This window comes from Rhizobium sp. 18055, assembly GCF_902706285.1.
Classification (GTDB): domain Bacteria; phylum Pseudomonadota; class Alphaproteobacteria; order Rhizobiales; family Rhizobiaceae; genus Rhizobium.
In genome coordinates this window covers 446,253-502,423 of the sequence record NZ_CACSKD010000003.1, presented here as the reverse complement: position 1 = coordinate 502,423, position 56,171 = coordinate 446,253, and the positions used below count along the sequence as shown (strand labels likewise).

Here is a 56,171-nt window from a genome sequence, read left to right as displayed (position 1 = left end):
GGCGTCTGATCAGGCCGCCTGCTGGGCAATGGCTGTATCGGCGTCGTCGTTGCCGCCGGACATCAGCACGACGCGCTCGTAACCCGCCTCTTCGAAGCTGGTCATTGCCGCGACGAATTCGCTCTCGACGATTTCAGGCATCGACAGGATAATCTCCACCGTCTTGCTCTGGGTCAGCCTGGAAACGCCTGCGACATCGGCCGCGCCGCATTCCACGAGCACCAGATCATAGGCCGACGACAGAGCATCCAGCAGCAGGGAAAGACGGTCCGCACCACGCATGGCGCGCCGCATATCGCTGACACCCTGCGGAATGAAGTGGGCGTCGGAGATGTGATCGCCATGAATGGTATCGCCAAACGCCGCCTCGCCGCAAAGCAGGTCGGTGACACCGGGGAGCGAACGCCCCTGCGCCATCAGATCGGTCGGGTAGCCGGAGCCGGTCATGTCGACCAGAACGACACGCGCGCCTGACGAGGCGAGCCTGCGTGCAAGCGAGACCGTCGCCGCCGAACCATTGTCACCAGTCGGTGAAATTGCGATGGCAAGCGGTGCGCGGCTGCCGATCAGATAGTGCGCGACAGAGGCCACGGAGAATTCGTTGTCATCCTCCGGCTCTTCGTCAACGACCTCATCGGCAGGGTCTTCCTCCGCTTCCTCTTCAGGCACAGCGAGCATGCTCGGCGTTACCAGGCGCGTCGGCTGTGTGGGAGGCACCTGCGATGTGGAGGCTGCAGGGTCGATGATCTCGTCCTCGGCACGCTCTTCGACTTGCGGGACCGAAGTCGGGCGCAATGCACGGCCGCTGAACAGTTCCGCCAGCATGATCGCAATCGACGTCAGGATGAAGGTCGCAACGGCTGCGACGACGACGATCGGCACGACCTTGGGGAAATACGGATCGACAGGCTGGATGGCGTTCGAGACGATTCGGGCATCGGCCGGGCTGGAATTCTTGTCGGCGCGCGAGGCAGCCTCGCGGAAGCGCGACAGGTAGGTTTCAAGCAGTTGGCGCTGGGCTGTCGCTTCGCGCTCGAGCGCGTTCAGACCGACTTCGTCTTCGCCTGCCTGGGCGCTGTTGGCCTTGACCTTGTTGGATTGCTGATCGAGTTCCTGTTCGCGAAGCGTCGCGACCTTGGCCTCGTTTTCGATGCTCGCCAGAATCTTCTGCGTTTCCTGACGAATCTGCGTCTTGATGTCGGCAAGCTGGGCGCGCAGGCTCTTCAGACGCGGATGGTTGTTGAGCAAGGATGTCTGCAGATCGGAAATCTGCGATTGCAGGCCGGATTCCGTGCCCTTCAGGCGCTGGATCGACTGCGATGACATGATGTCCTGCAGCGTATCGGAGGGTTCGCCGGAGGACAGGGCGTTGCGGACCGACTGGGCACGCGCCTCGGCATTGGCCCTCTCGCCGCGAACACGCGTCAGCTCTGCCGAGACGTCATTGAGCTGCTGGGTCTGGAAATTGCCGCCGCCGTTGGTTGGCAGCAGGCCGTGCTCGGCGCGATATTCGGCAACCTTGCGCTCGGCGTCGCTGACCTTGGTGCGCAGGGTATCGATCTCCGGCTCCAGCCAGCGCGTGGCTTCCGAGTTGGAGTCGAGCTTTGCGCCGCTTTGCTTTGAGAGATAGGTTGCCGCCATTGCGTTCGGGATCGTCGCAGCGAGCGTTGGGTCCTTTGAGGTGAAGGTGATGCCGATGACCCGCGAGCCCGGCACCTGATAGACCTGCAAACGCTCGACGAAGGCATCGATGACGCGCTCTTCGGGCGGATTTTCGAGCGGGCTCTTCTTCAGATGAAGGGCGATCAGGATGTCGCCGAGCGCGGAGCTGTTGGCCGCCGCATCGAATTCTGGAAGATCGTAGAGCTTCTGGCTGCTGATGACCTGCTTGATCAGATCGGCAGATTGGAGGAGCTGTACCTGGCTGGCGATATTCAGTTCATCAAGGAGCGGGCTCGCGCTCGCATCCGTCGTCTGTGCTGTGGCAAAGGCCGGTGCGCGCGGCTCGATCAGGATGCGCGTTTCGCTGCGATACTTCGGCGAGATCATCTTGGCGCCGGTAAAGGCGACCCCTGCCCCGAGCAGCGTGATGGCCACGACCTTCAGCCGACGGGCCCAAACGCCACGGACCAGCTGGCCAAGATCGATATCAACGTCCTGATGACCCACTACGCCGGACATGCTCGCACTCCAAGAACAAAGGTGCCGCAAGGGTAAACGACTATAGTAACCCAACAGTTAATGTTTGCCGGTGTCGCCGCCCGGCGCTCCCTGCATAAGAAAAAGCGAAATTGCCGGCCGCCTTTACCGGTCATTAACCCTAACGGATCGATAACGGAGGGAAGAAGTTCGTTTCCTGTGAGAAGCTAGATGCCCGTGGTGCAGCCCAAACTCCTGATGGCTTTGAGCCTTGCCGCCATGACCGTGACTCTCAGCGGCTGCAACAGCTATCAGCCTGCGCCGCGCGCCTTCAACCAGGCGACAATTCAACCTTATTCGCTGGACAGCGGCGACAGGCTTCGCATCACCGTGTTCGACCAGCCGAGCATGACCAACACCTATACGATCGACCAGGCCGGCTACATCGCCTTCCCGCTCATCGGCCAGGTGCCGGCGCGTGGGCGCACGCTTCAGCAGCTTTCCGGTCAGGTCGCCCAGAAGCTCAAGCAAGGCTATCTCAGGGACCCCGATGTCACGATCGATGTCGATCGCTATCGATCCATCTTTATCATGGGCGAAGTCGGCCAGCCGGGCCAATATGCCTACGTGCCCGGGATGACCGCACAGAATGCAATCGCGATTGCCGGCGGCTTCACCCCCCGTGCAAACCAGAGCACCGTGGATGTGACGCGAAAGATCAACGGCCAGGTGATGACCGGGCGCGTCAATATCTCATCGGCCGTTATTGCCGGCGACACACTCTACATCCGCGAACGGCTGTTCTGATCGTAGATGAGCGAGCAGCGCCCCCTTCGCATTATTCACTGCTTCAGGTCCCCGGTCGGCGGAATCTTCCGACACGTGCGCGATCTGGTGATCGAACACAGCAAGGCCGGGCACGAAGTCGGAATTCTCTGCGACAGCACGACAGGTGGCGAACACGAGGACGCCCTTTTCGATGATATCCGCCCTTATCTGGCGCTTGGCCTGACACGGGTGCCGATCCGGCGCTCTGTCAGTTTTTCCGATATCGGCGTGCTCTGGGACGCCTACAAGAAGATCAAAAGTTTGCGGCCGGATGTGCTGCACGGACACGGCGCCAAAGGCGGCGTGCTCGCGCGACTAGCCGGCTCAGCCCTGCGGGTGAACAGGTATTGCGTTGCCCGCCTCTACACAGCGCACGGCGGAAGCCTGCATTACTCCCGCTCCTCGCTGCTGGGGCAGTTCGTGCTGCGCATGGAGCGCTTGCTGGAGTACCTCACCGACGCACTGGTGTTCATCTGCGAATACGAGCGCGACACCTATGCAAAAAGGATCGGCCACCCGAGAACGCAGACACGGCTGATCTACAACGGCATCAGCGAGCGGGACTTCGAGTTGGTCCCCACCCGGTCAGATGCCGTCCACTTCATCTATATTGGAATGCTGCGGGACCTTAAGGGTCCCGACCTTTTTGTGGATGCATTTGCCAAGACCGAACGCCTTGTCGGCCGGCCGCTTTCGGCCCTGATGATCGGCGACGGACCGGACCGCGACCGCTATCGCGACATGATGATCGAGCGTGGTCTCGGCAAGCGCATCGGCATGCTGCCGTCGATGCGTGTGCAACAGGCGTTCTCGATGTCGCAGAACCTCGTCGTGCCGTCGCGGGCCGAAGCCATGCCCTACATCGTGCTCGAGGGGCTCGGTGCCGGCAAGACGATCATCGCCACCCGCGTCGGGGGCATTCCGGAAGCGCTCGGCAAGGATAGCCTGGCATTGGTGGCGCCCGATAATTCCGACGACCTTGCACGGGTGATGGCAGATGCCATTCGCATTCCCGGATGGCACGACAAGGCGATGCCTTCGATCGAACAGGTCCGGTCGGTTTTCTCTGCGTCAGTCATGGCGAAAGATGTGCTGAAATTGTATCACGACCTGCTTGGGCGCAAAATCGGCCAGTCATCGACAGCTGACTCGTAAACGTTTCTTAGGGCCTTTCTGTTATCACCCGATGGTGAAACAGCGGCGGTAGCCTCATGAACAAGGCAGAGAACAGCGATCAATTCGATCTGGAGACCCTGCGCAAGCAAGTTTCCGACGTCAATCAGCGCAGTGACGATGCCAACGGGAAGCCTCCGCAAGAGCCTCTCAACGAATATGCGCGCCAGATTGCCGAGCAGTTCAGTGACGGAACACGAACCCCTGCGATCATGATCGGTCAGTTCCGGTTGCTGGAGTTCCTGTCGCAGTTCGGGATCGGGCTCCTCAGTTACCTGATATGGGTGGATACGGACGAGACATTCCTCGTGCGGGCCATGACGGCGGCGTTCATCAGCGCCTTGCTGGTTCTTGCCCTGCAGACGGCCGATACATATTCCATTCCGGCACTTCGTGCGCGCTTGCGCCTGCTGCCGAAGGTGTTCTTGACGTTCACGCTGGTGTTCGGCAGCACGATCGCGATGATCGCTATCGTCAGCCATGTCAGCGCGCCGCAACTGCACTCGTATCTTGCCTGGTTCGGTCTTGCTGCGGTGTTTCTAGTCGGATCGCGCCTTCTGCTCGGCTATGGCATTCGCAACTGGGCACGAAACGGCATCATGGAGCGCCGTGCGGTTCTCGTCGGTGGTGGCCAGCCTGCCAAGGATTTCATCCGCCTGCTGGAACAGCAGCCCGACAATGACATCCGCATCTGCGGCATCTTCGACGACCGCGGAGAAAAACGCTCGCCGACAATGGTGGCAGGTTATCCGAAGCTTGGGACGATCGCGGAGCTTGTCGAATTCGGACGGCTGACGCGGATCGACATGTTGATCATTGCGCTGCCGCTAAGCGCCGAGGCGCGCATTTTGCAGCTGCTGAAGAAGCTCTGGGTGCTGCCCGTCGATATTCGCCTTGCCGCGCACGCCAACCGCCTGCGTTTCCGGCCGCGCGCCTATTCTCACGTCGGCTCGGTGCCGATGCTCGATATCTTCAACAAGCCGATTCGCGACTGGGATTCTGTCGCGAAAAACTGCTTCGACATTTTCTTCGCGATCGTTGCCCTTGCCTTGCTCTGGCCGATCATGCTGGCCACCGCTGTTGCCATCAAGGCAACGTCGAAGGGGCCGGTGTTCTTCATGCAGAAGCGCCACGGCTTCAACAACGAAGTGATCAACGTCTTCAAGTTCCGCTCGATGTACACCGACATGAGTGACCCGACCGGCAAGGCCGCCGTGACGAAGGGCGATCCGCGGGTGACGCAAGTCGGACGGTTTATCCGCAAGACATCGATCGACGAGCTGCCGCAACTGTTCAACGTGCTTCGCGGCGATCTCTCGCTGGTCGGTCCGCGCCCTCATGCAGTCCTGGCTCAGGCGCGCGACCGCGCTTTCGGTGACGTCGTGGAAGGTTATTTCGCGCGCCACCGCGTCAAGCCCGGCGTGACCGGCTGGGCGCAGATCAATGGCTGGCGCGGCGAAGTCGATAATGACGACAAGATCAAGTTCCGCACCGCCTACGACCTCTACTACATCGAGAACTGGTCGCTTTGGTTCGATCTGAAGATACTGTTCCTGACGCCATTCCGGCTGCTCAACACGGAAAATGCCTATTGAGCACGATCGAGGCGACATATCCGCGGGTTATCCATCCACAACGGGCAGCGCTGCGCCTGATCGGCTCGGCGGCCGTGGCCTTCGGCGTATTCCTGTCGGGGTTCGTCATCGATGAGCCGGCACCCTACGAGCTCTGGATGGCAGCGCTGGTCGGGCTGTGGTTTATCCTTGGCCTGCGCATTTCACGCTATACCGCTCCGTTGCTGGCGCTGCTGCTGACCTTCAACGTCGGCGGGATGCTATCGCTGACGCAGATGAAGGACCTCGCCGACGGGCCGATGTATGTGGCGGTATCGAGCTTCCTTGCCTTGACCGCTGTCTTTTATGCGGCGATCATCGAGGACAGTCATCGCAGGCTGCCGCTGATCTTCAACGCCTGGACATTTGCCGCCGTCATCACCTCGATGCTTGGTATCCTCGGTTATTTTCATGCCTTTCCGGGTTCCGAGGTCTTCACGCTCTACGATCGCGCCAAGGGTGCGTTTCAGGACCCGAACGTGTTCGGCCCGTTTCTGGTGCCCCCTTCCCTCTACCTCGTGCATGGCATCCTGACGGGGCAATTGCGGACCGCGCCGATCAAGGCGGCGGCCCTCCTCATTCTGGCACTCGGCGTGTTCCTGTCATTCTCGCGCGCCGCCTGGGGCCTGTTCCTTCTCGGGATCGCGCTGCTGATCTTCGTGATGCTGCTCAAGGAGCGCAGTGGCGCCTTTCGGCTGCGCATCCTTGTCCTGTCGCTGGCGGCGATCCTGATGATGGTTGTGTCACTGGTGATTGCTTTGCAGTTTCCGAAGGTGAGCGACCTGTTTTCGACCCGCGCACAATTGGTGCAGCAGTATGACGGCGAGCATCTCGGCCGCTTCGAGCGCCACCGCATCGGCTTCACGATGATGATGGAGCGGCCGCTCGGGATCGGCCCCATGGTGTTCGGCACGATCTTTCCCGAGGACGAGCACAACATCTGGCTGAAGTCGCTGACCACCTATGGCTGGCTCGGATTTACCAGCTATATCGGCATGCTTTGCTGGACGCTCTATCTCGGCTTCAAGAACCTCCTCAAGGACCGTCCCTGGCAGCCCTATCTGATGATTGGCTGGATCGGCGTGCTCGGTCATGCCACCATCGGCAATGTCATCGACATCGATCACTGGCGCCACGTCTACCTGCTTTTCGGGGTGGTCTGGGGATGTTCAGCGCTTGAGGCCCGACATATCAGCAGCCAGATAGCGCTCAGCCGCCGCTGAGCCTCTTGAGAACTGCCGCCGGCGCGCTAGACTTCCCTGATGATCATAGCAATGCAAATACGCGCCGCCCGCGCCATGACGGGCATGAGCAAAGAGCAACTGGCAGCCGCTTCCGGTTTGCCTGTCGCAACGATTGAAACCCTGGAGCGGGACGAGACGCAGGGCGAACCGCAGGCGCTTCTCGCTGTCAAGCAAGCGCTCGAAGCCGGTGGCGTGCTGTTCATAGCGAGCGGCAATCACGACGAAGGTGGGCCGGGTGTCAGGCTGAAGGCGCGCGCCAGCAGCGATGAGGGAATTCGCCCCGAAAATCTAAACTCAGCAAATGACGACTGACGGCTGGAACAAAATCCAGACCTTTGCGTTAAGCCCGCGCAATATCAAAATGTTGAGGGGGTATTTTCTTGAGAAGTTCAAACGGCCTGTATTTCGTCATCGGCGCATTGATTGTCGTCGTCGGTGGTCTTGGTGCGTATATCTATCACGAGCAGACGAAGCCTGAAGGCATCGAGATGAGCATCGGCCAGAATGGCGTGTCCATCGAGCAAAAATGACGCCTAGAAATAGGCGTTGGCAAGGGCGTAGAGTTTCTGTTGATCCTTTACGCCCTGCCGAAACAATTCGATGAGATGAGCGGCGATCTGCTCGCCCTGAGGCGTGTTGCGCGATAGACCACGCAACTGACAGAGATCGTTCAGCACGTTTGCCAGCAAATCAAGATCCGCTGGGAACAGAGGCATATCACGCGGCAAAATCGGGGATCTGAGCATCACTCTATCTGTCCGCCCGGGCTCCAGAGTTGATCTGCCGATCACCGGATGCCCTTCATAGCCGGCGATGCCGGAACTATGCACGCGGGAGCGTGAATTATCAACGCAGATTACATCAGGACATATGAATGTGAACGCGATGGGATGCTTTGTAACACAGGCGTCGGCAGACACCGTTCAGTTCTTGCAGCCGTCCTGGGCGCGCAGAGCGAGAAGCGCGCCTTCGGTGATGATCCCGGCACCCACCTGCATGAGATGAGCTTCGGCCAATTCCATCAACAGCAGAGCAACGTCATGCTCCGCCCATCCCGAGCGGACAGCATTGCCCACTAAAGCGGAGAACGATTCGGAAATACTCTTCCGGAATATGTCAGCATTCTCGATATCGATCATGCAAAACCTCGAACATCACCTGTATATCCATCGCACATTTCAGGACATTATTCGAGACGGCCGAGGTTTTTTCAGCATCTTTATTTTAGGTTATCATTGCAGACGATGCAATACTCGCCGCATCGCCGCCAATATTTGTCGAATACGACATGTCATTCGCGCGCTGACGATCGACAATCTCAATCGCCGTTACAGGTTGCAGGTTTTACTTGGTTGATTTCGGCTCCTGGGGGCAACCGAAACTTTGTCTAAATGGTCGGGGCGACAGGATTTGAACCTGCGACCCCTTGACCCCCAGTCAAGTGCGCTACCGGGCTGCGCTACGCCCCGACCTGCCTTTACGGCCTGATCCTGTTAGTCTTTTGGTATTTTCGGCGCAAGCGAAAAATCGAACTGGCCGAAGAATTCATCTGTTCTTTTCGGCCAACGCCATCGGTCCTGCATGCCACGCCGCATCCGACTTCAAAAACCTTGCCCTTCCGGAGGCTTCTGACTATTGGGGGATTTCATGCTCAGGGAGACGCACCATGGAAATCGAAATCCCCTGCCCGAAGTGCAGGAACACCAGAATGAAATTCGAACGTCCGCAGCCGCTGGATAGCGACATGCTTACCTGCTTTACCTGCGGGCATGAACTGGGAACGCTTGGCTCGGTCAAGGCAAAGATGCTGGCTGCGCTTGAACGCATGGAAAAGCAGGGCGTGCCGCGCAAGCAGTGACGGCTAGCGTTTCAGGCCGATGCGTCCGTCTTCGGCGACCGTGACGCCGCAGCCGACATAGTCGGACATCGAGGCATGCGGGGTCTGAAAGGGCGTGGCGTGGGTCTGGGTGATAACCACCACGTCGGCACCCGCTGCCTCGCCTGCCAGGATGCCGGCAACCGCGTCTTCGAAGACGAGACATTTTGCGGGATCGACGCCAAGACGCTCGGCGCCGAGCAGATAGCATGCCGGGCTGGGCTTGCCTGATGAAACATCCTCGCCGCTGACGATGACGGCAGGCATCGGTATGCCCGCAGCCGTCATGCGTTGTCTCGCAAGCGCGATCGGCGCCGAGGTGACAATGGCCCAACGCTCCGGTGGCAGGCTGTTCAGGAAGGACACCGCGCCCGGGATTTCGATGATCCCACTCACATCCTCCATTTCCTCTTCCAGCAGCAGCCTGGCTTCGTGAATAGGATCCACGCCCGGCAAGGCAAGGCTGCGGATCACGTCAATGGCGCGGATGCCGTGAATGGTCTTCAGGAAGACTTCCGGCTCAAGCCCATGCTTTACCGCCCAGCCGGTCCAGACACGCTCGACGACGGCGATGGAGTTGAGCAGCGTCCCGTCCATGTCGAACAGGAAGGCGTCGTAGGATTTTCCGGAAACGGACACGCGTGGCTCCTTGTGGGCGATGCTCTTCAATTGTGTGTGGATGGACAACGATTGCCGATCGGCGTTCGACGAGAGGTCGTCGCGCCGCGGGTGTCCGGTTGCGTTCAGCGAACCTGATCGAGAAGGCGCTTGCATTCCAGGAGGTCATAGAGCGCCTCCTGCAGCAGTGCACGGTCTTCCTTGCCGACGCTCGACTTGCCGAGCGACACCTCGCCTGCCTCGTCCTCGCCGCTGCCGAAATTGAAAAAACGGCGGGTGGCTGGTGCCTTGGCGCGACCGACGAGTTGATCTTCATCCGAAATGCCGACCCGTGGCTCGCCGGGATCACCTTCCTGCTGCCCTGTCAGCGCCTGGACGCTGGCCAGGTCGCCATGGCCGATAGCGATGACGAACTTGTTGCCGTTGGTCTTCAGGAGCTTCTGGACGCCCTTGATGGTGTATCCGTGGTCATAGAGCAGGTGGCGGATGCCCTTCAGAAGATCGACGTCCTCGGGCCGGTAGTATCGGCGCCCGCCGCCACGCTTCATCGGCTTGATCTGCGGAAAACGGGTTTCCCAGAAGCGCAGCACGTGCTGCGGAAGATCTAGGTCGTCCGCCACCTCGCTGATGGTGCGGAAAGCATCCGGGCTCTTGTCCAACTTTTCACTCCCTACGCGATCTTCAGGCGCGCTGCACCTGCCGTCCAGCGGCAAGGCAAGGGCTCGCACACCGACATGTGTTTGAGCCGCGACTCATCACATTTCAACGGCTTGCTAAGGCTAATTCAAGTCACATCTTGAAATAGCACAGAAATCGTTGAGGAAAGTTCGCGGAAGATTTCAGGGGAGTGCATTTTCCACCCCGGAAGGCAGCAATCAGGACGCCGGGTTGACCGGCTTCAGCTTGACCTTGCGCATCGTGTGCGCCTTCAAGATTCGTGTCTTCAAAACGTTCGAAGCCTTGAAGGTCATGACGCGGCGGGGAGAGATCGGCACTTCTTCGCCGGTCTTCGGATTGCGACCGATACGCTCGTTCTTGTCACGCACCTGGAAGGTCGCGAAAGAGGAAAGCTTGACGGTTTCACCACGAACGATCGCGTTGCAGATCTCGTCGATCACAGTCTCCACGAGCTCAGCCGATTCCGTTCTGGACAGACCGACTTTGCGAAAAACGGATTCCGCCAAGTCTGCGCGCGTGACTGTTTTGCCGGTCATGGTTTCCCTGCCCATCGGTTTTGTTTTATGAGGACGGGCGAAGAGTATTTGTCTTGCGCCTTACGGTCAAGCCCTTGTTCGTTGTCAGTTTTTTCGATTTTTGGCGATTACCAACGCAGGAGGACGGCGCCCCATGTGAAGCCACCACCCATCGCCTCGAGCATGACGAGATCGCCCTTCTTGATGCGGCCGTCAGCGGCGGCAGTCGCCAGGGCGAGCGGGATAGACGCGGCCGATGTATTGCCATGCAGATCAACCGTGATGACAACCTTGTCGAGATCGATGTTCAGCTTCTTTGCGGAGCCTTCGATGATGCGACGATTTGCCTGATGCGGCACAAGCCAATCGAGATCCTCCGACGTCGTGCCGGTGCTCTTGAAGGCCGCTTCGATGACGTCGGTGATCATGCCGACCGCATATTTGAAGACCTCGCGGCCTTCCATGCGCAGCTTGCCGACCGTTCCTGTGGTGGACGGGCCACCATCGACGAAGAGCTTGTCCTTGTGGGAACCATCGGAGCGCAGGTGCGCGGTCAGAACGCCACGATCGGCAGCCGTCCCCTCGCCTTCGGCGGCTTCCAGCACGATGGCGCCGGCGCCATCGCCGAAAAGGACGCAGGTGGTCCGGTCATTCCAATCGAGGATGCGCGAGAACGTTTCTGCACCGATGACGAGGACGCGCTTGGCAAGACCGCCCTTGATATAGGCGTCGGCGGTGGTGACGGCATAGACGAAGCCGGTGCAGACGGCCTGAATGTCGAAGGCAAAGCCGTGGCTCATGCCGAGACGGCTTTGGATGCTGACGGCCGTCGCCGGAAAAGTGTTGTCGGGCGTCGAGGTCGCGCAGACGATCATGTCGATGTCATCCGGCGTCAGGCCGGCATTGTCGAGTGCTGCACGCGCTGCGGCAGCGCCGAGCGAGGACGTCGTCTCATCGTCGCCCGCCAGATAACGCTGGCGAATGCCGGTGCGCTGGACGATCCACTCATCGGAGGTATCGACGACATCTTCCATGTCGGCATTGGTCATAACACGCTTCGGAAGTGCGGATCCGAACCCGCGAACCACTGAACGGATCATATTCTTCAAATCCCGTCGCTCATGCCGCTTCCGGCCCGATCGGGGGCAGACGCTTGGCATGATACTTTTGCAAATCGTTTTCTATTTTCTGATTGAGGCCATTCTTGGCCATGTCGTAGCCGACCTCGATGGCAGAGGCTATTCCTTCGGCAGTGGCGCCGCCGTGGCTCTTGATGACCACGCCGTTCAGGCCAAGGAACACGCCGCCGTTGACCTTGCTTGGGTCCATCTTTTCGCGGAGCATGTCGAAGGCGCTCTTGGCGAAGAGATAGCCGATCTTGGCGAGCAGAGTGCGCGACATTGCCGCCTTCAGGTATTCCCCGATCTGGCGTGCCGTGCCTTCGGCAGTCTTCAGCGCGATATTGCCGGCAAAGCCTTCTGTGACCACGACATCGACGGTTCCCTTGCCGATGTCGTTGCCTTCGACGAAGCCCAGATATTCCAGCGAATCGATATTGGCTTCGCGCAGCAGGCGTCCGGCTTCCTTGACCTCTTCCTGGCCCTTGATCTCCTCGACGCCGACATTGAGCAGACCGACCTTCGGGCGATCAACCTCAAACAAAGCGCGCGCCATGGCGCCACCCATCAGGGCAAAGTCCATAAGCTGCTGGCTATCGGCACCGATCGTCGCGCCGACGTCGAGCACGATGCTTTCGCCCTTCATCGTCGGCCAGATCGCAGCAATCGCCGGGCGCTCGATGTTGGCCATCGTGCGCAGACAGAATTTCGCCATCGCCATCAGCGCGCCGGTATTGCCGGCGGAGACGGCGACATCCGCTTCCTTGGTTTTAACGGCTTCGAGCGAACGCCACATGGAAGAGATGTAGCGACCACGGCGCAGCGCCTGGCTCGGCTTCTCGTCCATGCGAACGGCGAGTTCACAATCGTGGAAAACCGACTTTTCCTTGAGTTTCGGAAACTGATCGAGAATAGGCTCGCACTGTTCCTTCAAACCGAACATCACGAACGATATATCCGGATGCCGTTCCAGCGCCTTGGCGGCACCGGGGATGACTACCTGGGGGCCAAAGTCGCCACCCATGAGGTCGAGAGAAATTCTGATCACGCGTTCCTGATCCTTTTTTTTCGTCCCAGGAGGGCGAAATTTCCGCCAAAATACCGGTTTTACCGTCGCTTACAACTGAATTGTGTCAAATAACGACCGGCTTTCAGTCCTTTTTCCAATCCTTCAGCACAGCGAAAGCGGATGGCTTCTTATCGTTTTCGCCAGTGTCCTCTATGTGACCTTCGAAGGCGACACCCTCTTTGCGGGGGTAAGGATCAATTGCCATGGCGGCGAATTCAGTGACCACTTCTCCAGCGTCGATGGTATCGCCGACGAAGCTTTCCGGCATGTCAGGGCCATCCGGATCCAGCACCATTTCGCCGGTATCGTTGGCCGGGCGGCGAGCAAGTTTGGAGTTTTCAGGCACGAAGATCTGCTCGAACGTCTCGTCGATCTTCGACGGGACAGGCTCAAGCGTGACGACGCAGGCCTGAACGATGCTGGCCCGCACCCTGCCCTTGACGCGGACGCCGTCTTTCTTCCAGCGCCCGATCTGCAACTCGGCGCGAAAATCCTCCACCGCGATGACGTCCCAGGTCTCGGCCAGCGCCTGCAGTTCCTGCTTGTCGGCTTCAAGATGCACGTCAACCGGATTTGCCGAGACGTTGCCCACCTTGACCAGATAGGAAAAAGGCGTGTTTTCAGTCGAGTTCTTCATCGTGGTCTCCTCACGCGGCGTCTGGCAGCGTTGCCGAGCCTGTGGCGATCGTGTCTTCGGTCTGAGCCGATAAATGAGCTTCGGCGGCGACCATCCAGTCGGCAAGGCCGCGCATGTCGATAGCATCGGCTGCCTTGGGGTGAATATTGCGGCAAAGCGCCACGGCCAGGCTCTGGACATCATCGGCATCCATGGCCTTGGAATAGGCTTCGAGCCGGCCATAGAACATGCCCGCGAGTTTCTTCATGCGCTTGGGAACGGTGTTGTCGCCGACACCGAGTTCGCGGATCGAATAGTCGATATCCTCGAAAAACGCATCGACGATTTCCTGCGCGATCTCCTGGCCACTGGTCTGCGACGCACGGGTTCTACGAAAAAACAGGATCATGACGGCCGACAGCATCTCGAACCGCCCCATCACCGTATCCGGCACACCGAGGTGTTCGTAGAAAGCAGGCATCCGCGCCGCCGACGTCAGCAACTGATATTGCCGATCGACGATCGCCTGATTGTTGTTTTTCTTGCCGAAGAGCCCGAAGATCATTGTTTTTTCCGGAAAGGCCTCGTTCTTGGCGCCAACCTGCGTCCGGCCTTGTTGCATGATTTCGAAAGCTGGTTTACCGAAGCATGCGCGAATTGCAATGGCGAAGGTGGCCACTTTCGGGACAGCGCTTTGACGACAGCCACTCGGCAGATGGCGCGCGTTAGACCCCGGAAAGGCCACAATGGTTCTGCATCAGCGTTATATTGCATGGCCGATGGCTGGTATCGATACGTTAAGGGAGTAGATGTCGTTGAAGAAACGGTATTTCAAGTCTGACAACAAATTCCTCAGCAATGCCGCCATTGCCATTATGATCGCCTCCGCCGGATTGACCGGCTGCCAAACGGGTACGGTTCTGAACGGCGGTTATGTCGCCGACGAGCAATCGCTGAACCTGGTGCCTGAGGGTTCGAGCCGCGAGCAGGTTCTGCTGTCGCTGGGTACGCCTTCGACGACGGCGACCTTCGACGGCGAAGTGTTCTATTATATCTCGCAGCGCCGCGAACGCTCCCTGGCGTTCCAGAAGCTGAAGGTGGTGGATCAGAGCGTTCTTGCGATCTATTTCGACAAGGACGGTGTCGTCGTGCGCCGCGCCAACTACACACTCAAGGACGGCAAGCCGTTCGACACCATCACACGTGTCACGCCGACCGGCGGCAAGGACCTTACCTTCCTGCAGCAGCTGCTTTCGGGCGGCAGTGCTGCCAACATGGCCAAGGGCCTCTTCGGTGCGGGCGATCAGGCCTCGCCGCAGAACCCGGCAAGCCTGCGCTAACAGGCGCCTTTTCCAAAGAAAAACCCGCCGGATCAATCGCTCCGGCGGGTTTTTTGTTGGCTGGTTGTCAGCTTACCCGGCCAGAACGGCCAGAAGCAGCAATGCGACGATGTTGGTGATCTTGATCGCCGGATTGACCGCTGGTCCCGCCGTGTCCTTGTAGGGGTCGCCGACCGTGTCGCCGGTGACCGATGCCTTGTGGGCTTCGGAGCCCTTCATGTGGCGGTTGCCGTCCTTGTCGACGAAGCCGTCTTCGAAGGACTTCTTGGCATTGTCCCATGCACCGCCGCCGGACGTCATCGAGATGGCGACGAACAGGCCGTTGATGATGACGCCGAGAAGCGATGCGCCAAGCGCTGCGAAGGCCGAGGCCTTCGATCCGGAGATCAGAAGCACGCCGAAATAAACGACGATCGGGGCTAGAACCGGCAGCAGCGACGGGATGATCATCTCGCGGATGGCGGCCTTGGTCAGAAGATCCACTGCCTTGCCGTAGTCCGGCTTTTCCGTGCCCTGCATGATGCCGGGCTTTTCCTTGAACTGCCGGCGCACTTCCTCGACGATCGATCCGGCCGCGCGTCCGACGGCGGTCATGGCGATACCTCCGAAGAGATAGGGAATCATGCCGCCAAAGAGCAGCCCGGCGACGACGTAGGGGTTCGACAGATCGAACGAGATCGTGCCGACATCGGCAAAGTAGGGATACTGGTCGCCGTGGGAGGCGAAGTATTTCAGGTCGTTGGAATAGGCTGCGAACAGCACGAGGGCTCCAAGACCGGCCGAGCCGATCGCGTAACCCTTGGTGACGGCCTTGGTGGTGTTGCCGACCGCATCGAGCGCGTCGGTGGACTTGCGCACCTCAGGTGGCAGATGGGCCATTTCGGCGATACCGCCGGCATTGTCCGTAACCGGGCCGAAGGCATCGAGCGCCACGATCATGCCGGCAAGGCCGAGCATGGCGGTGACCGCAATGCCGGTGCCGAACAGGCCGCCGAGCTGGTAGGTGGCGAGGATGCCGCCGACGATGACGATCGCCGGCAAGGCGGTCGATTCCAGCGAGACCGCAAGGCCCTGGATGACGTTGGTGCCGTGGCCGGTAACGGACGCCTGGGCGATCGAATTGACCGGTCGCTTGTTGGTGCCAGTGTAGTATTCGGTGATGACGACGATCAGCGCCGTGACGATCAGGCCAACGATGCCGCACAGGAAGAGGTTCATGCCGGTGATGTCACGTCCGGCGACATTGCCGATGACGCCCCAGCCGATGGTCATCGAGGTTGCGGCGCCGAGGCCGACGATCGACAGCAGGCCGGTGACGATCAGGCCCTTGTAGAGGGCGCCCATGATCGAGCCGTTGCTGCCGAGCTTGACGAAGAAGGTTCCGATGATCGAGGTGATGATGCAGGTGCCGCAGATCGCCAGCGGATAGATCATCGCCGATTGCAGAACCGGCGCGCCGGCAAAGAAGATGGCGGCAAGCACCATGGTGGCGACCACGGAGACCGCATAGGTTTCGAACAGATCGGCAGCCATACCGGCGCAATCGCCGACATTGTCGCCGACGTTATCGGCAATGGTGGCAGGGTTGCGGGGGTCGTCTTCCGGAATTCCGGCTTCGACCTTGCCGACGAGATCGCCGCCGACGTCTGCGCCCTTGGTGAAGATGCCGCCTCCGAGGCGGGCGAAGATCGAGATCAGCGATGCGCCGAAGCCAAGAGAGACGAGCGAATCGATCACCTCACGCGAACCGGCTTCATGGCCGAGACCTGATGTGAGGATGAGGTAATAGATCGAGACGCCGAGCAGCGCGAGACCAGCGACCAGCATCCCGGTGATGGCGCCCGATTTGAAGGCGATGTCGAGGCCTGCAGAGAGGCTGTGCGATGCAGCCTGCGCGGTGCGCACATTGGCGCGGACCGAGACGTGCATGCCGATAAAGCCGGCAGCACCGGATAGAACTGCGCCGATGAGAAAGCCGATCGCGGCCGTGGCGGAGAGCAGCAGCCAGGCGGCGATGAAGACGACGACACCGACAATTGATATCGCCGTATACTGACGCGTCAGATAGGCCTGCGCGCCTTCGCGGATATAGCCCGCAATTTCCTGCATGCGGGCATTTCCCTGATCGGCGGCCAGCACCGACCGGGTTGCCCAGGTGGCGTAAACCACCGAAAGCAATCCGCACGCTATTACGCATAAAAGAATCGTCATTTCGCTCTTTCCTCCAAAAGAGCCGGAGTTCACTCCCTCTCCGGCTGCGAACACGCCGTCCCCATTTCCTCCCACAGAAATGCTGCAACGCCGAGTGGAGATTGCGTGGAGGAAAACGGGACGTCAAGCCCGCAAGGGCTGAAAACCCTTACGGAGCAATGGGAAGAGCAAAATAGCCGATCTGAGGAAAGGGCGTATTATTACGCGCAGTGCGCTATTTTTTCGCGTCGCCGCGAATCTGCTTGGCGATACGGTCGAGAACCGCATTGACCAGCTTGGGCTCATCATCGCTGAAGAAGGCCTGGGCGATCTCGACATATTCGGTGACGATGACCGCAACAGGCACGTCCTTGCGCTCGAGAATCTCGAAAACGCCGGCGCGGAGAATGGCGCGAACGGTGCTATCGAGACGCGACAGGGCCCAATCGTCCTGCAGGGCCGAGGCAACGAGCGGATCGAGCCGCTTCTGTTCGCGCACCACGCCCGAGACGATCGAACGGAACCAGGAGGCATCAGCCTTCAGGTAGGTTTCGCCGTCGAGTTCCTGGCCGAGACGATGCGCTTCATATTCGGCGACGATCTCCAGAACGCCGGTTCCGCCGATATCCATCTGATACAGCGCCTGAACGGCGGCAAGACGCGCTGCGCCCCGCTGGTTCGCTGTCTTGACCGGACGCTCCGAATTGTCGTTGCTCATACGTTATGCACCCAGTTTTTTCTTCAGCTCGATCATGGTGAGAGCTGCACGGGCGGCAAATCCGCCCTTGTCCTTGTCCGAACGGCGCACGCGCGACCATGCCTGTTCGTCGTTCTCGACCGTCAGGATGCCGTTGCCGATGGCAATGGATTCGCTGACGGACAGGTCCATCAATGCGCGCGAGGATTCATTCGATACGATGTCGAAGTGGTAGGTCTCGCCACGAATGACCATGCCGAGCGCGACATAGCCATCGTAGTTCGTGCCGTCATTATCCGCTCCATCGAGCGCCATTGCAATTGCCGCAGGAATCTCGAGTGCGCCTGGAACAGTCACGACCTCGAAGGTCGCGCCGGCTTCCGTCAATGCGAAGGTTGCGCCTTCCAGAAGGGCGTCAGCCATGTCGTCGTAGAAGCGTGCTTCAACGATCAGAATATGGGGAGCGGTTTCTCGCGCCATTGGTCACCTTCATTTCCTAGAGGACATGCCATTCGACAGGCCGCGGTCAAAACATGCCTTTGGCCGAATGGCAAGCAAATTCGGCTCATGGCTGAGGTGCAAATACGCAATTACGCTTCATCGTCATTCCAGACACTTTGCCTGCGCCGTTCGAAACCTTTGGACGGATGATGATAACGGGTTGAATTTTCACTCCGGGTGGCCGTTCCTTATTGCAAAGGGAGATGATCATGCAGAACGAAGAACCGCCAGTCGTCAACGTCGCCGCGCTGACGCTGGAGCATTGGACACAGGGCGAACTCTACGAGAGCAGCGATACCTCTTTCGGGAAGCTGATCGGCCTGACGGGGCTTGGCGCCAGCTACAACGAGGTGCCGCCCGGCAAATCCGGCTGTCCGTTTCACAATCACCATGTCGAAGACGAGATGTTCTTCATCATCGAGGGAACGGGCGAATACCGCTTTGGAACCGAGCGTTATCCGATCCGCAAGGGTTATGCGCTGGCAGCACCTGCCGGCGGGCCGGAGACGGCGCACCAGATCATCAATACGGGTGCCACGACACTGATCTATCTCGGCGTCTCGACGATGGCGAAGACGGAGATCGTCGAATATCCCGATTCCGGCAAATTCCTCGCGAAGAGCCGGCGCGACGATGCAGACAACAAGCCGTTTCGCTTCGTGGGACGCGACAGCAGCAACCTCGATTATTGGGACGGCGAGCCCGGCGCCTGATCAGGAGAGCTCCAGCATGAGCAGCATTCCGACGATCGAGACCGAACGGTTGATCCTTCGGCCTCATACCACTGCCGACTTTGAAGACTATCAGGCAATGTGGGCCAACGAGGCGGTGGTGCGCTTCATCGGCGGCGTTTCCTCGACCCGCGAACAGAGCTGGGGCCGGATGCTGCGCGTGGCCGGCATGTGGCATCACATGGGCTTCGGCTTTCTGGCGATCGAGGAAAAGCTGAGCGGGCGCTTCATTGGAGAAGGCGGGTTTCTGGAGATGAAGCGCGACATGCATCCTGTCGGCACCGAAAGCACGCTGGAGACAGGATGGGCTCTCATTCCGGAGGCTCAAGGCAAGGGTTATGCCAGTGAAGCGCTGCAGGCGTTGATCGGCTGGGCCGAGAGACATTTTCCATCAAAGCCGATGAGCTGCATCATCGACCCGGAGAATGAACCGTCGCTGCGCCTTGCCGCGAAGCTTGGCTTCGGGCAGGCACAGCGCACCAACTATAATGGCGAGGTTATTCTGCTTTCGCGGACGGGAACTCGGCCAGCCTAGCGGCATAGCGCGCCATCGTATCGACTTCGAAGTTGACGAAATCGCCGGCCTGGCGCTTGCCCCAGGTCGTGACCTCCAGCGTGTGGCGGATCAACAGGACGTCGAAGTCGGTGCCTTCGACCGAATTGACCGTCAGCGATGTGCCATCGAGTGCAATCGATCCCTTGGGCGCGACGAATTTGGCAAGATGTTCAGGCGCGCGCAAACGATAGCGGGTGGCATCGCCTTCTTCCGTGACGGAGACGATCTCGGCCTTGCCATCGACGTGGCCGGAAACGATATGGCCGCCGAGTTCGTCGCCAATCTTCAGCGAACGCTCGAGGTTGACGGGGGTTCCCTCTGCCCATGTGCTGATCGTCGTCAGACGCAGCGCCTCCTCCCAGGCTTCGACCTCGAACCAGCGGCCGTTGCTGCCTTCAGCCGGCAGGCCTGTTACCGTCAGGCAGATGCCGGAATGGGAGATCGAGGCGCCCATGTCGATGGTGGCAGGATCATAGCTGGTGGCGACACGGAGCTTGATGCCCTCCTTCAGGGGGGAAACGGATTCGATCGTGCCGACGTCGGTGACAATGCCTGTAAACATCAAAATTCTCTTTCGTATTCGTCGAGGCTGTCGTCGCCAACAATGCGCGTGCCCATATGCTTGAAATCGGATGGGATATCGGTCTTGCGGATCGGCGTTTCAATACCGGCTTCGCCGATGTTCCCCGGTCCCTGATAGAGCAGGATGCGGTCGACATAGCCGGCATCGAGGAAAAGCCGTGCGGTCTTGGCCCCACCTTCGACCAGCAGCGAGGAGATGCCGCGCGAGGCGAGTGCCGGGAGCAGCTGCTCCGGGTGGTAGGGGTGGCAATAGAGCACTTCGACGCCGGCGGCTTCGAGGGCCTGGCGGCGGGACTCGAGAGTTGCGGCGTTGGCTTTTTGGGCGTTTGCCTGTGGGGTGTCTTTGACGTTGGTGGGGGGTAATCCCGGCTCGTCCATCTCAGCAGTCGAAATCTCCTCGCGCGCCACCACGATCACCGGAACGTCGCCCGCCGTGTTGACAATCTTCGACGCCAGCGGCAGTTGCAGCAACGGATCGAGCACGATGCGAACCGGCGAGCGATGCTCCTCGCCGGGGATGCGCACGGTCAACTCCGGATCATCGGCAATCGCCGTACCGATACCGACGAGGATCGCATCCGTTTCGGCGCGAAGCGTCTGCACCTCGGTGCGGGCGGCAGGGCCGGTGATTGCTATCTGCCCCTCGCCCCTGCGGCCGATCATGCCGTCGGCGGAAACGGCAAGCTTCAGAATCACATAGGGGCGGTTCTTCGTCTGGCGAGTGAGATAGGCGGCGAGCGAATGTCTGCCCTCTTTCTCCAGCAGCCCAACGTCCACCTCGATGCCGGCATCGCGCAGCATGGCGATGCCCCTGCCCGAAACGCGTTCATCCGGATCGGTGACGCTGATGACGACGCGCGCCACGCCTGAGGCAATCAATGCGTCCGCGCAGGGCGGCGTCTTGCCGTGGTGGGAGCATGGCTCGAGCGTCACATAGGCGGTTGCACCGCGGGCCAGTTCGCCGGCGTCGGCCAGCGCCTGCGGCTCGGCATGCGGGCGGCCGCCGATGGCGGTGGTGCCGCGACCGACGATCTGGCCATCGCGGACGATGACGCAACCGACGGAGGGATTTGTGGCTGTCTGGCCGAGATGGAGGAGACCCAGGCGGATCGCCTCCTGCATGAATTGCGCGTCGTCGGACGAAGCGCTCATCACTCAGTTGTCCAGCGGATCGCGAGCGATCTTGGCGTTGATCTCGGAGATCACCTTCTCGAAGTCCTCGGCGTGCGAGAAGTCGCGATAGACCGAAGCATATCGGACAAAGCCGACGTCATCGAGGCTCTTCAGCGCCTCGAGCACCTGCAGACCGATCTGCTCGGAGCTGATCTCGACTTCGCCGGAGCTTTCCAGGCGCCGGACGATGCCGGAGACGGCACGCTCTATGCGGTCGCGATCAACGGGCCGCTTGCGCAGCGCGATCTCGAAGGAACGGACCAGCTTGTCGCGGTCGAAAGGCACCTTGCGGCCGGTCTTCTTCGATACCATCAGCTCGCGCAACTGCACGCGTTCGAAGGTGGTGAAGCGACCGCCGCAGTCGGGACAAATACGCCTGCGGCGGATGGACGTGTTGTCCTCCGCCGGGCGTGAATCCTTGACCTGTGTGTCTTCCGATCCGCAGAATGGGCAGCGCATGCGCTATCCTTAGCCGATGTAGTCGTACATTGGGAAGCGGCCGGTGAGTTCCATCACCTTGCCACGCACAGCTGCCTCGACGGCGGCATTGCCTTCGTCGGAGTTGGCAGCCTTCAGGCCATCGAGAACCTCGACGATGAGATTGCCGATTTCCTTGAATTCCGCTTCCTTGAAGCCGCGCGTCGTACCGGCAGGTGCGCCGAGGCGGACGCCGGAGGTGACGAAAGGCTTTTCAGGGTCGAACGGGATGCCGTTCTTGTTGCAGGTGACGTAAGCGCGGCCAAGGGCTGCCTCGGCGCGCTTGCCGGTGGCGTTCTTCTTGCGAAGATCGACCAGCATCAGGTGGTTGTCGGTGCCGCCAGAGACGACATCGAGACCGCCGGCGATCAGGGTCTCGGCGAGCGTCTTTGCGTTCTTGACGACCTGGGCTGCGTAATCCTTGAACTCAGGCTGCAGCGCTTCGCCGAAGGCAACGGCCTTGGCAGCGATGATGTGCATCAGCGGGCCACCCTGGAGACCAGGGAAGACGGCCGAGTTGAACTTCTTGGCCAGTGCCTCGTCGTTGGTGAGGATCACACCACCGCGCGGGCCGCGCAGCGACTTGTGGGTCGTGGTGGTGGCAACGTGGCAATGCGGGAACGGCGACGGATGCTGGCCACCGGCAACGAGACCGGCGATGTGGGCCATGTCGACCATCAGATAGGCGCCGACCGAGTCAGCGATCTCGCGGAAGCGCTTCCAGTCCCAGATGCGGGAGTAAGCGGTGCCGCCGGCGATGATCAGCTTCGGCTTGGTTTCTTCGGCCTTGCGGGCAACTTCGTCCATGTCGAGCAGGTTGTCGCCTTCGCGAACGCCGTAGGAAACGACGTTGAACCACTTGCCGGACATGTTGACCGGCGAACCGTGCGTCAGGTGACCGCCCGAGTTGAGATCGAGACCCATGAAGGTGTCGCCCGGCTGCAGCAGCGCCAGGAACACGGCCTGGTTCATCTGGCTGCCGGAGTTGGGCTGAACGTTGGCGAACTCGACGCCGAACAGCTTCTTGGCACGCTCGATGGCGAGCTCTTCAGCGATATCGACGAACTGGCAGCCACCGTAGTAGCGCTTGCCCGGATAGCCCTCGGCATACTTGTTGGTCATGATGGAGCCCTGGGCTTCCAGCACTGCGCGGGAAACGATGTTTTCCGAAGCAATCAACTCAATTTCATGGCGCTGGCGACCGAGTTCCTTTTGGATCGAACCGAAAATTTCCGGATCGGTATCGGCAAGCGAGCGATTGAAGAAGGTCTGTGTGGAAGCATTGGTCATCGGCGAGCTCCTAAACTGGAATGCGAAAGGGTATTAGCGCCCTGCCCTGCCAAGGGCAATACGAAGAACGACATTTGCTAGGCAATCTACGCGCAACAAAAAACCGCGCCATGAAAGACGCGGTTTTGACAGCAAATCGCTGGCCTCGAAGGCTTACTGAACCGGCTGTTCCATGCCGGCAGTGGTGTCGAGCGCCAGTTCGGCGTTGCCGTCCATCTGGTAGATGTCGTCGCGGAACTGCACGATCCCGTCAGGCATGCCCCAGGCGGAGATATAGACGAAGTACACGGGCACTTCTTCCGACAGCTTGATCGGCGTGTTGACGCGGGTGGTGATCACCTGCTCCATCTGCTGGCGCGACCATGGCGGGGTATCACGCAGCAGCCAGTTGGTGAGATCGCGGACATTCTGGACGCGAACGCAGCCGGACGACTCGAAGCGCATCAGCTTGTTGAACAAGCCCTGCTGCGGCGTGTCGTGCATGTACTCGCCGTTCTTGTTGTAGAAGTTAATCTTCGTGGACGCCATGGCGTTGATCTTGCCCGGGTCCTGACGGAACATCAGGTTCGGCGCCTTCTCGGCATTCCAGTCGATCGTCTCAGGGGCCACTTCCGTGCCCTTGCCATCGATCAGGCGAATGTTGCTGCGCGTCAGGTAGGTCGGATCCTTGCGCATCAGAGGCACGATGTCCTTCTCGACGATCGAGCGCGGCGCGGTCCAGTAAGGATTGAGGATGACCTCGTAGATCTTGGAGTTCACCAGATGGGTCTGGCGGCTGATGCGGCCGACGATGGCTGCATGGCGCGTCACGACGCTACCATCTTCCACGCCCTCGACGTGGGCAGCCGGAATATTGACCATCACGTGGCGGCGACCGAGTTCCTGCGGGAAGGTCTGCAGGCGGATCAGGTTGGTGTTGAGCTGCTGCAGACGCACGTCGGCCGGAATGTTCATCGCCTTCAGCGTGAATTCGCCGATAACGCCGTCCGATGGCAGGCCGTGACGGGCCTGGAAGCGCTTGACCGCGCCATCGACGTAGGAATCGAACGACGAGGACATGCCGGCTTCACGCGGCAGGTCGCCGGTGACGGCAAGACGCTGGCGAAGTGCCTGCACGGACTGATCGGTGACGCCGATCTGCAGGCGCTGTTCGCCCGGATTGACCTGCGGCCAGCCGCCGGCGGATGCGATCTGCTGATACTGGCCGATGGCCTGCTGTATGCTGGAAACCGATTGCGGCCCAAGGATCGGGGTATTGGAGATCATGGCCGTTGCCGTGCGGGATGCAGCCTTCGCGTCGAACTGGTCGTCCCAGTCGCCGCGCTCCGGCGCGTTGATCAGCGAATCGATCGCCGTCTGTGCCAGCGCAGGTGCTGCTACGGCGCCTGCACCGACCATTGCCGCAGAGGCGAGAAACGCCCGGCGCGAGATAGATTCAGTTCCAATTTTTTTCGACATAAGTCCCAACCACTAAAATGCCGCTGCTTGAGAGACCGGCGGCTTTTGCCCTTGTCACTGCTATAACGCAGTCACTATCCATCCGTTGCCACGACGCATCACAAAATGTCCCACTGGCGATCACATGATTGCGACCAGGGAGCGCGAGGTTATCGGACCTCAAATTCGGGAAGCGCCATTTGCCGTGTATTTTCGCTGACATGCTAATATGGCCAATTCGTGTCTCCAGCGCAAAGCTCAACCTTCGATGGCGAGCGACGCAGAAAATGAACCAAACCATTGCATGAATTGTGGCGGCTAATAGCGTCTAAAAAGCGGCTTGAATACAGGCGATTACGCATTCGATCACGGTTGGCCTGCCATGCGTTGCAAAGATGCAACGCAGCCGGGAAACGGCAAAACCGGACGCGCAGGGAAACGCATCCGGTTTTCTTCGACCTTGGAGGAGGTCTTGTCGCTTAGAGACGGTACATGATGCTGTCGTTCCAGAAGCGATCGAGACGGGTCAGCAGCTTGTTCATCTGCGTGAATTCGTCGGTACCGATGCCGCCGACCTTGTCGATCGAAGCAGTGTGGCGCTCGTAGAGCTTGGCGACGGTTTCTGCGATGTCCTGGCCGGTTTCCGTCAGGCTGATGCGGACCGAGCGACGGTCGATACGCGAGCGCTGATGATTGATGAAGCCGAGATCGACGAGCTTCTTGACGTTGTAGGACACGTTGGAGCCCAGGTAGTAACCGCGGGAGCGAAGTTCGCCGGCGGTCAGTTCCGAGTTACCGATATTGAAGAGAAGAAGCGCCTGGATGGCGTTGACGTCGCTGCGACCCTGACGGTCGAACTCGTCCTTGATGACGTCGAGGAGACGGCGGTGAAGACGTTCAACAAGATGAAGGGATTCCATGTAAAGATCACGGATACCCAGGTCCTGCTGATCACGGAAGTTCGATACCGCCTGCGGCTTGATTTTCGTATTCATGATGACTGCCTCACTGTTTGTTTGGCGGTGTGTGTTTTCTTCCCGCCTTGAGACAGACCCTATCGAATACAAATAAAATTCTACTTAAACTGCAGGCTTAACAGTGCCTTACCAAAAGCCGCTGTTGTATCAGGGTAAATCAACGCTTACCTGCTGCCGGCGGCGACGCTTCTCCTGCCAGAGCAGAAAGCGGAAAACGGCGTATAGAATGGCCACCGCCACATGCAGCAGAATGATCAGTTTGTTGGCCCCGAAAATCTCGGGAAGGACGCCATACATGACGATCTGGCCACCGGCCGCGAGCACCCAGATTACCGGCCCCCACGAGACCACCAGCCATAGCCCCAGCGCTGCGACCGGGAACAGAACGGCCAGGCAGGTGCTGGCGACTTTCCACGGCAGGCTCAGCAGATCGAAGCGGCCGGCGCCGATCAGCGAGTAGCCAACGAGCATCGCCCAATACTGCAATCCGAACCAGAAGCACGAGATTGCGATCAGCCGCAGGAACAGGACGAAGAGAACGCCGGTGAGCGTGCTTTTGGGTATGGTCGGAGAATCAGCGTTCATAGGTCAGACAATAGGATTGCAGCGGCGTCTTCGCCAGCGGTTCATCGGTTGCGGCCATTCGTCAGGTTTGGATTTCCGAAACGGCATGATAATGAGCGCAACAACAACTGGAACTGCCGAGAGCTAGAACGATCATGCAGGACAAGACACACCTCGTCGATGAAATTACCGGCCACCGCCGGATGCGCCGCAATCGCAAGGCCGACTGGACGCGCCGGATGGTGCAGGAAAACCGGCTGACGGTCGATGACCTGATCTGGCCGGTGTTCGTTGTTCCCGGCTCCGGCATCATCGAGCCGATCCCGGCGATGCCCGGCGTCAACCGCATGAGCATCGACAAACTGGTGGAAGCGACCAAGGAAGCGGCCGATCTCGGCATTCCGGCGATTGCCACCTTCCCCAATATCGAGATGTCGCTGCGCGACGAGACGGGCTCCAACAGCCTTGATGCCAACAACCTGATCAACCAGGCGACGGCGGCCATCAAAAGAGCCGTGCCGAACATCGGCGTGATCACCGACGTGGCGCTCGACCCCTTCACCAGCCACGGCCATGACGGCATCCTGCGCGGCAACGAGATCGTCAACGACGAGACGGTCGAGCAGGTCGCACGCGCCGCCGTGATGCAGGCAGATGCCGGCTCCGACATCATATCGCCATCCGAAATGATGGACGGCCGCATCGGCGCCATCCGCAGGGCACTCGATGCCGCAGGGCACCAGGATATCGGCATCATGAGCTATGCGACGAAGTTCGCGTCCGCATTCTATGGCCCCTACCGTGAGGCGATCTCCACCGGCGGCCTGCTGAAGGGCGACAAGAAGAGCTATTATATCGACCCGGCCAACGGCACCGAAGCGCTCCGCGATGCAGCACTCGACGTCGAGGAAGGTGCGGACATGCTGATGGTCAAGCCCGGCCTGCCCTACATCGACATCTGTTGGCGGATGAAGGAGGCCTTCGGGCTTCCGACCTTCGCCTATCAGGTCTCGGGTGAATATTCGCAGATCAAGGCCGCCGCGATGAATGGCTGGATCGATGGCGAGAAGGCGATGCTCGAGACCTTGCTGGCCTTCAAGCGGGCCGGATGCGACGGTATCCTCACCTACTTCTCGATCGAGGTTGCGAAAATCCTCGCCAAGCGGTGATCGTTTCGCGCTAATATTGCATTCGGGGCGAGCGTCACCATATTTGCGGCACCACTTCTCGAAAGGAGACCGCAACGATGTCGCTCAACCCCAACCCGCTTTATGCCGCACCCGATGACTGGCGCGCCTATAGCGGCACGCTGAGCCGTCGCGTCTTCGCGTTCATCCTCGACTATGTGATCGTCCTGCTGCTGTGCATTCCGGCAGGTGTGATCCTGTTCTTCCTGTCGATCGTCACGCTCGGCCTCGGCTTCCTCCTCTATCCGGCGCTGTTCGTCATCGTTGCGGGCCTGTATTTCGGCTTTACCGTCGGAGGCTCCAGCCAGGCGTCGCTCGGCATGCGTGCGATGGGTATCGCCATCATGCGTGTCGATGGCCGGGAGATGGATTTCCTGACGGCGATCGTTCATCTGGCGCTTTTCTGGATACTGAACTCGGTACTGACGCCGTTGATTCTTCTGGTCGGCCTGTTCACCGAGCGCAGCCGCCTCATCCACGACTTCCTGGTCGGCACAGTCACGGTGCGCACGGTCTGAAATCCTGCAACCCGCTGAAATAATCTGATTTCCCCGACTATTCAGGGGGAATCCTGGCCCCATATCCCAAAGTATAGCCAGTCACACAGCGCGGCGGACTGCCGCGCTGTTGACGTTTTCTTTTCTTAAGTCATGCTGTCTGTTCAGCATGCAACCAAGGGAAATCTCCGCAGCAGATGAATACGCAGACAACGCCATCTCCGCAGTTCTATCTGACGGCCCCGGCTGCCTGCCCTTATCTTGCGCATGAGATGGAACGGAAGGTGTTCACCCATCTCGTCGGGCCACGCGCCGCCGAGATGAATGATATCCTGACGCAGGGTGGGTTTCGTCGGTCCCAGAACATCGCCTATCGTCCGGCCTGCGAGGCCTGCCGGGCCTGCGTTTCCGTGCGCATCCTCGCCGACGAATTTGAGCCGGCGAAGTCGATGAAGCGGGTGATGGCAGCCAATTCTGATCTCATCTCGACCGAATTTCCGGCGCAGCCTTCCAGCGAACAGTATTCCCTGTTTCGCCGCTACCTCGACTACCGGCATCAGCAGGGCGGCATGTCCGACATGACGGTGCTCGATTATGCGATCATGGTCGAGGATACCCACGTCAATACCAAGATCATCGAATACCGCCGCCGTGTCGAAGGCTCGGGCCTCGAGACACGCCCGAGTGGCGAACTGATCGCAGCGGCCCTGACCGACACGATGAGCGACGGTCTCTCGATGGTCTATTCCTATTTCAATCCCGACATGGACAAGCGATCCCTGGGCACCTTCATGATCCTCGATCATATCAGGCGCACAAAGGCACTCGGTCTGCCGCACGTCTATCTCGGCTACTGGGTTCAAGGATCGCGGAAAATGGACTACAAGACGCGGTACCAGCCGCAGGAACATCTGACCGCGCGCGGCTGGGAACGCTTCGACACGTCCACCCTGCCTGAAAGTACCCACGACTAAATGCCCCTCCCCTTGCTTTCCGATCATCGGAAGGGCCTGCTGCTGACGGCGATCGGCGGCCTTGCTCTCTCCATGGATATTCCGCTGGTGCGTCTTGCCCATGGCGACATGTGGTCGATCCTTGGCGTGCGCAGCATCACGACCGTCGCGGTGACGCTAATCATCGTTTGCATGCTTCGCTGCGTCAGAGGCAACTGGCCGGCGTTGGTGCCGGGCCGGCATGGCCTCGCTGCGGGATTTCTCTATGGCGTCTCGACGCTGACCTTCCTGCTCGCCGTATTTCACACGACGACGGCGAACGTCGTGTTCATCGTGGCCTTCAATCCGATGTTCGGCGCTTTACTGTCATGGATATTTCTCAGGGAGCGCCCGCCGGCGGCCACCTTGATGACGATGCTGGTGATGATCCTTGGTGTCGGGCTGATCGTGCAGGACGGGTTGGCGGGTGGCCATGCCTTCGGGGATGCAATGGCTTTGCTGACGGCGCTGGTGCTTGCGGGCGCCATCACCATCGGTCGGGCGTCGCGGCGCGACATGGGCTTCGTGCCATTGCTCGCCGCGGCGTTTCCCGCCGCGCTCGGCTTAGCCAATGCCATGCCTGCCGGGTTGTCGATCGAGCACCCGGCATGGATCATTTTCAATGGCGCATTTCTGATGCCCGTCGCATTCTGGTGCCTTGCGACCGGCCCGCGCTATTTGTCCGCACCTGAGGTCGGGATGTTCTATCTCCTCGAAACCATCCTTGCGCCGATCTTCATCTGGCTGATCTTTTCCGAGGCACCAACGGCGATGACGCTCGCCGGCGGTGCTATTCTGGTTTGCGCAATTATGGCGCACTCGCTTTGGATGGCTCGGACGCGGCCTGCGCTGCAACAAGTTCCGGCACACTGACCGTGTGCATGGCTTCCAGTTCGCGTTCGAGGCCATTCAGTACATGGGCCCAGCCCTGACGGCTCTGCTCCTCGAACGCCGACCACTCCGCACACATTTCGTGTGACAGCGTCAATCGCGTCCCCTCGCCCAGCGGCTCGATCTCGACGCGGATGCGATCGGCATTGTGGTCGTGCTCGGCAACCGAGAACGAGAATACCATCAACCTCGGTCGTCGCATTTCGAGAAAGACGCCGTAGTGGACCGCGTCGCCGGTGGCGCGGCGATCTATGACGAGGAAATGGCCGCCCACACGCGGTTCGATATCGGCGCGAATGACGCGGCCATCGTCTGTGGCGAACAGGAAGCGCCTGGCGATCTCGGGATTGAGCCAAGCATCATACACCTCGCAAGGCGAGGCATGGTAGGTATGGGCTACATTCAAGGTGATGGTCTTGCAGGCACTCATCAAAATTCCTCCGTGATCGGACATGCCGCCTCGCACGAAGGCGCCATATACGATCATTCCGTCCGCCTGCGGAATGATGTTTGTCCATGTTGTGATTACGGAACAAATTAGAGGAATTGTCCCGCTCGCCAAGAGCGGGACGCTGATATATTTCAGCCGGCGAACTTGCCGCTGCGCGGGAAGCCCTTGGGAACGGTACGTCCGGCAGAAGCGCGGTCGGCCAGCCATTCGGCAAGCTCGTCCTTGTTCTTGGTGAAGGTGCGGCCGGCGCTGTCTTCCCATACAAGGCCATCGGCGATCGCAAAGCAGCGCACATCCGAGATGCCGCCATCCTTGTAGCGCTGCAGGCGAACGCCCTTGCCGCGCGACATTTCAGGCACCTGGTCCAGCGCGAATACCAGCAGCTTGCGGTTTTCGCCAACGACAGCGACGTGATCGCCGGTGACGCGGACCAGCATCTTGGTCTCGTCAGGCATCGAGACGTTCATGATCTGCTTGCCCTTGCGGGTATTGGCGATCATGTCGGCTTCGTTGACGATGAAACCATTGCCGGCCGTCGAGACGATCATCTGCTTGCGCTGCGGATCGTGGACGAAGGCGGTCAGGACGTCCTGATCATTGTCCATATCGACCATGATGCGGAGCGGCTCGCCGTGGCCACGACCGCCGGGAAGCTTGTCGCCGCCGAGCGTGAACGCCTTGCCACCTGTGGTCAGCAGCAGGATCTTGTCTGTTGTCTGCGCCGGGAACGCGATCCTCAACGCGTCGCCTTCCTTGAAGGTCAGCGTCGCGGTGTCGGAAATGTGGCCCTTCAGAGCGCGTATCCAGCCCTTTTCGGAGACGACGACGGTGATCGGCTCCTTCTCGATCATCGCCTGCTGGATCGCTTCTTCGTCCGCATCGGGCGCTTCGGCGAACTGCGTGCGGCGGCGTCCGAGTTCCGTTGCCTTGGCGAATTTCTTCTTCACCTCGCCGATTTCCCAGGCGACGGTCTGCCACTGCTTGTCGTCGGAGGCGAGCAGTGCTTCGATCTCGCCCTTTTCCTTGGTCAGGGCGTCGAACTCGGTGCGAATCTCGAACTCTTCGAGCTTGCGCAAGGAGCGCAGGCGCATGTTGAGAATGGATTCGACCTGAAGCTCGGTCAGCGACCAGCGGGCGACCATCACCGGCTTCGGCTCGTCCTCCTCGCGGATGATGCGGATCACCTCGTCGATATTGAGGTAGGCGACCAAGAGGCCGCCGAGGATTTCGAGGCGACGGTCGATCGCGGCAAGGCGGAAGCGCGAGCGACGCTGCAGCACTTCGCGAAGATGGTCCAGCCACTCCTTGAGCACTTCGTTCAGCGCCATGACGCGCGGGATGCGGCCCATGGACAGAACGTTCATGTTCAGCGGGAAGCGGCTTTCCAGCTCGGTCAGCTTGAACATCGATTCCATCAGGATGGTCGGATCGACGGTGCGGTTCTTCGGCACCAGCACGACGCGGACATCTTCGGCCGACTCGTCGCGGATATCTTCCAGCAGCGGCAGTTTGCGGGCGATCAGCAGTTCGGCGATCTTTTCGATCAGCCTGGACTTCTGCACCTGGAAGGGAATTTCGGTGACGATGATCTGATAGCCGCCGCGGCCGAGATCCTCGATCTGCCACTTGGCGCGGGTGCGGAAGCCGCCGCGGCCGGTCTTGTAGGCCTCGATGATGCTCTTGCGATCATCGATGATGATGCCGCCGGTCGGGAAGTCGGGACCGGGAATGAAGGATTCCACCAGCGTCTCGACGGTTGCATCCGGATGCTTGATCAGGTGCAGGGCCGCATCGCAGAGCTCGTGGGCATTGTGGGACGGAATGGAGGTCGCCATGCCGACGGCGATGCCGGAGGAGCCGTTGGCGAGCAGGTTCGGGAAGGCGCCCGGAAGGACGACCGGCTCCTGGTCTTCCTCGTTATAGGTCGCGCGGAAATCGACGGCGTCCTGATCGATGCCTTCGAGCAGCAGCGAGGCCACCTCGGTCATGCGCGCTTCGGTATAACGATAGGCAGCGGCGCTGTCGCCATCGATGTTGCCGAAGTTGCCCTGGCCATCGACGATAGGGTAGCGCTGCGAGAAATCCTGGGCGAGACGCACCAGCGCATCATAGACCGACTGGTCGCCGTGCGGGTGGAACTTACCGATGACGTCGCCGACGATACGGGCGCATTTCTTGAACGAGGAGTTGGAGCGAATGCCCATCTCGCTCATCGCGTGAATGATGCGGCGGTGGACCGGCTTCAGGCCGTCGCGAACATCCGGCAGCGCCCGGTGCATGATGGTCGACAGCGCATAGGCAAGGTAGCGCTCTTCGAGCGCGGCCTTGAGGTCGACCGGCAGAATGCTGTCATCGTCTCCGCCAGACGGCGGCAAAATCTCTTGTCCCATGCCTCCTGACTAACCGAGATGGTTGATGTGAGCAAGGAATCCGGGCATTGCGGCTGTGGATGAAGTCTTCGAACAGAAAGAAAACAACCGCTAAAACCTTTCTGCCCGAATTTGGACTTTGTTTGCTTATCCCATCAACTTAATTTTAGAAAACGCGAAATATAAACCGGCATCGATCCACAGTAGATTGACGGCCAACTGCACTTCGGGACCAGAGGAACACCCATGACATTTTACCGGACGACGCGGCTCATGCTTTCGGGCGTGGCTTTCCTTTCGCTTGCCGGCTCCGCTTTCGCACTCGACGGGCAGGATTTGCTGAAGAAGCTGAACGCCGCATACACGCTGCAGGGCGGCACGATCGCGGCCGATGGCGTCGATGTCGATGGCACGACGGTGACGCTGAAAAAGGCAAGCTTCAAGCCGAACAGCGGCACGGCGCTGCCGATCGGCGAGATCACGCTGACCGGCGTCGAGGAAGACGATGACGGCGGTTACTACATCGAGGAAGCGGCGTTCCCCGATATCAACACCACCAGCGACGGCGCGACGCTTACGGTCACCGACCTGACGCTCGGCGGCATTTCGATCCCGGCCAATCCGACGGGTGACGGCCTCGATTCGATGATGCTCTACGAGAGCGCCCACAGCGGCCCGCTGAAGGTGGTCAAGGATGGCGCGGAAGTGTTTTCGCTTGGTGGCAGCGACGTCAACCTGACGCTGCGCGAAGACGAATCCGGCTTCGACTTCGATGGCGCCTTCAAGAGCCTCAAGGCCGATCTCAGCAAGGCAACCGACCCGCAGAGCAAGGAAGCGATCGAAAAACTCGCCCTGCAGCAGGTCAACGGCGACATCACCATGAAGGGTACCTGGGACCTGGCGCCTGGCACGATCGACGTTTCCGAGTTCGCCTTCGACTTCAGCAATGTCGGCAAGCTCAACCTCGCCTTCAAGATCAACGGCTATACGATGCCGTTCATGAAGTCGCTGCAGGAAGCCGCCAAGCAGGCGGAAGCCAACCAGAACAAGGAAGAGGCACAGCAGGCATTCGGCCTGTCGATGCTCGGCCTGTTGCAGCAGCTGTCGTTCGAAAGCGCGCAGATCCGCTTCGACGACGCGTCGATCACCAAGCGCGCGCTTGACTACGTCGGCAGCCAGCAGGGCATGTCAGGCAAGCAGATGGCGGATTCGCTGAAGGCGATGGCGCCGATCATGCTGGCACAGCTCAACATTCCCGAGCTGCAGAACGCCCTTGCCGCCGCTGTCAGCACCTTCCTCGACGATCCGAAGAGCCTGACGGTCAATGCCGCGCCTGCAAAGCCGGTGCCGTTCCCGATGATCATGGGCGCCGCCATGGGCGCACCGAACACGCTGCCGCAGGTTCTCGGCGTCAAGGTTTCGGCCAACGACTGATATCTGGCAGCAGATTTGCGAAAAGCCCGGCGCGCATGGCTCGCCGGGCTTTTTGTTGTTTGATGTGCAGGCGCATCACATACTTGATCTCGATGACCAGCAACACGATCCGCGAAACGTCTAAGACGCATCGTCCTGAAACTAAAAAAGCCCGGCATCGCGCCGGGCTTTATCATTCAAGCGTTTCTCGCTCAGTCCTTCTTGACCGGCGGGATCGGGCGGAGCGACAGTTCGCGCAGCTGCGCCGGCATGGCTGGTGACGGGGCGCCCATCAGGAGGTCCTGTGCCTGCTGGTTCATCGGGAACAGCGAGATTTCGCGCAGGTTCTTGGCGCCGACCAGCAGCATGACGATGCGGTCGATACCGAAGGCTGCACCACCGTGCGGCGGGGCGCCATACTGGAAGGCGCGGTAGAGGCCGCCGAAGCGATCTTCCACGTCCTGCTGGCTGAGGCCGACCTTTTCGAAGGCCGCAACCATGGTTTCCGGCGACTGGTTACGGATCGAGCCCGAGGCGATCTCGAAGCCGTTGCAGACTGCGTCGTACTGGTAGGCCTTGATCGTCAGCGGATCCTGGTTCAGCAGCGCATCGAGGCCACCCTGCGGCATCGAGAACGGGTTGTGGGCGAAATCGACCTTCTTTTCTTCTTCGCTCCATTCGAAGAACGGAAAGTCGACGATCCAGCACAGCTCGAAGCGGTCGCGGTCGATCAGGTTCAGTTCGTCGGCAGCGCGGTTACGGGCTTCGCCTGCGAACTTGTAGAACTTCGACGGCTCGCCAGCGACGAAGAAGCAGGCATCGCCCGCGTCCAGGCCGAGCTGGGTGCGGATCGCATCGGTGCGCTCTTCGCCGATGTTCTTGGCGAGCGGGCCGGAGCCGACAACCTTGCCGTCCTCTTCCTTCCAGAAGATGTAGCCGAGGCCCGGCTGGCCCTGGCTCTGCGCCCAGGCGTTCATGCGGTCGCAGAATGCTCTGGAGCCGCCGGTCTTGGCCGGGATCGCCCAGATCTCGACCTTCGGGTTCGAGGCGATCATGCCTGCGAACACCTTGAAGCCGGAGCCGGCGAAGTGGTCGGTGACGGCTTCCATGACGATCGGGTTGCGCAGATCGGGCTTGTCGGAGCCGTACTTGCGGATCGCTTCGTCGTAAGGGATGCGCGGCCATTCCTTGGTAACAGGCTTGCCTTCGGCGAATTCCTCGAAGATCGAGGTCATCATCGGGCCCATCGTGTTCCAGATGTCTTCCTGCTCGACGAAGCTCATTTCGAGGTCGAGCTGATAGAATTCACCCGGCAGACGGTCGGCGCGCGGGTCTTCATCGCGGAAGCAAGGGGCGATCTGGAAATAGCGGTCGAAACCGGCCACCATCAGCAGCTGCTTGTACTGCTGCGGCGCCTGCGGCAGCGCGTAGAAGGTGCCGGGATGGATACGCGACGGCACCAGGAAGTCGCGCGCGCCTTCCGGCGACGAGGCCGTCAGGATCGGGGTCGAGTATTCGGTGAAGCCGACATTGCTCATCTCGCGGCGCATCGAGGAGATGACCTGGGTGCGCTTGACGATGTTCTTGTGCAGCGTTTCGCGGCGCAGATCGAGGAAGCGGTACTTCAGGCGCACGTCTTCGGGATAATCAGGCTCGCCGAAGACGGGAAGCGGCAGTTCCTTGGCGGCGGAGAGAACTTCGATCTCCTGCGCGTAGAGCTCGATCTCGCCTGTCGCCATCGTCTTGTTGACGGTGTCGTCGGTGCGGGCCTTCACCAGGCCATCGATGCGGATGACCCATTCGCCGCGGACGACTTCGGCCTGCTTGAAAGCCGGGCTATCCGGATCGGCAACGACCTGGGTGATGCCGTAATGGTCGCGAAGGTCGATGAACAGCACGCCGCCATGGTCGCGAACACGGTGAACCCAGCCGGAAATCCGGACATTCGCGCCGACATCCGACTTGCGGAGGGCTGCACATGTGTGGCTGCGGTAACGATGCATCATCTCAATTCCCGATATTTGGCTTAAAGACGGCAGCAGGGGCTCAAAAGGCTCTCTCGCGCCGACAAGAAAATCGGGCGGAAAAGCGCATGGACGGCCTGATTTGTCAAGGCTTGGCACAAGCTGCACACGCTTTGAACGCGGTTTTCGGCGGCATCACAACCTTATCACCCGGTGGGCCGTGCGGCAGTTTGGCTGCTCGTCGCATATTGCTGAAGTTATCGGTCAACTTTAAAGAAGAACAATATCGTCATACCGGAGCCCTGCCATGCCCCTCCTCAGCCGCCGCAATCTCCTGAAGGCCTCTGGCGTCATCGGTGCCTACGGGATCGGGGTCGGGATTGCCGGCAAGTTCGGGATGGCGGAAGCGGCACCTGAGCCACAGGTGCTGAAGGCGCTGAAAACGCAGGCGACGCTCACCGATGCCGGTGTGACCAAGGATATCATGACGTGGAACGATGGCGGCATGCCGCCGGTGCTCCGGATGACCAAGGGCAAGCCCTATGCGGCGCGGCTGACCAACACGCTTGACGAGCCGACCACCATCCACTGGCACGGCTTGCGGATTCCCAACAAGATGGACGGCGTGCCGTTCATGACGCAGCCTTACGTCTATACCGGCGACAGCTTCGATTACGCCTTCTCCCCGCCCGATGCCGGCACCTTCTGGTATCACCCGCACTGCAACACGCTGGCGCAGATGGGTCAGGGCATGACCGGGGTGATCGTGGTCGAGGACCCTGCCGATCCGACCTTCGATTCCGAAGTGGTGCTCAACCTGCGCGACTGGCGGCTTGGTGGCGACGGCCAGTTCATTGCCGCCTTTCGTCCGCGCGATGCCGCCAAGGCCGGCACCTACGGCACGGTCAGAACGGCCAACTGGCACCAGGAACCGCAATATGACGCGCCGGCCGGCGGCCTTGTCCGGCTGCGCATTGCAGTGACCGACGTGACGCGCATCTTCTCGCTGAAGATGGAAGGCGCCGAGGCAACGGTGATTGCCATCGACGGCAACCCGGTGCCGAAGCGGTTCCCGCTCGACCTGCTGCTGATCGGGCCTGGCCAGCGCCTCGATCTCGCCGTTCGGATGCCCGACACCGAGGGGGCGACGGCGACGCTTGAGGATATCAGGGGCACGACACCGAAAACCATCGCCAGACTGCGCTCGGTCGGCACGTCGCTGAAGCGCAATGTCGGCGACCTTGCCGCACTGGGCGAAAACCCTGTCGCCAAGGCCGTTCTCTCTTCGGCGGAAAAGATATCCGTGGTGCTGAGCGCCACGGCCGAAAGCGCGCCGGTCGACAGCATCTGCGGCACGCTCGGCTATAGCTTCTGGGCAATCAACAAGGTGCCGTGGCCCGGCGACACGCAGGATCCGACGGCACCGCTGGCGGAACTCAAGCTCGGCAAGAGCTACATCCTGCAGCTGGAGAACGTCACGCCGCATACGCATCCGATCCACCTGCATGGCATGAGCTTTACCGTGCTCTCCTCCTCGACACGCGACGTGCTGCCGTTTGTTTCAGACACCTATCTGGTGCAACCCGACGAGAAGGTGCAGCTGGCCTTTGTGGCCGACAATCCCGGCGATTGGCTGTTGCATTGCCACATCATCGAGCATCAGAAGACCGGCATGACGAGTTATGTCAGGGTTGTTTGACCGCTCTTGGGCCGCAGCAGTTGACATATTGGGCCGAAAGGAGAAGGAAGGTTCAACAATGTCTATCCTGCGAATGAATTGAGATGATTGAAACAACCGCCGATTTAGAGGCGGCCTGCATTGAGCTGGCCAAGTCAGAATTCATTACCATCGACACCGAGTTTCTCCGAGAGACGACGTTCTGGCCGGAACTTTGCTTGATCCAGATGGCCAGCCCGACGACGGAAGTGCTTGTCGATCCTCTGGCGAAGGGGCTCGACATGAAACCCTTCTTCGAGCTGATGGCCAATGCCAGCGTGCTGAAGGTGTTTCACGCCGCGCGCCAGGACATCGAAATCATCTACAACAGGGGCGGCCTTATTCCGCACCCGATCTTCGACACGCAGGTCGCCGCCATGGTCTGCGGATTCGGCGATTCGGTCTCCTACGACCAGCTGGTCAGCCGCACCAAGGGCGTGCAGATCGACAAGTCCTCGCGCTTCACCGACTGGAGCCGCAGGCCGCTGTCGGAAAAGCAACTGGACTATGCACTGGCCGACGTGACGCATCTGCGCGACGTCTATCTCTACCTCAAGGCGGAGCTGGAACGCGAAAATCGTTCCTCCTGGCTGTCCGAAGAGATGGACGTTCTCGAGGCCAAAGAAACCTACGACATCCATCCCGACGACGCCTGGCAGCGGTTGAAGATGCGCCTGCGCAAGCCGCAGGAGCTTGCCATTCTGAAATATGTGGCGGCCTGGCGCGAGCGTGAAGCGCGCTCCCGCAATGTGCCGCGCTCGCGCGTCATCAAGGATGATGCGATCTACGAGATCGCCCAGCAGCAGCCGAAAGACGGCGAAGCGCTCGGGCGCCTGCGCACCATCCCCAAGGGCTGGGAGCGTTCGGCTGCCGGTGCTGCCGTCGTCGAAGCCGTCAACGTGGCGCTGGCGCTGCCGAAGGCAGACATGCCGCATGCGCCTCGACAGAATGCGACGCCCGAGGGTGCGGCTGCCGCAGCCGAGCTTCTCAAGGTTCTTTTGAAGCTGACATCGGAAAAGCATGGCGTGGCACCGAAGGTGATCGCCAACAGCGAAGATCTGGACAAGATTGCTGCTGAAGGCGAGAATGCCGATGTCGGCGCATTGCGCGGCTGGCGTCGCGATCTGTTCGGTGAGCCGGCGCTGCAGCTGATCAAGGGCGAAGTGGCACTTCGTTTCGTCGGCAAGAAAGTTGAGACGGTCACTCTGTAAGAGCCCGTCCAGTTTTTCTCTCAGCCCAATTCAGAACATAACTGCGCCCTATCGCTCCCATAAATCTTTTTCGTAAGGGATATCTAATCCCTTTCGAAATGGCATGCGCACCCCTACATTCGCTGGAGTGCACATCGGCCGATTCTGAGCGAAAAGGGCCTCATGAGAGAAGTATCCCCGGTCCAGAACTGGCTTCTGATCGTGCTTGTCATGGCCGGGAGCGGCGTTCTCTATAACGTGCTGTTCTTCGAGGACAGCCGCCTGTTCATCGGTGCCATCTTCGCGCTTTGCATGGGCATGCCGATCATCGCCTTCGAGCGAAAGGTGGTGCTGCGCGGGCTTTACAGGCGCATCGAAGCGCTGCCGACCTTCACCTTTTTTCTCGCAGAACTGTTCATCTACGAAATCCTGATGAGCATCGGCTTCGCAGTTGCCGGCCTGTCGCTCTGGGGGCTCGGCGTGATCATTCCGAACTCATGGGTCGATGTGGTCATCCTGCCATTCAACGCGTTCGTCTATGCGCTCGCCGTGTGCTCGCTGATGATCTTCGTGCTTCGCGTGCGTGAACTTCTCGGGCGAGAGGTGTTCACGAGCATGCTCGTCAGCCGCTATCGCAAGCCTGTCAGTGAGGAACGTGTCTTCCTGTTCATCGACCTGGTGGATTCGACGGCCTTCGCGGAAAAGCATGGCGACTTGCGTGCACAGCAGATGCTGAGTTCGCTGTTTGCCGCCTTTGCCGAGCCCGTGCGGAAATACAAGGGCACGATCGACGACTATGTCGGCGATGCTGCGATCATCACCTGGCCGCTGCAACGCGGCGTAAAGTTCGCGCGCTGCGTGAACTGCATCTTCGACATTATCAGCGCCATCGAAGCCGATGCCGAAAACTGGCTGGAAGCCTATGGCCAAGTGCCGCGCCTGCGCGCAGCGCTGCATGGCGGCAGCATCATCACCGCCGAAATCGGCATCGATCACCACAAGATCACCTATTTCGGCGACACGATAAACACGGCGTCCCGTCTGGAATCGCTGTGCAAGACATTGAACCGATCCGTGCTGATTTCCACCGATCTCGCCCAACGGATCGAACTGCCGGACAATGTTTCGGCGGAAGATCTCGGCCACCATGCCGTCAAGGGACGCGGACAGAGTGTCGGGGTCATCGCGCTCGTCAGGGCGGATAATCGCCTTGCGTCACCAAAGCTTCACGCAGGCGTCAACGCGCCGACATAAGAGCCCTGCTAATCGAGACCCGGCATATACGCCATGGGGGTTTCGATGAAAAATACTCTGCTTGCTTCCGTTTCTTTTGTTCTTTTGATCGCCGGCTCGGCCGCGGCCGACCAGCAGCAATTCCCTGCAAAGCTCGTGAGCCAGGCTATTCTGCCGGCCAACACGATGACACCGGCGCCTGCCGATGCACCTGAATTTCTCAAGCATTCCGGCAAGTTTACCACGCCGGACCGCAAGCGTACCGAAGCGCTCGGCACCGTGCCCGGCAAGGATGGCGCCCGTATCACCGATCTGAAGCTGCCCTTCGACGGCCAGCCGATCCAGGGTTTCTCAGGCATCAAGACGATGGCTGACGGTACGTTCTGGACGCTGTCGGACAACGGCTTCGGCTCGAAGGCCAATTCCAGCGACTCCATGCTGTTCCTGCACCAGCTGAAATTCGACTGGGCGACCGGCAAGGTCGAGGTGGTGAAGAACCTGTTCCTCTCCGACCCGAACAAGAAGGCGCCGTTCCCGATCGTGCTCGAGGGCGCGGAGAAGCGTTACCTCACAGGCGCCGACTTCGACATCGAATCCATCCAGCCGGTTGCCGACGGTTTCTGGATCGGTGAAGAGTTCGGGCCGTATATCCTGAAGTTCGACGGCCAAGGCCAGCTGACCGACATCGTATCGACCGTGGTCAACGGCAAGCCGGTGTTGTCGCCTGACAATCCGACACTGTCGGTTCCTGCCAACCCGGCCGCCAAGATGCCGGTGTTCAACCTGAAGCGGTCAGGCGGTTTCGAAGGCCTTGCGATGTCGAAGGACGGAGCCAAGCTTTATGGCCTTCTGGAGGGCCCGCTGTTCCAGGACGACGGCAAGGTGGAGACGGTTGATGGCCGCACCGCGATCCGCATCATCGAGTTCGATACCGCTGCCAAGGGCTGGACCGGTCGTAGCTGGCTCTACCCACTCGAGGAGAAGGGTATTGCCATTGGCGACTTCAACATGCTCGACGACAGCACAGCACTAGTCATCGAACGCGACAACGGTGCCGGCACCAAGGACAAGGCTTGCGCCGATCCGAAGCAGCCGAAGGCCGATTGCTTCGACGCACCTGCCGAACTGAAGCGCATCTACAAGATCGAGTTCAACGATGCCAATGCCGGCAAGGCGGTTCGCAAGATCGGCTATATCGACCTGCTTGATATCAAGGACCCCGACAACAAGAAGAAGGCGGGCTCCAGGGACGGCGTCTACGACATGCCGTTCGTGACGATCGAGAACGTCGATCGCGTCGATGCCACCCATATCGTCGTCGGCAACGACAACAACCTGCCCTTCTCGGCCGGTCGCGCCATCGACAAGGCCGATGACAACGAGTTCAGCCTGCTTGAAGTCGGCGAGTTGCTGAACGCCAAGTAAATCAAGGTTCTGAAACGACAACAGCCCCTGCTCGAGAGAACGGGGGCTGTTTTGCGTGATCGTCAGGACTGCTTTCGAGATGCAGCAACGCCGCCTATTCGAAGCGGAAAGCGAGGCGCTTGTTGGTCAGCTTCGACAGTTGCTGCAGGCGGCCATCGAGGCGTTCACCGGCAAAGTCGTGGTATTCGCTCGGCACAACGAATTCGAGGTCGATATCCGGGTTGGACGAGCGCTCGAGCCTCAGATTGCGCACGATACCCGGCATCGAGGCCGAGAACAGGTAGACGACGCGCAGCATGCCGCCGAGCAGCTTGGCGCGCTCGACATATCGGGGCGTCGCGATCGTTGCCAGCGGGCCGGTGGCGCCGTCGTCGTGCAGGCCTTCGAAGCGGTAGTAGTTGGCCAGCGCGATGAAGGCGCGGCCGGGGTGGCTGATACCGACGAAGGAGGTGTGGGCGATGATGTTCAGCGCCTGCAGGCCGCGATAATCGGGATGGGCGCGCCAGCTGATATCGGCGAGCAGGCAGGCAGCCTGGCGATAGCGGGCTTCCTCCGGCGTCTCGACGACATCGAAGAACGGCATCATCCGGCCGGTCCACTCGGACAGCTCGCGGGCATGCTCGGGCGAGCGGGCACGCAGGATGGCCAGTTCACGGGCGGCTTCGATCAGCGGATCGGTGCGGCGCTCGCTGTCCGACAGCAGCGAGTAGAGATAGCCTTCGCGGACACCTTGGCCGGAGAAGGAAATTACCGAGGGTTTCATCACGCTCAGGACTTCCTTCATGGCGACAGCGCCATAGGGAAGCAGAGCGCGGCGGTATTTGGAGACCGCCATCCAGGCCGGATCTTTCGAGTCCTTGGCGGCCTCGACCTGATCGAGAAACTGCATCATCGCGTCGAGCGTGATCTCGTAGCCCTGCATCATGTGCAAGGGATAGTTGGTCATCTCCATGTGCAGCTTGGCGATGTTTCGCCACGTGCCGCCAACGGCGTAGAAGGTGCGCCCTTCCCCCTGCGACAGCAGCTTGGAGATGGTCTTCACGTGCTTGCGGGCAAAGGTGCGGGCCTTGTCCATCGAGCCGCCGGCATATTCCGACAGGCGCAGGCCGCCGAGCGGTAGCGTCACGCCCTGGCCGAGTTCCTTGCCCTTGATGTCGATAAGCTCCAGCGAGCCGCCGCCGAGATCGCCGGCGATGCCATCAGGCGTGTAGAAACCGCTGATGATGCCGAGCGCGGAGAACTTCGCCTCTTCCTCGCCGGAGAGAACGCGAACCTTGCGCTGCAGGATTGTTTCGGCGCGATGAATGAAATCGGGACCGTTGGAGGCCTCGCGCGCAGCAGCGGTCGCCAGCACGTACATGGTGGCCGCACGCGCCTGATCCGACAGCGCCTTGAAGCGATGCAGGGCAGTCAAGGCGCGTTCGACGCTGGCCTCGTCCATCTTGCCGGTCAGCGCTATGCCTTTGCCAAGACCGCAAAGAACCTTTTCGTTGAAAAGGATCGTCGGCGAGCGGGACAAGCCTTCATAGATGACAACACGGATCGAATTCGAACCGATATCGACAACGGAGACCGGGGCAATCCCTGGAAGGCGCCCCTGGGCTTCTGATTCAACCATGCAGGTCCAGTTTTATCTTTTCGCCCGGCCGGAAAGAAGGCCGGCAATCAGCTTTGGCGCACTGGATTTCAAGGCTTCGCCTCGGCCGGAAAGGCTCGGGTTGGTCATGAAATACTGTTGCGCGTTGAACGGCTCCTCGCCCTTGCGCACTTCCATGCGCCTTGACGTTCCGTCGGCCAATATCTCGTAGCTTTGTTGATTGTCAATGAGGTTGCCCAGCATGATCTGTGACAAGACCTGCTCGTGCACGGTCGGATTGGTGAGCGGCACCAGCGTTTCGACGCGACGATCGAGGTTTCTCGGCATCATGTCGGCAGAGCCGATATAGACCAGCGCCTTGTCCGACGGCAGGCCGTGACCATTGCCGAAGCAGAAGATGCGGCTGTGCTCCAAGAAGCGGCCGACAATCGACTTGACGCGGATGTTTTCGGACAGTCCGGCCACCTGCGGGCGCAGGCAGCAGATGCCGCGGATGACCAGATCGATCTCGACGCCGGCGTGGCTGGCCGTATAGAGAGCGTCGATGATCTCGGGATCGACCAGCGAGTTCATCTTCATCCAGATCGCTGCCGGCGCGCCGCTCTTGGCATGCTTGATCTCTTCGCCGATGTGGCGAAGGATGCGCGAGCGCAGCGTATAGGGCGACACAGCCAGCTTCATGCTCTCTTCCGGCTCGCCGTAGCCGGTGATGAAGTTGAAGATATTCGCCATGTCGTGGGCGATGACGGGATTGCAGGTGAAGAACGACAGGTCGGTGTAGATCTTGGCGGTGATCGGGTGATAGTTGCCGGTGCCGAGATGGCAATAGCTGCGCAGCTTGCCTTCCTCGCGGCGGACCACCAGCGACATCTTCGAGTGGGTTTTCAATTCGATGAAGCCGAAGACGACCTGCACGCCGGCACGCTCAAGGTCGCGGGCCCAGCGGATGTTGGCTTCCTCATCGAAGCGGGCCTTGAGCTCGACCAGCGCCGTCACCGACTTGCCGGACTCGGCTGCATCGATCAGCGCACGCACGATCGGGCTGTCGTTGGAGGTGCGGTATAGCGTCTGCTTTATCGCCAGAACGTCAGGATCGCGCGCAGCCTGGAGCAGGAACTGGACCACAACGTCGAAGGATTCGTAAGGGTGGTGGACCACCATGTCCTTTTCGCGGATGGCCGCGAAGCAATCGCCGGCGTGTTCGCGTACGCGTTCGGGAAATCGGGCGTTGTAGGTCGGAAAACGAAGATCGTCGCGCGGCGCCTTGGTGATCTCGGACAGCGTGTTCAGCGCCAGCAACCCCGGCAGAACCGCTACGCGGTTGTCGGGGACGTTGGTTGCCTGAACGACGAACTGGCGCAGCGATGCCGGCATTTCGGAATCGGTTTCGATGCGGATGACCGAACCGCGGCGGCGACGCTTCAGCGCGGTCTCGAAGAAGCGGACGAGATCTTCGGCCTCTTCCTCGACTTCGATATCGCTGTCGCGGATGATGCGGAAGGTACCGGAGCCTTGCACCTCGTAGCCGGGATAAAGCCGGTAGATGAAGATATTGGCGACGTCTTCGAGTGTGATGTAACGGATGGTGTTGCCATCGTCAGGCAGGCGTACGAAGCGATCCAGCGCCGGCGGCAGGCGCAGCAGTGCGGTCATCGGCTCGCGGCCGTTCTTGCTGACCAGTTGCAGGCCGATCGAAAAGCCGAGATTGGGGATGAACGGGAACGGATGGGCCGGGTCGATCGACAGCGGCGTCAGCACCGGGAAGATCGCCTGTTCAAATTCGGTCGCCAGCCAATTGCGGTCGGCTTCGCTGAGCGCGCCGGGCCGGATGATCAGGATGTCTTCCCTGGCGAGATACTGCTGCAGAACGGCGAGCGATGCCTGCTGCTCCATCTGCAGGTTGTCGATCTCCTGCAAGATCGCATCGAGCTGTTCGGCCGGCGTCTTGCCATCAGGTGTGCGGACCACGATGTTCTGGCGCACCTGCGCTTCGAGGCCGGCGACGCGGACCATGAAAAACTCGTCGAGATTGGCAGCAGAGATCGACAGGAAGCGAACGCGCTCGAGCAGCGGATGCTCGGTATTCAGCGTTTCCTCGAGCACACGGCGGTTGAACTGCAGCCAGGAGAACTCGCGGTTGATGAATCGCTCGGGACTGGAGAGCAGTTCTTCGAGCGGAGAAACGTTTCCCTTGGCTTCAGGGGTCGGTTCCTGGTGTTCCGCGACTGCACTGTCCATCGTGTGATTGTCCCTCTGTTTGCGCCAAGCCGAATATATCAGTTTCACGACGGAACTGTGACAGTCAATCGACCGGTTCTGAATTGCCCAATTCATTCAACACTTCAGCGGCCAGCGAACGGGTGATCTTGGTGCCGCGCGAGAGCGCCAGCCGGTCCAGCCGTTCGACGATCGTCTGGGCCGCATTCAGGGACCGTTCCATCCGGGCGACAATGTAGAGCACCAGTTTGTCATCTATATAAAGCTGGCGATCGGCAAACAGCTTGACGATCACCTGCGACAGCAATTCCTCATCCGGCTCGCCGATCTCGACCACGGTCGCGGCCTTCAGGCGCGAGCGCAGATCGGCCAGCTGCACCGGCCAGGACATCGGCCAGAGGCGGCTGGTCATCAGCAGGCTATGGCCATTTTCGCGGACGCTGTTGATGACATGGAACAACTCGGTGTCGTCGAAGCCGAGGCGATCGACATCTTCGAACAGGACAGGGCCATTGGCAGCGTCGATAGCGGCATTGGCACCCGATTTCGGATGGATGACGGTGGCGCCGCTATGCTCTTTCCAGATATTGGCGAGATGCGATTTGCCGGAGCCGACGGGGCCGGCCAGGATGACGACGGGCGACGGCCATTGTGGCCATGCATCGACGATCTCCACGGCTGCCGCCAACCGCTCGGAGATCAGCAGATCATCGCGCCCGGTTGCGGCATCGTGCGAAAAGGCCAAGGGCAGCTGTTCAACGGCATTGCGCCTTGAATCAGCATTCTTCACGTCAGTCATTTCCGGCCAGCTTCTATCTTGCGGGTACGACCGGTCTTTGCCTCGCCCGCATAAAGATCGCTATCAAGGTACCGCGAAAGGGCAAAGCGGACAAGCACGCCAACCGCAGCGGCAGCCGGCACTGCGACCAGGAGGCCGACGAAACCGAACAGCGCGCCGAAGGCAAACAGCGCGAACATAAGCCACACCGGATGCAGGCCGACGCTATGGCCGACAAGCTTCGGCTGCAGGATGTTGCCTTCCATGAACTGGCCGCTGAAGAAGACCGCGAGAACCGCGCCCACCCAGATATAATCCGGCCAGAACTGGACGATGGCGACGCCGAGCGCGAGGATCAGGCCGACCATCGAGCCGACATAGGGAATGAAGCTGATCAATCCGGCGAACATGCCGATCAGCAGGCCGAAATTGAGCCCGACCAGCGACAGGCCAACAGCGTACCAGATGCCGAGGATGAGGCAGAGCGAGCCCTGCCCGCGGATGAAGCCGGCGATGGCCTGGTCGATCTCGTCCATGATCTGGTGGACGTCGCTGACATAGTCGCGCGGAATATACTTGTCGACCTTGGCAATCATCCGATCCCAGTCGAGCAGCATGTAGAAGGCGACGACCGGCGTCACGACCATCAGCGAGATGACGTTGACGACGGCAAGGCCGGAGCTCCAGACCTGTGCAAACAGGCCGGTCAGCAGGCCGAAGCCCTGGGAGAGGATCTCGGAGAAGTTGTTCTTGATGGTGCCGAGCTGGCTCTTGATCCAATCCGGCAGCATCGAATTCTGCTGCTTGGCGATGAATGTCTGCAGCTGATCGATGTAACCCGGCAGACGACCGGCAAAATCGGCAAACTGGCTGGCGAGGATCGGGATCAGGATCATCAGCGCCAGCACGATGATGATGACGAAGCTGACGAGGATGACGATGGTCGCCATCAGGCGGCTGAGGCCCAGCCGCTCCAGCCGGTCTGCGATCGGATCGAGGAAGTAGGCAATCGCCATGCCGGCCAGGAACGGCAGCAGAATGGAGCTGAACACCAGGAGGAAGGCGATGAAAAAGGCAAGCACGACCAGCCAGAAGATGACTTGGCGCTTCAGACCTGCGCCGCTAATCTGCTGTGCCATACTATTCTCCGCTGATCGATCACTGCAATATGCCGCATCGCAGCGATACAGCCTTTGAGCCAAATAGGATGCAGGTGCGAGAATGGTCAACCCCGCGGCCCGAAATCCCAAACGCCTCGTTCAAAAGAGCGGGAAATTGGGGCTTTTGCCACGCAACGCCTTGCATAAACGCCCCTGTCATGCAATTGCGACCCGCATATGACGCGGGGAGATTTCCCGCCCGAAGACAGCCATCGGAGAGCAGCATGAGCCAGTCCGGAAAAAACGGCCTCACCTATAGCGACGCAGGCGTCGACATCGATGCAGGCAATCTCCTGGTGGAGAAGATCAAGCCAGCCGTGCGCTCGACACGCCGCCCCGGTGCGGATGGCGAAATCGGCGGCTTCGGCGGTCTTTTCGATCTCAAGGCCGCGGGCTTCGTCGATCCGGTCCTGGTGGCCGCCAATGACGGCGTTGGCACCAAGCTGAAGATCGCCATCGACGCGGATTATCATGACACTGTCGGCATCGACCTCGTTGCGATGTGCGTCAACGATCTGGTGGTTCAGGGCGCCGAGCCGCTGTTCTTCCTCGACTATTTCGCCACCGGCAAGCTCGACCCCGACCAGGGCGCCAAGATCGTCGAAGGCATTGCTGCCGGCTGCCGTGATGCAGGCTGCGCGCTGATCGGCGGCGAGACCGCCGAGATGCCGGGCATGTATTCCTCCGGCGACTACGACCTTGCCGGCTTCGCCGTTGGTGCGGCCGAGCGCGGCCAGCTGCTGCCGTCGGGCGACATTGCCGAAGGCGACGTCATCCTCGGCCTTGCCTCGTCAGGCGTTCACTCCAACGGCTTCTCGCTGGTGCGCAAGATCGTCGGTATCTCGGGCCTTGCCTGGGATGCGCCGGCGCCGTTCGCCGACGGCAAGACGCTCGGTGAAGCGCTGCTGACCCCGACACGCATCTATGTGAAGCAGTTGCTGAAGGCGATCCGCGAGACCAAGTCGATCAAGGCGCTGGCGCACATCACCGGCGGTGGTTTCCCCGAGAATATTCCGCGCGTTCTGCCGAAGCACCTGGCCGCCGAGATCGATCTCAGCGCCGTCAACGTTCCGGCTGTCTTCTCCTGGCTTGCCAAGACGGGCGGCGTCGAAGCCAATGAAATGCTGCGCACCTTCAACTGCGGCATTGGCATGATCGCCGTCGTCTCGGCCGAGAATGTCGCGACTGTGACTGCTGCCCTCGAAGCCGAAGGCGAGAAGGTCGTGCAGCTCGGGCGGATGATCGCCCGCGCCGAAGGTGCCGGCGGTACGCTCTACAAGGGCACGCTCGCCATATGACGACGCCGCGCAAACGCGCCGTCGTCTTCATCTCGGGCGGCGGTTCCAACATGATGGCGCTGGTGACCGCGGCGAAAGCCAGCGACTACCCGGCCGAGATCGTCGGCGTCATCTCCGACAGACCGGATGCCGGCGGGCTTGCCAAGGCGGCAGCCGAGGGCATCGCGACCTATGCCTTCGCCCGCAAGGACTATGCCAGCAAAGAAGCCCACGAAGAGGCGATCTTTGCGGCACTCGACGCGCTTTCTCCGGATATTCTCTGCCTTGCCGGCTATATGCGGCTGCTCAGCGGCACGTTCATTCAGCGCTACGAGGGAAAGATGATCAACATCCACCCCTCGCTGCTGCCATTGTTTCCCGGCCTGCACACGCATCAGCGTGCCATCGACGCCGGCATGCGGATCGCCGGCTGCACCGTGCATTTCGTCACCGAGGGCATGGATGAAGGTCCGGTGATCGGCCAGGCGGCCGTGCCTGTTCTCTCCGGCGATACAGCCGATACACTGGCATCGCGCGTTCTGAGCGTCGAGCACCAGATCTATCCGCAGGCACTTCGGCTGTTCGCCGAGGGCAAGGTGGCGATGGAAGGCGGCAAGGCCGTCAACATTGGCGCGGCCACGACGTCGGCCGCAGGCGCTCAGGTGATTTCGCTGATCGGCGACAAAGCCTGACGTTCTTGGCCTGATCGATGGCCAGTCATTCAGAACACAATTTTTGACTTTGCGATTTGGGCCCGGCAAGCGGGCCCAAACTCTTTTAGGCTGTAGCTCAGGCTGCGAGCGAGCGTGGCTGGTGCAGTGTGCCGTCGCTATAGACGAAGCGGCCGCCGCGGAAGGTGGCGCGGATGCGGTGCACGTCTCCGGCTTCCACCACCACCAGATCGGCGCGCTGGCCGATGGCGATCTCGCCGCGATCGAGAAGGCCGGCAGAGCGCGCGGCATTCTTGGTCGCCATGGCAACGGCCGTCGGCAGGCTGGTGTGTTCGGCGATCTTGAAGACGCCGGGGACGAAGGCGGCCGGGTGATAGTCGGCGGCGATCACCGACAAAAGACCGGCGCGGGCGGCATCGAGGGCGCTCAGATTGCCGGACATCGACTGGCCGCGCAGTGCGTTCGGGGCACCCATCAGCGTCCAGAGACCGCGACGGCGGGCTTCCTCGGCCGCCGGCAGCGTCACCGGGAATTCGCTGATGGTGACGCCCATCGCATGCATCTCGGCGACCTTCTCGGCACTGTCGTCGTCATGGGAAGCCAGCGACAGCTTGTGGCGCAGCGACAGATCGACGATATGCCGGAGCCTGGCTTCGATCTCGGGATTGTCGCGCATGGCGATGCGCTTGGCGACCATTTCGGCAGCGGTTTCCTCGGAGATGGCACGGCGCTCGGCGATGCTGAGGATATAGCTCTGGATGTTGTTGTACTGGCCCTGCCCCGGCGTGTGGTCGGTCAGCGACACCATATCGACCTGGCCGGCCTCGATCAGCTTTTCCAGCGCCGGTGCGGCACCGATATTGGTGATCTCGTAGCGGGCGTGGACGCGGTGATCGATCAGCAGGCTGTCCTTGAGGCGGTTGACACCTTCGATGACGGCGCAGGTGGTCTCCAGCGAACGGACGTGGCCGTAGACGCTCTCGGTGGCAAACGAGACGGCCGCGTAAGCCGTAGTGACACCGTGGGCGGCGAGCTTCTTGTCGAGTTCGTGAATGCCGAAATCGATCGGCATCATCGCGTTCGGGCGCGGCGCGATCTCGCGCTCGATCATGTCGCCATGCAGATCGACGAAGCCGGGCATCAGCAGACGGCCCTCGCCGTCAATCGCGGCACCCGTCACGGGCTCCGGCCGGATCTCGGCGATGACGCCATCCTCGATGCGAACAGAGCCGTTGTTCACGACCTCATCTGGCAGAACGATCGTGAAATTGCTGAGCCACATCGGCTTTCTCCTTGCGGGTGATCAATTATGACAAGCCGGAGCGCTTAGCCCCGATTCATGACAAGCCGATGAAAGCCCTATGGCTGATCCAAGGTACTTCTGTTGAGCACGGCCCACTGCAGCAGAATGATGGTCTTCAAATCGATGATCTCGCCGCTTTCGATCATTGCCATTGCCGCGTCGAGCGGGATTTCCACGACCTCGATATCCTCATGCTCCTCGGCCAGGCCACCGCCTTGCGAAACGCGATCGTTTGTATCGACGGTGGCTGCGAAGAAATGGATGACTTCGGTGCTGGAGCCGGGCGAGCTGTAGGCCTTGAAAAGGAAGCGGACGTCGCGGACGCGGAAGCCGGTTTCTTCCATGGCTTCGCGACGGATCGCAGGTTCGGGGTCGTCACCGTCGAGCAGTCCGGCCGGTGCCTCGAGGATCCAAGCGGGCTCGCCGTGCAACTGCAGCGGCAGGCGGAATTGCCGAACGAGAACGACGTTGCCACGCTTTGGGTCATAGAGCAGGATCGTTGCGGCCGGGGTGCGCTGGTAGACCTCCCGATAGACGCGATGGGTCTCGCCTTCGGAATCGGTGTAATCGACCGTGTAGTTGCTCAGCCGCGTCCATCCCTGCGAGAGCGTCTGATTGCGGACGATCTCGGCTTTTGCCTTTTCGAATTTCGTCATGCGGCATCCCTGCGTAGCCAAACCTTGTTGTCATGGACGGCGGCGCCACCATAGGGCGCGACCGGGTCGGCGCCGGTCAGAACATTGATACCTTCGCCGTCCACATGCGCCTTGTTCGGCCATAGGCCTTCGGCAATCAACACGCCGGGTTTCACTTCGGTCGTGATCTTGGCATGCAGGCGAACCTCGCCTCTGCTGTTGCCGACCTGAACGAGGTCGCCGTGGGCGATACCCTGGGCGTCGGCGTCGGTGAGATTGATCATCAGTTCAGGGCGGCCTTCCTTCTGGCGCGAGGTCTTGGTCTCGGTGAAGCTCGAGTTCAGGAAGTTGCGGGCCGGCGATGTGGCGAGGCGGAACGGGTGTTCAGCGTCGGCCAACTCGATGACGTCGACCTGATCGGGAAACGCCGGCAGTTCCACATGCGGGCCGAGCAAGCCGACAGCCTCAGGCGGGCGGTTCGGGGCGGGCTGGTTGGTCCAGTCGGGGCGGAAGCGGAAGCGGCCGTCCGGGTGGGCGAAGCCGTTGATGAAATGCGCTTCTTCGAAATCCGGCTGGCGGTCGAACCACTTGTGTTCGAGGAAATGGTCGTAGCCAGGCAGTTCGCTGGAACTCAGAACCCGGTCGATCATCTCGCGCGCGGTGAAGCCGAAGCCCGGGCGGTCGGCGACGCCGAGGCGCTTGGCCAGTTCCTCGATGACGAAGAGATTGGTGCGCACGGTCTCGGGCGGCTCGACCAGCTTGGGGCCAAGCAGGATGTGGTTCTGGCCACCGGCACGGTAGATGTCGTCATGCTCGACGAACATGGTGGCAGGAATGACGATATCGGCCATCTCCGCGGTGTCGGTCATGAACTGCTCATGGACGGCGACGAAAAGATCGTCGCGGGCAAAGCCGCGCTTCACCAGCCGTTGCTCGGGCGCGATGTTTACCGGGTTGGTGTTCTGGATCAGCATGGCGGTGACCGGACCGCGATGGCGCAGCGCCACGGCGTCGCCCGTCAAAGCGCGGCCGATCTGCGACTGGTCGATCATGCGGACATCCGCATCCTTCATCGACTTGCCGGTCAGTTCCGCGCTGTTCATGCGGAAGATATCGCTGTTGGAATGAAAGGCACCGCCGCCCTCGTATTGCCACGAGCCGAGGACCGTGGCGATCGATGCCGCCGCATGCATGGCGATGGCGCCGTTGCGCTGGCGGGTGAAGCCGTAGCCGAGGCGGAAGAAGGTTTTCCTGGTGGTGCCGACAAGCGCTGCGAAGGCTTCGATTTCATCGACCGAGAGGCCGGTGATATCGGCTGCCCATTGCGGCGTCTTCGTCTTCAGATGTGCCTCAAGGCCGGCGGGGTCGTCGGCGTATTTCGCCATGTAGGCGCGGTCGGCATATCCGTCGCGGAAGGCGATGTGCATGACGGCGCAGGCGAGCGCTGCATCGGTGCCGGGCTTGACGATCAGCGCCATGTCGGCCTGTTTCATCGTCGGATTGTCGTAGATATCGATGACGACGATCTTGGCGCCGCGTTCCTTGCGCGACTTGATGGCATGGGTCATGACGTTGACCTGCGTCACCACCGCATTGGTGCCCCAGATGACAACGCAATCGGTGCGGGCCATCTCGCGCGGATCCGGTCCTCTCAGCGCGCCTGTTGCCATGGTGAAGCCGGTCCAGGCCGGGTTGGTACAGATCGACGAGAAGAAGCCGGAATAGCGCTTGGCATGGCGCAGGCGGTCGATGCTGTCGCGCTGGACCCAGCCCATCGTACCGGCGTAAAAATAAGGCCAGATCGCCTCGCTGCCGTCCTTCGTTTCGGCCTTGACGAAAGCCTCGGCAATCTCATCGAGCGCGGCGTCCCAGGATATCTGCTGCCACTGCCCCGCCCCCTTCGGCCCAGCACGGCGCAGCGGGTGCATCAGCCGGTCCGGGCTGTAGAGGCGCTCGGCGTAGCGGGCGACCTTGGCGCAGATGACGCCTGAGGTGTAGCTGTGATCGTTGGCCCCGCGCACGCGGCCGATCCGACCGTCCTCGGTCAGCTCGATCTCCAGCGCGCAGGTGGAGGGACAGTCGTGCGGACAGGCCGTGTGGCCGGTCCGGATTGATGGCTTCGGGGATTTGGCTTCGATGGGGGTCGCAATGTTCATGGTATTTCTATATTCCAACCGGGAACCGGCCAAAAGCCGGAAATGACGCCCTTTACGCGAATTCATGTCAGGCATCAGCGAAAATGAACTATCGCCACATCTACCATGCGGGCAATTTTGCCGATGTGCTGAAGCACGCCGTTCTGGCGCGCCTTGTCGTCTACATGCAGAAGAAGGATGCGGGCTTCCGCGTTCTCGACACGCATGCCGGCGTCGGCCTCTACGATCTTTCCTCCGAAGAGGCGCAGAAGACCGGCGAATGGCAAGATGGCATCGGCAAATTGCTGGCAGCCGAACTGGCGCCACAGGTGGCAGAACTGCTGGAGCCCTATCTTGCAGCGGTGCGCGAACTGAACCCGGATGGTGGGCTGCGCTTTTATCCCGGCTCGCCGAAGCTGTCGCGCATGCTGTTCCGCACGCAGGACCGGCTGTCGGCAATGGAGTTGCATCCGGAAGATTATCTGAAGCTGCACCGCCTGTTCGAAGGCGACCATCATGCGCGCATCACCGAGCTCGACGGCTGGCTGTCGCTCGGTGCGCATCTGCCGCCGAAGGAAAAGCGCGGCATCGTGCTTGTCGATCCGCCCTTCGAGGAAGACGGCGAGTATGACCGGCTGGTCGATGGATTGGCGCGAGCCTATCGTCGCTTTCCCGGCGGCACCTATTGCCTGTGGTATCCGATCAAGAAGAATGCGCCGCTGAAGGAATTCCACGAGGCCCTGCAGGCGCTCGACATTCCGAAGATGCTGTGCGCCGAACTGACCGTTCGCAGCGATCGCGGCATGACGGGCCTGACGGGCTCCGGCCTTGTCATCGTCAATCCGCCGTTTACCCTGAAGGACGAGTTGCATGCGCTGCTGCCGGCGCTGAAGGATCACATGGCGCAGGATCGCTATGCCTCGCACAGGGCCTTCTGGCTGCGCGGCGAGACCAAGACCGTCAAGCAGGATTGACCGCGCCTGTCGCGCGCGAAATAGTCCGCGCACATTTCAAGCATTCCAGAGAGAACGACAATGAAGATCCTTTGCGCACCAAGCTCCCCCTACTCCAGCAAGGTGCGCATGGCGGCGCGCTATCTGGCGCTCGATGCGACCGAGATCCGCGTCGATACCAATGCCGGCCCGGCGATCCTCGTCGATAACAATCCGCTCGGCAAAATCCCGACGCTGCTGACCGACGACGGTGTTTCGGTCTACGACAGCCTGGCGATCATGCATTATTTCGACCGGATCAAGGGCAAGCAGCTCTATCCTGCAAAGAATGCCAAGCGGACCGAAGCCGAGATTCTCGAGGCGCTATGCGACGGCATTTGCGATTGCCTGCTGGCGATCGTCTATGAGCGCCGCTTCCGCGACGAGGAGAAGATTCACCAGCCATGGATCGACCGGCAGTGGAAGAAGGCCGTCAGCGGTCTCAGCCATCTGAGCGTTCACGTGCCGAAGATCGGCAAGAAGCTGCATGGCGGCCATTTCGCGCTGGCAGCGACGCTCGGCTATCTTGACCTGCGCTTCAAGGACCAGTGGGAGGCCGAGCATTCCGAGCTGATCGGCTGGCTGCGCGAGTTCGAAAAGAAGTTTTCCGCCTATGCCGAGCTGAAGCCTCAGGGCTGAGGTCGCTCCCTGTCGGCCTTGACGAAATCGATGAAGGCACGCAGCGCCGTCGGCAATTGCCGGCGGCTTGGATAGTAGAGAAAGAAGCCCGGATAGAACGGGCACCAATCCTCAAGCACCCGCACTAGCCTGCCGTCCTCGATTGCGCTGCGCACCTGATCTTCGAAGAGATAGCCGAGCCCGTCTCCCTGCAGCACCGCATCGGAGATGATGTCCTGGTCGCCAAGCGTCAGCGGCCCCTGCACTTCGATCTCAAGCTCGATCCCTCCCCGTTCGAATTCCCAACGATAGAGCGCGCCGCCGGCAAAGCGGTAACGAACGCAGGCGTGATCCTTCAGATCGTGCGGCGTCAGAGGCTTGGCTTTGTTTTCGAAATAGCCGGGTGCGCCGACGACGGCGAAGCGGTGGCGCGGGCCGATCGGCACCGCGATCATGTCGGCGGCGATGCTCTCGCCGAAGCGTATGCCGGCATCGAAGCCTGAGGAAACCATATCGACGAGCGCGTCGTTGATGACGATCTCGACCTCCACCGAGGGATAGGCCCTGAGGAAACGCGAGACGATCGGCAGCAGCACCAGCCTCGTGGCGGCACGGGCGGCGTTGATGCGCAGCTTGCCGTAGGGCTGGCCGCGAAAGGTGTCGAGATCATCGAGCGCCGCGTCAATATCCAAAAAGGCCGGGCGGATGCGATCGAACAGCCGCTCGCCGGCTTCCGTCAGCGCCACGCCGCGGGTGGTCCGGTTCACCAGCCGCACTTCCAACCTTTCCTCGATGGCCCGAAGCGCGTGGCTCAGCGCCGAGGCGGTAACGCCCAGTTCCACGGCCGCCTTGCGGAAGCTGCGGTGGTTGGCGATGCCAAGGAAGATTGCCAGATCGGTGGACCGTACACGTCGCATTGATGAATATTCCTCATCACCTCATGGAGCAGAAGGTAAATTCTCTCACCTATATGCATACGCTACCTTGGCTGTGTCAGTAAATCACAGCGCGAAAGGAAAACGTCATGCGTGTTTGGTTCATCACTGGTGCATCGCGAGGCTTCGGTGCCCTCATCACCCAGCAAGCCCTCAATGCCGGCGACGCGGTCGTGGCCACGGCCCGCAACCCGAAGGGGCTGGAGGAGAAATTCGGGAATCATTCGAATCTGTTGGCCGTCGCACTTGATGTCACGGATGAAGCATCGGCCCACAAGGCTGCCGAACAGGCGGTCAAGCGGTTCGGCCGGATCGACGTCCTGCTCAACAATGCCGGCTTCGGCCTGCTCGGCTCCGTCGAGGAAGCCACGACGGACGAGATCGAAAAGCTCTATGCCACCAACGTCTTTGGTCTGCTGAAGGTTACCCGTGCGGTGTTGCCGCATATGCGCCGCCAGCGCTCGGGTCATGTGGTCAATATCTCGTCTATCGGCGGATATGTCTCGCATGCCGGCTGGGGCG

General features: G+C 60.6%; 57 protein-coding genes and 1 tRNA gene (2 of these 58 cut by a window edge). 26 read left to right on the top strand and 32 right to left on the bottom strand.

Annotated elements, in window-relative coordinates; translation table 11 throughout:
- Positions 1-9 carry the 3' portion of a GNAT family N-acetyltransferase gene (locus GVL52_RS08705; RefSeq protein ID WP_160005844.1) on the top strand. Its footprint begins 1,236 nt before the window's first position, so only the last 9 of its 1,245 coding nucleotides appear in the window; its start codon lies off the left edge, out of view; it ends in the stop codon at positions 7-9.
- Here the strand turns inward: GVL52_RS08705 and GVL52_RS08700 are convergent, their stop codons facing one another.
- Positions 10-2,181, bottom strand: a complete 2,172-nt coding sequence (locus GVL52_RS08700; protein WP_160005842.1) for a GumC family protein — start codon at positions 2,179-2,181, stop codon at positions 10-12.
- A gap of 189 nt (positions 2,182-2,370) precedes the next feature.
- Here GVL52_RS08700 and GVL52_RS08695 point away from each other — a divergent pair, with 189 nt between their 5' ends.
- The 6 genes from GVL52_RS08695 to GVL52_RS30360 all read left to right on the top strand — a co-directional run bounded on the left by GVL52_RS08695 (position 2,371) and on the right by GVL52_RS30360 (position 7,527).
- Positions 2,371-2,946, top strand: a complete 576-nt coding sequence (locus tag GVL52_RS08695) for a polysaccharide biosynthesis/export family protein (RefSeq protein WP_160005840.1) — start codon at positions 2,371-2,373, stop codon at positions 2,944-2,946.
- Positions 2,947-2,952: 6 nt separating this feature from the next.
- Positions 2,953-4,122: a glycosyltransferase family 4 protein gene (locus GVL52_RS08690; RefSeq protein WP_160005838.1), complete on the top strand. Its 1,170-nt coding sequence runs from the start codon at positions 2,953-2,955 to the stop codon at positions 4,120-4,122.
- A 56-nt stretch (positions 4,123-4,178) separates the two neighbouring features.
- On the top strand, positions 4,179-5,735 hold the full coding sequence (locus tag GVL52_RS08685; RefSeq protein WP_160005836.1) for an undecaprenyl-phosphate glucose phosphotransferase: 1,557 nt from the start codon (positions 4,179-4,181) through the stop codon (positions 5,733-5,735).
- Positions 5,732-6,976, top strand: a complete 1,245-nt coding sequence (locus GVL52_RS08680; RefSeq protein WP_160005834.1) for an O-antigen ligase — start codon at positions 5,732-5,734, stop codon at positions 6,974-6,976. The genes GVL52_RS08685 and GVL52_RS08680 overlap by 4 nt, the downstream gene beginning before the upstream one ends.
- A gap of 39 nt (positions 6,977-7,015) precedes the next feature.
- Positions 7,016-7,309: a helix-turn-helix domain-containing protein gene (locus GVL52_RS08675; protein ID WP_160005832.1), complete on the top strand. Its 294-nt coding sequence runs from the start codon at positions 7,016-7,018 to the stop codon at positions 7,307-7,309.
- 68 nt (positions 7,310-7,377) lie between these two features.
- Entirely contained in the window at positions 7,378-7,527 is a 150-nt protein-coding gene (locus GVL52_RS30360) for a hypothetical protein (protein WP_200847789.1), read from the top strand.
- 3 nt (positions 7,528-7,530) lie between these two features.
- Here GVL52_RS30360 and GVL52_RS08670 read toward each other — a convergent pair whose 3' ends face one another.
- The 3 genes from GVL52_RS08670 to GVL52_RS08660 all read right to left on the bottom strand — a co-directional run bounded on the left by GVL52_RS08670 (position 7,531) and on the right by GVL52_RS08660 (position 8,466).
- Positions 7,531-7,743, bottom strand: a complete 213-nt coding sequence (locus tag GVL52_RS08670; protein WP_160005922.1) for a hypothetical protein — start codon at positions 7,741-7,743, stop codon at positions 7,531-7,533.
- Positions 7,744-7,920: 177 nt separating this feature from the next.
- Positions 7,921-8,136: a hypothetical protein gene (locus GVL52_RS08665; RefSeq protein ID WP_160005830.1), complete on the bottom strand. Its 216-nt coding sequence runs from the start codon at positions 8,134-8,136 to the stop codon at positions 7,921-7,923.
- Positions 8,137-8,389: 253 nt separating this feature from the next.
- A tRNA-Pro gene (locus GVL52_RS08660) sits at positions 8,390-8,466 on the bottom strand.
- A 239-nt stretch (positions 8,467-8,705) separates the two neighbouring features.
- On the opposite strand from GVL52_RS08660, the gene GVL52_RS30355 reads away from it, so the two are divergent.
- Positions 8,706-8,855, top strand: a complete 150-nt coding sequence (locus GVL52_RS30355; protein WP_200847788.1) for a hypothetical protein — start codon at positions 8,706-8,708, stop codon at positions 8,853-8,855.
- Between the two features lie 3 nt (positions 8,856-8,858).
- Here GVL52_RS30355 and GVL52_RS08655 read toward each other — a convergent pair whose 3' ends face one another.
- The 7 genes from GVL52_RS08655 to GVL52_RS08625 all read right to left on the bottom strand — a co-directional run bounded on the left by GVL52_RS08655 (position 8,859) and on the right by GVL52_RS08625 (position 14,109).
- A complete protein-coding gene (locus tag GVL52_RS08655) occupies positions 8,859-9,512 on the bottom strand; it encodes an HAD family hydrolase (protein WP_368735330.1) in 654 nt (217 codons plus the stop codon).
- Positions 9,513-9,616: 104 nt separating this feature from the next.
- Positions 9,617-10,150, bottom strand: coding sequence for a MerR family transcriptional regulator (locus GVL52_RS08650; protein WP_160005828.1), 534 nt, complete (start codon positions 10,148-10,150; stop codon positions 9,617-9,619).
- A gap of 216 nt (positions 10,151-10,366) precedes the next feature.
- Positions 10,367-10,705 (bottom strand): integration host factor subunit alpha, encoded by a 339-nt coding sequence (locus GVL52_RS08645; RefSeq protein WP_160005826.1) that lies wholly within the window; start codon positions 10,703-10,705, stop codon positions 10,367-10,369.
- 107 nt (positions 10,706-10,812) lie between these two features.
- Complete coding sequence (locus GVL52_RS08640; RefSeq protein ID WP_160005824.1) at positions 10,813-11,784, bottom strand: beta-ketoacyl-ACP synthase III; 972 nt, start codon at positions 11,782-11,784, stop codon at positions 10,813-10,815.
- A 19-nt stretch (positions 11,785-11,803) separates the two neighbouring features.
- On the bottom strand, positions 11,804-12,850 hold the full coding sequence (gene plsX / locus GVL52_RS08635) for a phosphate acyltransferase PlsX (RefSeq protein ID WP_160005822.1): 1,047 nt from the start codon (positions 12,848-12,850) through the stop codon (positions 11,804-11,806).
- A gap of 103 nt (positions 12,851-12,953) precedes the next feature.
- A complete protein-coding gene (locus GVL52_RS08630; protein WP_160005820.1) occupies positions 12,954-13,508 on the bottom strand; it encodes a DUF177 domain-containing protein in 555 nt (184 codons plus the stop codon).
- A 10-nt stretch (positions 13,509-13,518) separates the two neighbouring features.
- A complete protein-coding gene (locus GVL52_RS08625; RefSeq protein WP_200847787.1) occupies positions 13,519-14,109 on the bottom strand; it encodes a ubiquinol-cytochrome C chaperone family protein in 591 nt (196 codons plus the stop codon).
- 187 nt (positions 14,110-14,296) lie between these two features.
- On the opposite strand from GVL52_RS08625, the gene GVL52_RS08620 reads away from it, so the two are divergent.
- Positions 14,297-14,827 carry an outer membrane protein assembly factor BamE gene (locus tag GVL52_RS08620; protein WP_160005816.1) on the top strand — a complete coding sequence of 177 codons (531 nt, stop codon included), beginning with the start codon at positions 14,297-14,299 and terminating at the stop codon, positions 14,825-14,827.
- Positions 14,828-14,899: 72 nt separating this feature from the next.
- On the opposite strand, the gene GVL52_RS08615 is transcribed toward GVL52_RS08620, so the two are convergent.
- The 3 genes from GVL52_RS08615 to ribH form a co-directional block, all read right to left on the bottom strand.
- Positions 14,900-17,038, bottom strand: coding sequence for a sodium-translocating pyrophosphatase (locus tag GVL52_RS08615; RefSeq protein ID WP_160005814.1), 2,139 nt, complete (start codon positions 17,036-17,038; stop codon positions 14,900-14,902).
- Positions 17,039-17,252: 214 nt separating this feature from the next.
- Positions 17,253-17,735, bottom strand: coding sequence for a transcription antitermination factor NusB (gene nusB / locus GVL52_RS08610; RefSeq protein ID WP_160005812.1), 483 nt, complete (start codon positions 17,733-17,735; stop codon positions 17,253-17,255).
- A gap of 3 nt (positions 17,736-17,738) precedes the next feature.
- Positions 17,739-18,194 carry a 6,7-dimethyl-8-ribityllumazine synthase gene (ribH, locus tag GVL52_RS08605; protein ID WP_160005810.1) on the bottom strand — a complete coding sequence of 152 codons (456 nt, stop codon included), beginning with the start codon at positions 18,192-18,194 and terminating at the stop codon, positions 17,739-17,741.
- Positions 18,195-18,424: 230 nt separating this feature from the next.
- Between ribH and GVL52_RS08600 the strand changes: the two genes are divergently transcribed.
- The gene (locus GVL52_RS08600) at positions 18,425-18,928 is read left to right on the top strand and encodes a cupin domain-containing protein (RefSeq protein ID WP_160005808.1); all 504 of its coding nucleotides are present in this window, start codon (positions 18,425-18,427) and stop codon (positions 18,926-18,928) included.
- A 16-nt stretch (positions 18,929-18,944) separates the two neighbouring features.
- Positions 18,945-19,481: a GNAT family N-acetyltransferase gene (locus tag GVL52_RS08595; RefSeq protein WP_160005806.1), complete on the top strand. Its 537-nt coding sequence runs from the start codon at positions 18,945-18,947 to the stop codon at positions 19,479-19,481.
- Here GVL52_RS08595 and GVL52_RS08590 read toward each other — a convergent pair.
- The 7 genes from GVL52_RS08590 to GVL52_RS08560 form a co-directional block, all read right to left on the bottom strand.
- Positions 19,444-20,064 (bottom strand): riboflavin synthase, encoded by a 621-nt coding sequence (locus GVL52_RS08590; protein ID WP_160005804.1) that lies wholly within the window; start codon positions 20,062-20,064, stop codon positions 19,444-19,446. The two genes, GVL52_RS08595 and GVL52_RS08590, sit on opposite strands and share 38 nt — an antisense overlap.
- Entirely contained in the window at positions 20,064-21,236 is a 1,173-nt protein-coding gene (gene ribD, locus GVL52_RS08585; RefSeq protein ID WP_160005802.1) for a bifunctional diaminohydroxyphosphoribosylaminopyrimidine deaminase/5-amino-6-(5-phosphoribosylamino)uracil reductase RibD, read from the bottom strand. Before ribD ends, GVL52_RS08590 begins: the two co-directional genes overlap by 1 nt.
- A gap of 3 nt (positions 21,237-21,239) precedes the next feature.
- The gene (gene nrdR / locus GVL52_RS08580; RefSeq protein ID WP_007531462.1) at positions 21,240-21,716 is read right to left on the bottom strand and encodes a transcriptional regulator NrdR; all 477 of its coding nucleotides are present in this window, start codon (positions 21,714-21,716) and stop codon (positions 21,240-21,242) included.
- 9 nt (positions 21,717-21,725) lie between these two features.
- Positions 21,726-23,024: a serine hydroxymethyltransferase gene (gene glyA, locus GVL52_RS08575; RefSeq protein ID WP_160005800.1), complete on the bottom strand. Its 1,299-nt coding sequence runs from the start codon at positions 23,022-23,024 to the stop codon at positions 21,726-21,728.
- A 153-nt stretch (positions 23,025-23,177) separates the two neighbouring features.
- A complete protein-coding gene (locus GVL52_RS08570; protein ID WP_160005798.1) occupies positions 23,178-24,482 on the bottom strand; it encodes a murein L,D-transpeptidase in 1,305 nt (434 codons plus the stop codon).
- Between the two features lie 458 nt (positions 24,483-24,940).
- Positions 24,941-25,456, bottom strand: a complete 516-nt coding sequence (locus GVL52_RS08565) for a MarR family winged helix-turn-helix transcriptional regulator (protein ID WP_160005796.1) — start codon at positions 25,454-25,456, stop codon at positions 24,941-24,943.
- Between the two features lie 129 nt (positions 25,457-25,585).
- A complete protein-coding gene (locus tag GVL52_RS08560; RefSeq protein ID WP_160005794.1) occupies positions 25,586-26,023 on the bottom strand; it encodes a DUF6163 family protein in 438 nt (145 codons plus the stop codon).
- Between the two features lie 134 nt (positions 26,024-26,157).
- Here GVL52_RS08560 and hemB point away from each other — a divergent pair, with 134 nt between their 5' ends.
- From hemB to GVL52_RS08540, 4 genes are all read left to right on the top strand, one after another.
- On the top strand, positions 26,158-27,171 hold the full coding sequence (gene hemB, locus GVL52_RS08555) for a porphobilinogen synthase (protein WP_160005792.1): 1,014 nt from the start codon (positions 26,158-26,160) through the stop codon (positions 27,169-27,171).
- A 77-nt stretch (positions 27,172-27,248) separates the two neighbouring features.
- Complete coding sequence (locus GVL52_RS08550; protein ID WP_160005790.1) at positions 27,249-27,707, top strand: RDD family protein; 459 nt, start codon at positions 27,249-27,251, stop codon at positions 27,705-27,707.
- 176 nt (positions 27,708-27,883) lie between these two features.
- A complete protein-coding gene (locus tag GVL52_RS08545) occupies positions 27,884-28,660 on the top strand; it encodes an arginyltransferase (RefSeq protein WP_160005788.1) in 777 nt (258 codons plus the stop codon).
- The gene (locus GVL52_RS08540; RefSeq protein WP_160005786.1) at positions 28,661-29,551 is read left to right on the top strand and encodes a DMT family transporter; all 891 of its coding nucleotides are present in this window, start codon (positions 28,661-28,663) and stop codon (positions 29,549-29,551) included.
- Here the strand turns inward: GVL52_RS08540 and GVL52_RS08535 are convergent.
- Positions 29,487-29,999, bottom strand: coding sequence for an SRPBCC domain-containing protein (locus tag GVL52_RS08535; protein WP_200847786.1), 513 nt, complete (start codon positions 29,997-29,999; stop codon positions 29,487-29,489). The two genes, GVL52_RS08540 and GVL52_RS08535, sit on opposite strands and share 65 nt — an antisense overlap.
- 152 nt (positions 30,000-30,151) lie before the next feature.
- Positions 30,152-32,410: a DNA topoisomerase IV subunit A gene (gene parC / locus GVL52_RS08530; protein ID WP_160005784.1), complete on the bottom strand. Its 2,259-nt coding sequence runs from the start codon at positions 32,408-32,410 to the stop codon at positions 30,152-30,154.
- A gap of 225 nt (positions 32,411-32,635) precedes the next feature.
- Between parC and GVL52_RS08525 the strand changes: the two genes are divergently transcribed.
- Positions 32,636-33,823: a hypothetical protein gene (locus tag GVL52_RS08525; protein ID WP_160005782.1), complete on the top strand. Its 1,188-nt coding sequence runs from the start codon at positions 32,636-32,638 to the stop codon at positions 33,821-33,823.
- A gap of 191 nt (positions 33,824-34,014) precedes the next feature.
- Here GVL52_RS08525 and aspS read toward each other — a convergent pair whose 3' ends face one another.
- A complete protein-coding gene (gene aspS / locus GVL52_RS08520; protein WP_160005780.1) occupies positions 34,015-35,805 on the bottom strand; it encodes an aspartate--tRNA ligase in 1,791 nt (596 codons plus the stop codon).
- Between the two features lie 89 nt (positions 35,806-35,894).
- Here aspS and GVL52_RS08515 point away from each other — a divergent pair, with 89 nt between their 5' ends.
- From GVL52_RS08515 to GVL52_RS08495, 5 genes are all read left to right on the top strand, one after another.
- Positions 35,895-36,104 carry a hypothetical protein gene (locus GVL52_RS08515; protein WP_160005778.1) on the top strand — a complete coding sequence of 70 codons (210 nt, stop codon included), beginning with the start codon at positions 35,895-35,897 and terminating at the stop codon, positions 36,102-36,104.
- Positions 36,074-37,465 carry a multicopper oxidase family protein gene (locus tag GVL52_RS08510; RefSeq protein ID WP_160005776.1) on the top strand — a complete coding sequence of 464 codons (1,392 nt, stop codon included), beginning with the start codon at positions 36,074-36,076 and terminating at the stop codon, positions 37,463-37,465. Before GVL52_RS08515 ends, GVL52_RS08510 begins: the two co-directional genes overlap by 31 nt.
- A gap of 83 nt (positions 37,466-37,548) precedes the next feature.
- Positions 37,549-38,694 (top strand): ribonuclease D, encoded by a 1,146-nt coding sequence (rnd, locus tag GVL52_RS08505; protein ID WP_160005774.1) that lies wholly within the window; start codon positions 37,549-37,551, stop codon positions 38,692-38,694.
- A 162-nt stretch (positions 38,695-38,856) separates the two neighbouring features.
- Positions 38,857-39,927, top strand: coding sequence for an adenylate/guanylate cyclase domain-containing protein (locus GVL52_RS08500; RefSeq protein WP_160005772.1), 1,071 nt, complete (start codon positions 38,857-38,859; stop codon positions 39,925-39,927).
- A gap of 45 nt (positions 39,928-39,972) precedes the next feature.
- Entirely contained in the window at positions 39,973-41,331 is a 1,359-nt protein-coding gene (locus GVL52_RS08495) for an esterase-like activity of phytase family protein (RefSeq protein WP_160005770.1), read from the top strand.
- Between the two features lie 94 nt (positions 41,332-41,425).
- Here the strand turns inward: GVL52_RS08495 and ppx are convergent, their stop codons facing one another.
- From ppx to GVL52_RS08475, 4 genes are all read right to left on the bottom strand, one after another.
- On the bottom strand, positions 41,426-42,949 hold the full coding sequence (ppx, locus tag GVL52_RS08490) for an exopolyphosphatase (RefSeq protein WP_160005768.1): 1,524 nt from the start codon (positions 42,947-42,949) through the stop codon (positions 41,426-41,428).
- A gap of 12 nt (positions 42,950-42,961) precedes the next feature.
- On the bottom strand, positions 42,962-45,166 hold the full coding sequence (locus GVL52_RS08485; RefSeq protein ID WP_160005766.1) for an RNA degradosome polyphosphate kinase: 2,205 nt from the start codon (positions 45,164-45,166) through the stop codon (positions 42,962-42,964).
- 64 nt (positions 45,167-45,230) lie between these two features.
- Entirely contained in the window at positions 45,231-45,944 is a 714-nt protein-coding gene (hdaA, locus tag GVL52_RS08480; RefSeq protein ID WP_160005764.1) for a DnaA regulatory inactivator HdaA, read from the bottom strand.
- Positions 45,941-47,062, bottom strand: a complete 1,122-nt coding sequence (locus tag GVL52_RS08475) for an AI-2E family transporter (protein WP_160005762.1) — start codon at positions 47,060-47,062, stop codon at positions 45,941-45,943. The genes hdaA and GVL52_RS08475 overlap by 4 nt, the downstream gene beginning before the upstream one ends.
- Before the next feature lie 245 nt (positions 47,063-47,307).
- Here GVL52_RS08475 and purM point away from each other — a divergent pair, with 245 nt between their 5' ends.
- Together purM and purN are read left to right on the top strand one after the other, a co-directional pair.
- Positions 47,308-48,381, top strand: coding sequence for a phosphoribosylformylglycinamidine cyclo-ligase (purM, locus tag GVL52_RS08470; protein WP_160005760.1), 1,074 nt, complete (start codon positions 47,308-47,310; stop codon positions 48,379-48,381).
- A complete protein-coding gene (gene purN / locus GVL52_RS08465; RefSeq protein ID WP_160005758.1) occupies positions 48,378-49,052 on the top strand; it encodes a phosphoribosylglycinamide formyltransferase in 675 nt (224 codons plus the stop codon). The genes purM and purN overlap by 4 nt, the downstream gene beginning before the upstream one ends.
- Before the next feature lie 97 nt (positions 49,053-49,149).
- Here purN and GVL52_RS08460 read toward each other — a convergent pair whose 3' ends face one another.
- The 3 genes from GVL52_RS08460 to GVL52_RS08450 form a co-directional block, all read right to left on the bottom strand.
- Complete coding sequence (locus GVL52_RS08460; RefSeq protein ID WP_160005756.1) at positions 49,150-50,313, bottom strand: alpha-D-ribose 1-methylphosphonate 5-triphosphate diphosphatase; 1,164 nt, start codon at positions 50,311-50,313, stop codon at positions 49,150-49,152.
- A 77-nt stretch (positions 50,314-50,390) separates the two neighbouring features.
- Positions 50,391-50,990, bottom strand: a complete 600-nt coding sequence (locus tag GVL52_RS08455) for an NUDIX domain-containing protein (RefSeq protein ID WP_160005754.1) — start codon at positions 50,988-50,990, stop codon at positions 50,391-50,393.
- Complete coding sequence (locus GVL52_RS08450; protein WP_200847785.1) at positions 50,987-53,191, bottom strand: molybdopterin-dependent oxidoreductase; 2,205 nt, start codon at positions 53,189-53,191, stop codon at positions 50,987-50,989. Before GVL52_RS08450 ends, GVL52_RS08455 begins: the two co-directional genes overlap by 4 nt.
- Positions 53,192-53,208: 17 nt before the next feature.
- Between GVL52_RS08450 and GVL52_RS08445 the strand changes: the two genes are divergently transcribed.
- Together GVL52_RS08445 and GVL52_RS08440 are read left to right on the top strand one after the other, a co-directional pair.
- On the top strand, positions 53,209-54,078 hold the full coding sequence (locus tag GVL52_RS08445) for a 23S rRNA (adenine(2030)-N(6))-methyltransferase RlmJ (RefSeq protein WP_160005750.1): 870 nt from the start codon (positions 53,209-53,211) through the stop codon (positions 54,076-54,078).
- A 60-nt stretch (positions 54,079-54,138) separates the two neighbouring features.
- On the top strand, positions 54,139-54,735 hold the full coding sequence (locus GVL52_RS08440; RefSeq protein WP_160005748.1) for a glutathione S-transferase family protein: 597 nt from the start codon (positions 54,139-54,141) through the stop codon (positions 54,733-54,735).
- On the opposite strand, the gene GVL52_RS08435 is transcribed toward GVL52_RS08440, so the two are convergent.
- Positions 54,726-55,631 carry a LysR family transcriptional regulator gene (locus tag GVL52_RS08435; protein WP_160005746.1) on the bottom strand — a complete coding sequence of 302 codons (906 nt, stop codon included), beginning with the start codon at positions 55,629-55,631 and terminating at the stop codon, positions 54,726-54,728. The two genes, GVL52_RS08440 and GVL52_RS08435, sit on opposite strands and share 10 nt — an antisense overlap.
- A 107-nt stretch (positions 55,632-55,738) precedes the next feature.
- Here GVL52_RS08435 and GVL52_RS08430 point away from each other — a divergent pair, with 107 nt between their 5' ends.
- Positions 55,739-56,171, top strand: the 5' portion of a protein-coding gene (locus GVL52_RS08430) for an oxidoreductase (RefSeq protein ID WP_160005744.1). 416 nt of this gene lie beyond the right edge of the window; only the first 433 of its 849 coding nucleotides appear in the window; it begins with the start codon at positions 55,739-55,741; its stop codon lies beyond the right edge, outside the window.

Coding starts and splice junctions, on each gene's coding strand:
- purM (WP_160005760.1), top strand. CDS start 47,308: ATGAGCCAGTCCGGAAAAAACGGCCTCACCTATAGCGACGCAGGCGTC.
- GVL52_RS08700 (WP_160005842.1), bottom strand. CDS start 2,181: ATGTCCGGCGTAGTGGGTCATCAGGACGTTGATATCGATCTTGGCCAG.
- GVL52_RS08620 (WP_160005816.1), top strand. CDS start 14,297: ATGTCGTTGAAGAAACGGTATTTCAAGTCTGACAACAAATTCCTCAGC.
- GVL52_RS08445 (WP_160005750.1), top strand. CDS start 53,209: ATGAACTATCGCCACATCTACCATGCGGGCAATTTTGCCGATGTGCTG.
- GVL52_RS08670 (WP_160005922.1), bottom strand. CDS start 7,743: ATGCTCAGATCCCCGATTTTGCCGCGTGATATGCCTCTGTTCCCAGCG.
- GVL52_RS08600 (WP_160005808.1), top strand. CDS start 18,425: ATGCAGAACGAAGAACCGCCAGTCGTCAACGTCGCCGCGCTGACGCTG.
- ribH (WP_160005810.1), bottom strand. CDS start 18,194: ATGGCGCGAGAAACCGCTCCCCATATTCTGATCGTTGAAGCACGCTTC.
- GVL52_RS08640 (WP_160005824.1), bottom strand. CDS start 11,784: ATGATCCGTTCAGTGGTTCGCGGGTTCGGATCCGCACTTCCGAAGCGT.
- hdaA (WP_160005764.1), bottom strand. CDS start 45,944: ATGACTGACGTGAAGAATGCTGATTCAAGGCGCAATGCCGTTGAACAG.
- GVL52_RS08535 (WP_200847786.1), bottom strand. CDS start 29,999: ATGAGTGCCTGCAAGACCATCACCTTGAATGTAGCCCATACCTACCAT.
- ppx (WP_160005768.1), bottom strand. CDS start 42,949: ATGGTTGAATCAGAAGCCCAGGGGCGCCTTCCAGGGATTGCCCCGGTC.
- GVL52_RS08645 (WP_160005826.1), bottom strand. CDS start 10,705: ATGACCGGCAAAACAGTCACGCGCGCAGACTTGGCGGAATCCGTTTTT.
- GVL52_RS08495 (WP_160005770.1), top strand. CDS start 39,973: ATGAAAAATACTCTGCTTGCTTCCGTTTCTTTTGTTCTTTTGATCGCC.
- purN (WP_160005758.1), top strand. CDS start 48,378: ATGACGACGCCGCGCAAACGCGCCGTCGTCTTCATCTCGGGCGGCGGT.
- GVL52_RS08550 (WP_160005790.1), top strand. CDS start 27,249: ATGTCGCTCAACCCCAACCCGCTTTATGCCGCACCCGATGACTGGCGC.
- GVL52_RS08455 (WP_160005754.1), bottom strand. CDS start 50,990: ATGACGAAATTCGAAAAGGCAAAAGCCGAGATCGTCCGCAATCAGACG.
- GVL52_RS08615 (WP_160005814.1), bottom strand. CDS start 17,038: ATGACGATTCTTTTATGCGTAATAGCGTGCGGATTGCTTTCGGTGGTT.
- GVL52_RS08435 (WP_160005746.1), bottom strand. CDS start 55,631: ATGCGACGTGTACGGTCCACCGATCTGGCAATCTTCCTTGGCATCGCC.
- GVL52_RS08675 (WP_160005832.1), top strand. CDS start 7,016: ATGATCATAGCAATGCAAATACGCGCCGCCCGCGCCATGACGGGCATG.
- GVL52_RS30355 (WP_200847788.1), top strand. CDS start 8,706: ATGAAATTCGAACGTCCGCAGCCGCTGGATAGCGACATGCTTACCTGC.
- GVL52_RS08440 (WP_160005748.1), top strand. CDS start 54,139: ATGAAGATCCTTTGCGCACCAAGCTCCCCCTACTCCAGCAAGGTGCGC.
- GVL52_RS08695 (WP_160005840.1), top strand. CDS start 2,371: ATGCCCGTGGTGCAGCCCAAACTCCTGATGGCTTTGAGCCTTGCCGCC.
- GVL52_RS08540 (WP_160005786.1), top strand. CDS start 28,661: ATGCCCCTCCCCTTGCTTTCCGATCATCGGAAGGGCCTGCTGCTGACG.
- GVL52_RS08595 (WP_160005806.1), top strand. CDS start 18,945: ATGAGCAGCATTCCGACGATCGAGACCGAACGGTTGATCCTTCGGCCT.
- parC (WP_160005784.1), bottom strand. CDS start 32,410: ATGGGACAAGAGATTTTGCCGCCGTCTGGCGGAGACGATGACAGCATT.
- GVL52_RS08570 (WP_160005798.1), bottom strand. CDS start 24,482: ATGTCGAAAAAAATTGGAACTGAATCTATCTCGCGCCGGGCGTTTCTC.
- aspS (WP_160005780.1), bottom strand. CDS start 35,805: ATGCATCGTTACCGCAGCCACACATGTGCAGCCCTCCGCAAGTCGGAT.
- rnd (WP_160005774.1), top strand. CDS start 37,549: ATGATTGAAACAACCGCCGATTTAGAGGCGGCCTGCATTGAGCTGGCC.
- GVL52_RS08690 (WP_160005838.1), top strand. CDS start 2,953: ATGAGCGAGCAGCGCCCCCTTCGCATTATTCACTGCTTCAGGTCCCCG.
- GVL52_RS08565 (WP_160005796.1), bottom strand. CDS start 25,456: ATGAATACGAAAATCAAGCCGCAGGCGGTATCGAACTTCCGTGATCAG.
- GVL52_RS08685 (WP_160005836.1), top strand. CDS start 4,179: ATGAACAAGGCAGAGAACAGCGATCAATTCGATCTGGAGACCCTGCGC.
- hemB (WP_160005792.1), top strand. CDS start 26,158: ATGCAGGACAAGACACACCTCGTCGATGAAATTACCGGCCACCGCCGG.
- nusB (WP_160005812.1), bottom strand. CDS start 17,735: ATGAGCAACGACAATTCGGAGCGTCCGGTCAAGACAGCGAACCAGCGG.
- GVL52_RS08475 (WP_160005762.1), bottom strand. CDS start 47,062: ATGGCACAGCAGATTAGCGGCGCAGGTCTGAAGCGCCAAGTCATCTTC.
- GVL52_RS08485 (WP_160005766.1), bottom strand. CDS start 45,166: ATGGACAGTGCAGTCGCGGAACACCAGGAACCGACCCCTGAAGCCAAG.
- GVL52_RS08625 (WP_200847787.1), bottom strand. CDS start 14,109: ATGCAACAAGGCCGGACGCAGGTTGGCGCCAAGAACGAGGCCTTTCCG.
- glyA (WP_160005800.1), bottom strand. CDS start 23,024: ATGACCAATGCTTCCACACAGACCTTCTTCAATCGCTCGCTTGCCGAT.
- nrdR (WP_007531462.1), bottom strand. CDS start 21,716: ATGCGCTGCCCATTCTGCGGATCGGAAGACACACAGGTCAAGGATTCA.
- ribD (WP_160005802.1), bottom strand. CDS start 21,236: ATGAGCGCTTCGTCCGACGACGCGCAATTCATGCAGGAGGCGATCCGC.
- GVL52_RS08545 (WP_160005788.1), top strand. CDS start 27,884: ATGAATACGCAGACAACGCCATCTCCGCAGTTCTATCTGACGGCCCCG.
- GVL52_RS08560 (WP_160005794.1), bottom strand. CDS start 26,023: ATGAACGCTGATTCTCCGACCATACCCAAAAGCACGCTCACCGGCGTT.
- GVL52_RS08450 (WP_200847785.1), bottom strand. CDS start 53,191: ATGAATTCGCGTAAAGGGCGTCATTTCCGGCTTTTGGCCGGTTCCCGG.
- GVL52_RS08590 (WP_160005804.1), bottom strand. CDS start 20,064: ATGTTTACAGGCATTGTCACCGACGTCGGCACGATCGAATCCGTTTCC.
- GVL52_RS08665 (WP_160005830.1), bottom strand. CDS start 8,136: ATGATCGATATCGAGAATGCTGACATATTCCGGAAGAGTATTTCCGAA.
- GVL52_RS08460 (WP_160005756.1), bottom strand. CDS start 50,313: ATGTGGCTCAGCAATTTCACGATCGTTCTGCCAGATGAGGTCGTGAAC.
- GVL52_RS08515 (WP_160005778.1), top strand. CDS start 35,895: ATGGACGGCCTGATTTGTCAAGGCTTGGCACAAGCTGCACACGCTTTG.
- GVL52_RS08510 (WP_160005776.1), top strand. CDS start 36,074: ATGCCCCTCCTCAGCCGCCGCAATCTCCTGAAGGCCTCTGGCGTCATC.
- GVL52_RS08630 (WP_160005820.1), bottom strand. CDS start 13,508: ATGAAGAACTCGACTGAAAACACGCCTTTTTCCTATCTGGTCAAGGTG.
- GVL52_RS08525 (WP_160005782.1), top strand. CDS start 32,636: ATGACATTTTACCGGACGACGCGGCTCATGCTTTCGGGCGTGGCTTTC.
- GVL52_RS08500 (WP_160005772.1), top strand. CDS start 38,857: ATGAGAGAAGTATCCCCGGTCCAGAACTGGCTTCTGATCGTGCTTGTC.